The organism is Microbacterium sp. 4-7, from assembly GCF_014332665.1.
Lineage (GTDB): Bacteria > Actinomycetota > Actinomycetes > Actinomycetales > Microbacteriaceae > Microbacterium.
The window spans coordinates 448,746-505,459 of record NZ_MCRH01000004.1 but is presented as its reverse complement, the minus strand read 5'-3'; the positions used below and the strand labels follow the sequence as shown (position 1 = coordinate 505,459).

General features: G+C 67.3%; 54 protein-coding genes and 2 tRNA genes (2 of these 56 cut by a window edge). 44 read left to right on the top strand and 12 right to left on the bottom strand.

Annotated features, from left to right (window positions below; all coding sequences use genetic code 11):
- The 6 genes from BEP68_RS09580 to BEP68_RS09555 form a co-directional block, all read left to right on the top strand.
- Positions 1-770, top strand: the 3' portion of a protein-coding gene (locus BEP68_RS09580; RefSeq protein WP_187249821.1) for a hypothetical protein. 352 nt of this gene lie to the left of the window's left edge; 770 of the gene's 1,122 nt are visible here — the last part of the coding sequence; its start codon lies beyond the left edge, outside the window; the stop codon is at positions 768-770.
- Positions 771-840: 70 nt separating this feature from the next.
- A complete protein-coding gene (dnaE, locus tag BEP68_RS09575; RefSeq protein WP_053096735.1) occupies positions 841-4,359 on the top strand; it encodes a DNA polymerase III subunit alpha in 3,519 nt (1,172 codons plus the stop codon).
- Between the two features lie 113 nt (positions 4,360-4,472).
- A complete protein-coding gene (locus tag BEP68_RS09570) occupies positions 4,473-5,861 on the top strand; it encodes a hypothetical protein (protein ID WP_261987785.1) in 1,389 nt (462 codons plus the stop codon).
- The gene (gene hisD / locus BEP68_RS09565) at positions 5,861-7,168 is read left to right on the top strand and encodes a histidinol dehydrogenase (RefSeq protein ID WP_053099161.1); all 1,308 of its coding nucleotides are present in this window, start codon (positions 5,861-5,863) and stop codon (positions 7,166-7,168) included. Before BEP68_RS09570 ends, hisD begins: the two co-directional genes overlap by 1 nt.
- A gap of 10 nt (positions 7,169-7,178) precedes the next feature.
- Positions 7,179-7,649 (top strand): transcriptional regulator NrdR, encoded by a 471-nt coding sequence (nrdR, locus tag BEP68_RS09560; protein WP_053096729.1) that lies wholly within the window; start codon positions 7,179-7,181, stop codon positions 7,647-7,649.
- Between the two features lie 10 nt (positions 7,650-7,659).
- A complete protein-coding gene (locus BEP68_RS09555; RefSeq protein ID WP_187249820.1) occupies positions 7,660-8,682 on the top strand; it encodes a quinone-dependent dihydroorotate dehydrogenase in 1,023 nt (340 codons plus the stop codon).
- 75 nt (positions 8,683-8,757) lie between these two features.
- Here the strand turns inward: BEP68_RS09555 and BEP68_RS09550 are convergent, their stop codons facing one another.
- Complete coding sequence (locus BEP68_RS09550) at positions 8,758-9,345, bottom strand: DUF3043 domain-containing protein (RefSeq protein WP_053096724.1); 588 nt, start codon at positions 9,343-9,345, stop codon at positions 8,758-8,760.
- 46 nt (positions 9,346-9,391) lie between these two features.
- Here BEP68_RS09550 and BEP68_RS09545 point away from each other — a divergent pair, with 46 nt between their 5' ends.
- The 5 genes from BEP68_RS09545 (at position 9,392) to BEP68_RS09525 (ending at position 14,421) form a co-directional block, all read left to right on the top strand.
- Positions 9,392-10,813, top strand: coding sequence for a dipeptidase (locus tag BEP68_RS09545; protein ID WP_187249819.1), 1,422 nt, complete (start codon positions 9,392-9,394; stop codon positions 10,811-10,813).
- A gap of 71 nt (positions 10,814-10,884) precedes the next feature.
- A complete protein-coding gene (gene erpA / locus BEP68_RS09540; RefSeq protein ID WP_053096720.1) occupies positions 10,885-11,250 on the top strand; it encodes an iron-sulfur cluster insertion protein ErpA in 366 nt (121 codons plus the stop codon).
- 96 nt (positions 11,251-11,346) lie between these two features.
- Positions 11,347-12,246 (top strand): cytochrome c oxidase subunit II, encoded by a 900-nt coding sequence (gene coxB, locus BEP68_RS09535; RefSeq protein WP_187249818.1) that lies wholly within the window; start codon positions 11,347-11,349, stop codon positions 12,244-12,246.
- 3 nt (positions 12,247-12,249) lie between these two features.
- A complete protein-coding gene (gene ctaD / locus BEP68_RS09530; protein WP_053096716.1) occupies positions 12,250-13,983 on the top strand; it encodes a cytochrome c oxidase subunit I in 1,734 nt (577 codons plus the stop codon).
- Positions 13,984-13,986: 3 nt separating this feature from the next.
- Positions 13,987-14,421, top strand: a complete 435-nt coding sequence (locus tag BEP68_RS09525) for a cytochrome c oxidase subunit 4 (protein WP_053096714.1) — start codon at positions 13,987-13,989, stop codon at positions 14,419-14,421.
- Positions 14,422-14,479: 58 nt separating this feature from the next.
- Here BEP68_RS09525 and BEP68_RS09520 read toward each other — a convergent pair whose 3' ends face one another.
- The 7 genes from BEP68_RS09520 to BEP68_RS09490 all read right to left on the bottom strand — a co-directional run bounded on the left by BEP68_RS09520 (position 14,480) and on the right by BEP68_RS09490 (position 20,397).
- Complete coding sequence (locus tag BEP68_RS09520; RefSeq protein ID WP_187249817.1) at positions 14,480-14,899, bottom strand: rhodanese-like domain-containing protein; 420 nt, start codon at positions 14,897-14,899, stop codon at positions 14,480-14,482.
- An 85-nt stretch (positions 14,900-14,984) separates the two neighbouring features.
- A complete protein-coding gene (locus tag BEP68_RS09515; RefSeq protein WP_187249816.1) occupies positions 14,985-15,488 on the bottom strand; it encodes a GNAT family N-acetyltransferase in 504 nt (167 codons plus the stop codon).
- Positions 15,485-15,898, bottom strand: coding sequence for a RidA family protein (locus BEP68_RS09510; RefSeq protein WP_187249815.1), 414 nt, complete (start codon positions 15,896-15,898; stop codon positions 15,485-15,487). The genes BEP68_RS09515 and BEP68_RS09510 overlap by 4 nt, the downstream gene beginning before the upstream one ends.
- 94 nt (positions 15,899-15,992) lie before the next feature.
- Positions 15,993-17,807: a cytochrome b gene (locus BEP68_RS09505; protein ID WP_053096706.1), complete on the bottom strand. Its 1,815-nt coding sequence runs from the start codon at positions 17,805-17,807 to the stop codon at positions 15,993-15,995.
- Positions 17,804-18,880, bottom strand: coding sequence for a ubiquinol-cytochrome c reductase iron-sulfur subunit (locus BEP68_RS09500; protein ID WP_042538395.1), 1,077 nt, complete (start codon positions 18,878-18,880; stop codon positions 17,804-17,806). The genes BEP68_RS09505 and BEP68_RS09500 overlap by 4 nt, the downstream gene beginning before the upstream one ends.
- A 36-nt stretch (positions 18,881-18,916) precedes the next feature.
- Positions 18,917-19,720 (bottom strand): c-type cytochrome, encoded by an 804-nt coding sequence (locus BEP68_RS09495; protein WP_053096702.1) that lies wholly within the window; start codon positions 19,718-19,720, stop codon positions 18,917-18,919.
- Between the two features lie 20 nt (positions 19,721-19,740).
- Positions 19,741-20,397, bottom strand: coding sequence for a heme-copper oxidase subunit III (locus BEP68_RS09490; protein ID WP_053096700.1), 657 nt, complete (start codon positions 20,395-20,397; stop codon positions 19,741-19,743).
- A 189-nt stretch (positions 20,398-20,586) separates the two neighbouring features.
- Here BEP68_RS09490 and trpD point away from each other — a divergent pair, with 189 nt between their 5' ends.
- Both trpD and BEP68_RS09480 read left to right on the top strand, forming a co-directional pair.
- Positions 20,587-21,651, top strand: a complete 1,065-nt coding sequence (trpD, locus tag BEP68_RS09485) for an anthranilate phosphoribosyltransferase (RefSeq protein WP_053096699.1) — start codon at positions 20,587-20,589, stop codon at positions 21,649-21,651.
- Positions 21,652-21,659: 8 nt separating this feature from the next.
- Positions 21,660-22,646, top strand: a complete 987-nt coding sequence (locus tag BEP68_RS09480; RefSeq protein ID WP_187249814.1) for a PHP domain-containing protein — start codon at positions 21,660-21,662, stop codon at positions 22,644-22,646.
- Position 22,647: 1 nt separating this feature from the next.
- Here the strand turns inward: BEP68_RS09480 and BEP68_RS09475 are convergent, their stop codons facing one another.
- Complete coding sequence (locus BEP68_RS09475) at positions 22,648-23,583, bottom strand: 5'-3' exonuclease (RefSeq protein WP_187249813.1); 936 nt, start codon at positions 23,581-23,583, stop codon at positions 22,648-22,650.
- A 203-nt stretch (positions 23,584-23,786) separates the two neighbouring features.
- Here BEP68_RS09475 and rpsA point away from each other — a divergent pair, with 203 nt between their 5' ends.
- The 12 genes from rpsA to BEP68_RS09415 all read left to right on the top strand — a co-directional run bounded on the left by rpsA (position 23,787) and on the right by BEP68_RS09415 (position 37,194).
- Complete coding sequence (gene rpsA / locus BEP68_RS09470) at positions 23,787-25,241, top strand: 30S ribosomal protein S1 (protein ID WP_053096692.1); 1,455 nt, start codon at positions 23,787-23,789, stop codon at positions 25,239-25,241.
- A 133-nt stretch (positions 25,242-25,374) separates the two neighbouring features.
- A complete protein-coding gene (locus BEP68_RS09465; RefSeq protein WP_053096690.1) occupies positions 25,375-26,226 on the top strand; it encodes an ABC transporter ATP-binding protein in 852 nt (283 codons plus the stop codon).
- Positions 26,223-27,269, top strand: a complete 1,047-nt coding sequence (locus tag BEP68_RS09460) for an aliphatic sulfonate ABC transporter substrate-binding protein (protein ID WP_187249812.1) — start codon at positions 26,223-26,225, stop codon at positions 27,267-27,269. Before BEP68_RS09465 ends, BEP68_RS09460 begins: the two co-directional genes overlap by 4 nt.
- Complete coding sequence (locus BEP68_RS09455) at positions 27,266-28,126, top strand: ABC transporter permease (protein WP_150115086.1); 861 nt, start codon at positions 27,266-27,268, stop codon at positions 28,124-28,126. Before BEP68_RS09460 ends, BEP68_RS09455 begins: the two co-directional genes overlap by 4 nt.
- A gap of 2 nt (positions 28,127-28,128) precedes the next feature.
- Positions 28,129-30,129, top strand: coding sequence for an acetate--CoA ligase (acs, locus tag BEP68_RS09450; RefSeq protein ID WP_187249811.1), 2,001 nt, complete (start codon positions 28,129-28,131; stop codon positions 30,127-30,129).
- Positions 30,126-31,430: an O-acetylhomoserine aminocarboxypropyltransferase/cysteine synthase family protein gene (locus tag BEP68_RS09445; protein ID WP_187249810.1), complete on the top strand. Its 1,305-nt coding sequence runs from the start codon at positions 30,126-30,128 to the stop codon at positions 31,428-31,430. Before acs ends, BEP68_RS09445 begins: the two co-directional genes overlap by 4 nt.
- The gene (locus BEP68_RS09440; protein ID WP_261987784.1) at positions 31,427-32,011 is read left to right on the top strand and encodes a CoA-binding protein; all 585 of its coding nucleotides are present in this window, start codon (positions 31,427-31,429) and stop codon (positions 32,009-32,011) included. Before BEP68_RS09445 ends, BEP68_RS09440 begins: the two co-directional genes overlap by 4 nt.
- A gap of 32 nt (positions 32,012-32,043) precedes the next feature.
- Positions 32,044-32,643, top strand: coding sequence for a dephospho-CoA kinase (coaE, locus tag BEP68_RS09435; RefSeq protein WP_187249809.1), 600 nt, complete (start codon positions 32,044-32,046; stop codon positions 32,641-32,643).
- Positions 32,640-33,851: an MFS transporter gene (locus BEP68_RS09430; RefSeq protein ID WP_187249808.1), complete on the top strand. Its 1,212-nt coding sequence runs from the start codon at positions 32,640-32,642 to the stop codon at positions 33,849-33,851. Before coaE ends, BEP68_RS09430 begins: the two co-directional genes overlap by 4 nt.
- Positions 33,852-33,918: 67 nt before the next feature.
- Positions 33,919-34,704, top strand: coding sequence for a GNAT family N-acetyltransferase (locus BEP68_RS09425; RefSeq protein WP_261987783.1), 786 nt, complete (start codon positions 33,919-33,921; stop codon positions 34,702-34,704).
- Positions 34,705-34,769: 65 nt separating this feature from the next.
- On the top strand, positions 34,770-36,842 hold the full coding sequence (gene uvrB / locus BEP68_RS09420; protein ID WP_053096678.1) for an excinuclease ABC subunit UvrB: 2,073 nt from the start codon (positions 34,770-34,772) through the stop codon (positions 36,840-36,842).
- A 19-nt stretch (positions 36,843-36,861) separates the two neighbouring features.
- Entirely contained in the window at positions 36,862-37,194 is a 333-nt protein-coding gene (locus BEP68_RS09415) for a TfoX/Sxy family protein (RefSeq protein ID WP_222839258.1), read from the top strand.
- A 59-nt stretch (positions 37,195-37,253) separates the two neighbouring features.
- Here the strand turns inward: BEP68_RS09415 and BEP68_RS09410 are convergent, their stop codons facing one another.
- Positions 37,254-37,496 (bottom strand): hypothetical protein, encoded by a 243-nt coding sequence (locus BEP68_RS09410; RefSeq protein ID WP_053096676.1) that lies wholly within the window; start codon positions 37,494-37,496, stop codon positions 37,254-37,256.
- Between the two features lie 45 nt (positions 37,497-37,541).
- Between BEP68_RS09410 and BEP68_RS09405 the strand changes: the two genes are divergently transcribed.
- From BEP68_RS09405 to BEP68_RS09330, 16 genes are all read left to right on the top strand, one after another.
- Positions 37,542-37,985 carry a MarR family winged helix-turn-helix transcriptional regulator gene (locus BEP68_RS09405; RefSeq protein WP_053096674.1) on the top strand — a complete coding sequence of 148 codons (444 nt, stop codon included), beginning with the start codon at positions 37,542-37,544 and terminating at the stop codon, positions 37,983-37,985.
- Between the two features lie 20 nt (positions 37,986-38,005).
- Positions 38,006-38,737, top strand: coding sequence for a DUF4129 domain-containing protein (locus BEP68_RS09400; protein ID WP_187249806.1), 732 nt, complete (start codon positions 38,006-38,008; stop codon positions 38,735-38,737).
- Positions 38,734-39,261: a hypothetical protein gene (locus BEP68_RS09395; RefSeq protein WP_157538214.1), complete on the top strand. Its 528-nt coding sequence runs from the start codon at positions 38,734-38,736 to the stop codon at positions 39,259-39,261. The genes BEP68_RS09400 and BEP68_RS09395 overlap by 4 nt, the downstream gene beginning before the upstream one ends.
- A 10-nt stretch (positions 39,262-39,271) precedes the next feature.
- Positions 39,272-40,237, top strand: a complete 966-nt coding sequence (locus tag BEP68_RS09390) for an AAA family ATPase (RefSeq protein ID WP_187249805.1) — start codon at positions 39,272-39,274, stop codon at positions 40,235-40,237.
- Complete coding sequence (locus BEP68_RS09385) at positions 40,234-41,493, top strand: DUF58 domain-containing protein (RefSeq protein ID WP_187249804.1); 1,260 nt, start codon at positions 40,234-40,236, stop codon at positions 41,491-41,493. The genes BEP68_RS09390 and BEP68_RS09385 overlap by 4 nt, the downstream gene beginning before the upstream one ends.
- Positions 41,490-42,020 (top strand): hypothetical protein, encoded by a 531-nt coding sequence (locus BEP68_RS09380; RefSeq protein WP_187249803.1) that lies wholly within the window; start codon positions 41,490-41,492, stop codon positions 42,018-42,020. The genes BEP68_RS09385 and BEP68_RS09380 overlap by 4 nt, the downstream gene beginning before the upstream one ends.
- 58 nt (positions 42,021-42,078) lie before the next feature.
- Positions 42,079-44,967 (top strand): excinuclease ABC subunit UvrA, encoded by a 2,889-nt coding sequence (gene uvrA, locus BEP68_RS09375; protein WP_053096663.1) that lies wholly within the window; start codon positions 42,079-42,081, stop codon positions 44,965-44,967.
- Entirely contained in the window at positions 44,967-46,880 is a 1,914-nt protein-coding gene (gene uvrC, locus BEP68_RS09370; RefSeq protein ID WP_053096661.1) for an excinuclease ABC subunit UvrC, read from the top strand. Before uvrA ends, uvrC begins: the two co-directional genes overlap by 1 nt.
- Before the next feature lie 30 nt (positions 46,881-46,910).
- Positions 46,911-47,783 carry an RNase adapter RapZ gene (rapZ, locus tag BEP68_RS09365; RefSeq protein WP_053096659.1) on the top strand — a complete coding sequence of 291 codons (873 nt, stop codon included), beginning with the start codon at positions 46,911-46,913 and terminating at the stop codon, positions 47,781-47,783.
- Positions 47,784-47,851: 68 nt separating this feature from the next.
- Entirely contained in the window at positions 47,852-48,829 is a 978-nt protein-coding gene (whiA, locus tag BEP68_RS09360) for a DNA-binding protein WhiA (protein ID WP_042540784.1), read from the top strand.
- A 187-nt stretch (positions 48,830-49,016) separates the two neighbouring features.
- A complete protein-coding gene (locus BEP68_RS09355) occupies positions 49,017-49,643 on the top strand; it encodes a superoxide dismutase (protein ID WP_187249802.1) in 627 nt (208 codons plus the stop codon).
- A gap of 115 nt (positions 49,644-49,758) precedes the next feature.
- On the top strand, positions 49,759-50,769 hold the full coding sequence (gene gap / locus BEP68_RS09350) for a type I glyceraldehyde-3-phosphate dehydrogenase (protein ID WP_053096657.1): 1,011 nt from the start codon (positions 49,759-49,761) through the stop codon (positions 50,767-50,769).
- A 10-nt stretch (positions 50,770-50,779) separates the two neighbouring features.
- Positions 50,780-51,994, top strand: a complete 1,215-nt coding sequence (locus BEP68_RS09345; RefSeq protein ID WP_187249801.1) for a phosphoglycerate kinase — start codon at positions 50,780-50,782, stop codon at positions 51,992-51,994.
- Entirely contained in the window at positions 51,985-52,776 is a 792-nt protein-coding gene (gene tpiA, locus BEP68_RS09340) for a triose-phosphate isomerase (RefSeq protein ID WP_053096653.1), read from the top strand. The genes BEP68_RS09345 and tpiA overlap by 10 nt, the downstream gene beginning before the upstream one ends.
- Before the next feature lie 81 nt (positions 52,777-52,857).
- Positions 52,858-53,106 carry a preprotein translocase subunit SecG gene (gene secG, locus BEP68_RS09335; RefSeq protein ID WP_053096652.1) on the top strand — a complete coding sequence of 83 codons (249 nt, stop codon included), beginning with the start codon at positions 52,858-52,860 and terminating at the stop codon, positions 53,104-53,106.
- Positions 53,106-53,459, top strand: a complete 354-nt coding sequence (locus BEP68_RS09330) for an RNA polymerase-binding protein RbpA (RefSeq protein WP_042540778.1) — start codon at positions 53,106-53,108, stop codon at positions 53,457-53,459. Before secG ends, BEP68_RS09330 begins: the two co-directional genes overlap by 1 nt.
- A 73-nt stretch (positions 53,460-53,532) precedes the next feature.
- Here the strand turns inward: BEP68_RS09330 and BEP68_RS09325 are convergent, their stop codons facing one another.
- Together BEP68_RS09325 and BEP68_RS09320 are read right to left on the bottom strand one after the other, a co-directional pair.
- The gene (locus BEP68_RS09325) at positions 53,533-54,735 is read right to left on the bottom strand and encodes a hypothetical protein (RefSeq protein ID WP_187249800.1); all 1,203 of its coding nucleotides are present in this window, start codon (positions 54,733-54,735) and stop codon (positions 53,533-53,535) included.
- 112 nt (positions 54,736-54,847) lie between these two features.
- A tRNA-Gly gene (locus BEP68_RS09320) sits at positions 54,848-54,921 on the bottom strand.
- Positions 54,922-55,030: 109 nt separating this feature from the next.
- Here BEP68_RS09320 and BEP68_RS09315 point away from each other — a divergent pair.
- From BEP68_RS09315 to BEP68_RS09305, 3 genes are all read left to right on the top strand, one after another.
- Positions 55,031-55,104: transfer RNA gene (locus tag BEP68_RS09315), tRNA-Pro, on the top strand.
- 62 nt (positions 55,105-55,166) lie between these two features.
- Entirely contained in the window at positions 55,167-56,618 is a 1,452-nt protein-coding gene (tig, locus tag BEP68_RS09310; protein WP_187249799.1) for a trigger factor, read from the top strand.
- 67 nt (positions 56,619-56,685) lie between these two features.
- A protein-coding gene (locus BEP68_RS09305) for a tetratricopeptide repeat protein (RefSeq protein ID WP_315985294.1) crosses the window boundary here: on the top strand, positions 56,686-56,714 show its beginning. The gene runs 481 nt beyond the window's last position; only the first 29 of its 510 coding nucleotides appear in the window; it begins with the start codon at positions 56,686-56,688; its stop codon lies off the right edge, out of view.

Sequence of the window (56,714 nt, the reverse complement as noted above, 5' to 3'; positions counted from 1 at the left end):
GGTCGTTCACCGGCCTGACGTTGGCACCGGGACAGTACCTGCGCGTGCACACGCAGTCGGAGCAGATCGTCTATCACCAGCCCGATCCGAACGGCGGGCAGTATCAGGCGGATCGGTCGAACGCTCAGAACGCCTGGCGCGGAAGCTCCTCCTGGAACTCCTATGCGCCGGCCGACCCGACGCAGCAGTGGTTCTTCGCCACCGATCAGCCCTGGACAGTGAGCGACACCTTCGGGCCGGACGCCGCGGCGCTCGCCCAGGCGCACAAGGAGGCGATGGCCTCGGGCGGCGATCCGTACTTCTCGAACGGGCCGTCAGCACCCTGGGCCACCCCGGACGGGTACGGGCTCGTGGCGTTCTTCTCGGCGATGCCCACGGACCCGGCGGCGCTCATCGCGTGGATCCGAGAGAATCAGGGGATCGTCGCGGGCGATCAGGACTACAAGGTCGGGTGGGTCCTCATCGAGCTTCTGTCGTACAACATGGGGTCGGGGGCTGAGCGGGCGACGATGTACGACGCCCTCAGCATGCTTTCCGGGTCTGAGATCGTGTCCGCCGATGCGACCTCGGCGACGCTGCGGTTCTCGGCGTCGACAGAGGCTCTGTCGGGTCAGCCAGCGGTTCAGCGGCGCTCGATCACGATCGACACGACCACGGGGCTCGTCACGGAGACGACCGCGGTACTCGACGTCGCCTCTTCGCTGATCCCCGCCTCCCTGGCAGACGAGAGGCACGTCTTCACCGTGAGCATCGTGGACTCGCTCCCCTGAAGCGATGCGGGACCCGGAGCGGCAGGTGCGGCGACGCTCGATGTCGGATGCCGAAAGTAGACTCGAAGGCATGGCATCCGACTCCTTCGTCCACCTGCACGTGCACAGCGAGTACTCGATGCTCGACGGGGCGGCGAAGATCGCGGCGATGACGCAGGCGGCGGCAGATTACGACATGCCGGCCATCGCCGTGACCGATCACGGCAACACCTTCGCGGCGTTCGAGTTCTACAAGGCGGCGAACGCCGCGGGCGTCAAGCCGATCATCGGTCTCGAGGCCTATGTGACTCCCGGCACGCATCGCAGCGACAAGACGCGTGTGCAATGGGGCTCCCCGGATCAGAAGAGCGACGATGTCTCCGGCTCCGGTGCCTACACCCACATGACGATGTGGAGCGAGAGCACGCAGGGGATGCACAACCTGTTCCGTCTCAGCTCGCTGTCGAGCATGGAGGGCTACTACTTCAAGCCCCGCATGGACCGGGAGCTCCTGCAGACATACGGCAAGGGGCTGATCGCCACCACAGGATGCCCCTCGGGTGAGATCCAGACGCGACTGCGCCTCGGCCAGTACGACGCCGCACGTGCGGCGGCCGCCGAGTTCCAGGACCTGTTCGGCAAGGAGAACTACTTCGCCGAGATCATGGATCACGGTCTCTCCATCGAGCGCAGGGTGATGACCGATCTGATCCGGCTCGCCAAGGATCTGAACATCCCGCTCGTCGGCACCAACGACTCGCACTACACGCACCAGCATGAGGCCGATGCCCATGAGGCGCTGCTGTGCGTGCAGTCCGGTTCGACGCTCGACGATCCCAACCGGTTCAAGTTCGACGGCGACGGGTACTACATCAAGACCGCCGCAGAGATGCGTCAGCTGTTCCGCGACCACCCCGAGGCCTGCGACAACACGCTGCTCATCGCCGAGCGGTGCGAAGTCGAATTCAACACCGCGGCCAACTACATGCCGCGCTTCCCCGTGCCGGACGGCGAGACGGAGGACAGCTGGCTCATCAAGGAGGTCGAAGCGGGCCTCCACTACCGATACCCGAGCGGCATCCCCGACAAGGTGCGCAAGCAGGCCGAGTACGAGACCGGCATCATCCTGCAGATGGGGTTCCCCGGCTACTTCCTCGTCGTCGCCGACTTCATCAACTGGGCGAAGGACAACGGAATCCGCGTCGGTCCGGGCCGTGGCTCGGGCGCCGGGTCGATGGTCGCCTACGCCATGAAGATCACCGACCTCGACCCGCTCGAGCACGGTCTCATCTTCGAGCGCTTCCTCAACCCCGACCGCGTCTCGATGCCCGACTTCGACGTCGACTTCGATGACCGTCGCCGCGGCGAGGTCATCGACTACGTGACGAGGAAGTACGGCTCCGAGCGCGTCGCTCAGATCGTCACCTACGGCACGATCAAGTCGAAGCAGGCTCTGAAGGATGCGGGGCGTGTGCTGGGATTCCCGTTCAGCATGGGCGAGCGGCTGACGAAGGCGATGCCGCCGCCCGTCATGGGCAAGGACATGCCTCTCGACGGCATGTTCGACTCGGCGCACCCCCGCTACAAGGAGGCGAGCGAGTTCCGTGCGCTCATCGAGACCGATCCCGAGGCGAAGACGGTCTTCGACCGCGCCCTCGGTCTCGAAGGTCTGAAGCGCCAGTGGGGCGTGCACGCCGCCGGTGTGATCATGTCGTCCGAGCCCCTGCTCGACATCATCCCGATCATGCGCCGCGAGCAGGACGGCCAGATCGTCACCCAGTTCGACTACCCGTCCTGCGAGTCGCTCGGGCTGATCAAGATGGACTTCCTGGGGCTCCGCAACCTCACGATCATCTCGGACGCTCTCGACAACATCCGCACCAACCGCGGGGAGGAGCTCGACCTCGAACACCTCGCCCTGGATGACCGCGGCGCCTACGAGCTGCTCGGTCGCGGCGAATCGCTCGGCGTCTTCCAGCTCGACGGCGGGCCGATGCGATCGCTGATGCGCCTGATGCGTCCGGACAACTTCGGCGACATCTCCGCGCTCATCGCGCTGTACCGCCCGGGTCCGATGGGTGCGAACTCGCACACGAACTATGCGCTGCGCAAGAACGGCCAGCAGCCGATCACACCGATCCACCCGGAGTTCACCGAATCGCTCGCCGACATCCTCGACGAGTCCTACGGCCTGATCATCTACCAGGAGCAGGTGATGGCCATCGCCCAGCGCGTGGCCGGGTTCTCGCTCGGCCAGGCCGACATCCTGCGCCGAGCGATGGGCAAGAAGAAGAAGTCCGAGCTCGACAAGCAGTTCGAGGGCTTCCAAGCCGGCATGCACGCGAACGGGTACTCCGACGGTGCCGTCAACGCGATCTGGGAGATCCTCCTCCCGTTCTCGGACTACGCCTTCAACAAAGCGCACTCGGCGGCATACGGGGTCGTCTCGTACTGGACCGCCTACCTCAAGGCGCACTATCCCGCCGAGTACATGGCCGCGCTGCTCACCAGCGTCGGCGACTCGAAAGACAAGATGGCGCTCTATCTCAACGAGTGCCGTCGAATGGGCATCAAGGTGCTGCCGCCCGATGTCTCAGAGTCGATCAAGTACTTCGCCGCTGTCGGCGACGACATCCGATTCGGGCTCGGTGCCGTCCGCAACGTCGGCAGCAACGTGGTCGAGGGCATCATCGCGGCCCGCAAGGATGAGCGATTCTCCTCGTTCCATCACTTCCTCGAGAAGGTCCCGCTGCACGTCTCGAACAAGCGCACGGTCGAGTCTCTGATCAAGGCCGGCGCGTTCGACTCGATGGGCGACTCGCGCCGTGCGCTGCTCGAAGTCCACGAGGATGCCGTCGAGGCGGCTGTGGATCGCAAGCGGAACGAAGCACAGGGTGCGATCGGCTTCGACTTCGACAGTCTGTACGACGGAATGGAAGAGGCGCCGCCTGCCAAGGTGCCCGCCCGCCCCGAATGGATCAAGAAGGACAAGCTCGCTTTCGAGCGCGAGATGCTCGGGCTCTACGTGTCGGACCACCCCCTGGCCGGGCTCGAGGTGCCTCTGGCGAAGCACGCGTCGATCTCGATCCACAACCTCATCAACTCGGAGGACATGCAGGACGGTGAGCAGGTCACCGTCGCCGGTCTCGTCACGAGCGTGCAGCATCGCGTCGCGAAGGCCAGTGGCAATCCGTACGGAATGATCACCGTCGAGGACTTCAACGGCGAGGTGACGGTCATGTTCATGGGCAAGACGTACACCGAGTTCCAGCACATCCTGCAGCAGGACTCGATCCTCGCCGTGCGCGGCCGGGTGTCGAAGCGCGATGACGGACTCAACCTGCATGCGCAGTCCGCGTTCGCGCCGGATGTCGGTTCCTTCGACGCCGCGGGTCCGCTCTCGCTCGTGCTCGCCGAGCAGAGGGCGACGGAGCGGGTGATGCACGAGCTCGCCGACGTGCTGCGCCGTCACAACGGGGACACCGAGGTCGTGCTGCGGGTGCACCGCGGCGGCACGGCGAAGGTCTTCGACGTGCCGATGCCGGTCAAGGTCTCGGCCGATCTGTTCGGAGATCTCAAATCGCTGCTCGGGCCGACCTGCCTGGGCTGAGCACCAGCGGACGCTGCCGCTCGATGGGTCCTCACGGACGCACCGGGTAGTATCGGGACGCGTTCGGGTGCACGACGACTAAGGCTCTGCACCGTGGCGAAAGGACCCTCCCCATGAGCACGGAATCACCCTTCCTGAACAGTGACGACTCAGCTGCAGACCGGTCGTCGGCGTCAGACGAGTCACCTCTCGACGAGGATTTCTCCGATGACGACGGCGTGCTCTATGACGATGAGGTGACGCCGGAGTACGGCATCCTCGGATTCACCCTGCGGGAGCTGCTCATCGTCGGCGTGTGGCTGATCGCCTTCATCGCGTCGTTCTTCCCGTACGTCGGAGACTCGTCCATCTGGGGTGCCGGAATCCAGTGGGTCCTCCCGATCGGCGTGCCGACGGTCGCCGTGTTCCTGCTGGTCCTCCGCCGTTTCTCACCCGACGGCATCCGCCGGGTCGGCTCGCTGGGGATCGACCAGTTCGCTTCCGTGGCGTTCTCCGTCTCAGCGGTCTTCTGGCTCGGCGCACTCTGGAACGCCGTCGCGTTCGCGATCGAGTTCGGTGTCTTCGGGCTGCCCTGGAACGGCGTCGTTCAGCTGCTCGCAGCGCTCGCGCTCGTCGTCCTCACGGTCTTCGCTCCGCTGGTGCCCGGCCTCAAGGAAGACTTCCAGGGCCGACTCGTCACGCTCGCGCACCGCAACGCCAATCCGGTCCGACCGGTCATCGCGCGTCCCCGCCCCGAGCCTGCCGCCCCGGGCGCCGACGCTCCCGTCGCCGTCGAGGCCGATGCTTCGGCCGACACGGACCTGCGACCTGCGTCGTACGCATCGCCCGCCTCGTCGAGCGATGTCGCTCCTGAGGCCCACACCGCCGCGACGGATGCCGCGCCGACGGCCTACGCGACGGACGCCGCGCCGACGGCCTACGGGACGGACGCCGCACCGACGGCCTACGCGACGGACGCTGCCCCGACCGCCTACACGACACCCTCGGCGGAGGGGATCGACGTCGAACTGTCCCGTGAGCAGGCGACCGATGAGGTCGCCCGTCTCAATATCGCCGAGCAGGTGCCACTGTCCTCCCACGCGTCGGGCGGGGGGACCGGGACCGAGGAGACGACCTCCGATGAGGAGTACACCCCGGCGTACTCGCGCCGGTCGCGCGGCCAGGAACCCGAGATCGTGTCCGACACCGGAAGCATCGAGTCGCTTCTCGGTGCGACCGCGCGCGATGTCTCGTCGCCCGAGACGACCGCGTTCCCCGCCGTCGAACACGACTCGGACTTCGCCGCGACGAGCCCTCGGGACGCCTACTCGACCCCGCAGCCCTTCTGGATCCTCGCGCCGACCGAGCGCGACGTGCATGACGAACGCGGCGAGGTCATCTTCCGAATCGGACCGAATGCGTGGGCGCTCGTCATCGAGGACCGCGGTGGCGCCTATGTCATCCGACACGACGACGGTCGCATCGGCTACCTGCACGACATCTCAGACATCACGAAGGGCTGATCTTGCGCACGATCGATCTGCGAGGGCGCACGCTCTCGCCGGCTGACATGCTCGCGGCCGTGCCGCGAGCCACCCAGGCACGGGCCGAGGCTCTCGACACCGCCACGCGCATCGTCGAGGACGTGCGCGAGCGCGGCGAAGAGGCGCTGCGCGAGCAGGCTGAACGCTTCGATCGTGTCACGGGTCATGAGATCCGCGTGCCCGCGCAGCACATCGCCGATGCTCTCGAGACCCTCGCGCCTGCTGTCCGCGATGCCCTCGACGAGGCGATCCGCCGGGTGCGCATCGCCTCCGAAGCCCAGGTTCCCGAACGTCGGATCACCCGGATCGGCGCCGGCGCGACGATCACCCAACGCTGGCAGCCTGTGCACCGCGCGGGCGTGTACATCCCCGGCGGCAAGGCGGTGTATCCCTCCAGCGTCATCATGAACGTCGTCCCCGCCCAGGTCGCGGGCGTCGAGCAGATCGCGCTCGCTTCACCGCCCCAGGCGGATCAGGGAGGTCGCGTCCACCCCACGATCCTCGCCGCGGCAGGCCTCCTCGGCATCACGGAGGTGTACGCCATCGGCGGCGCCGGCGCCATCGGTTCCTTCGCGCACGGCGTCGCCGGCATCGGACTCGACCCGGTCGACGTGCTGTCAGGGCCCGGCAACAACTACGTCGCCTCCGCCAAGCGGGCGGTGGCCGGGGTCGTCGGCACGGACTCCGAGGCGGGGGCCACCGAGATCCTCGTCGTCGCAGATGCCGCCGCCGACCCGCGTCTCATCGCCGCCGACCTCGTCAGTCAGGCCGAGCACGACGAGCAGGCTTCGGCCGTCCTCGTCACCGACTCGCCTCAGCTCGCCGATCGTGTCGCCGAAGAGGTGGCGCGGCAGGCCGGCGCGACCCGTCATGCGACCCGCGTGGCCGCAGCTCTCGACGGACCGCAGTCCGCGATCGTGCTCGTCGACGACCGTGCCATGGCCACGGCGTTCAGCAATGCGTACGCTCCCGAGCACCTCGAACTTCACCTCGAGGATGCCGAGGACGCCGCCGACAGCTTCACGAGCGCAGGTGCGGTGTTCGTCGGCGACCACACGCCGGTGAGTCTGGGCGACTACATGGCGGGCAGCAACCACGTTCTGCCGACCGGGGGACAGGCGCGCTATGCGCCGGGACTCGGCGCCTACACGTTCCTTCGTCCGCAGCAGGTGATCTCCTACGATCGGGCCGCCCTGGCCGAGGTCCGTGAGGGGGTCGTCGCCCTCGCCGAGACCGAAGTGCTCCCCGCGCACGGCGAGGCGATCGAGGCGCGTTTCACCGCGTAGGATCGGTCAGATGCACTGCCCCTTCTGCCGTCACTCGGACTCTCGCGTCATCGATTCCCGCACCAGCGACGACGGTCTCTCGATCAGGCGCCGTCGTCAGTGCCCTGAGTGCGGCGGGCGTTTCACGACCACCGAGACGGCCAGCCTCAACGTCATCAAGCGTTCGGGCGTCATGGAGCCGTTCAGTCGCGAGAAGGTGATCTCCGGCGTGCGCAAGGCGTGTCAGGGGCGCCCCGTGACCGAGGCCGATCTGGCGGTCCTCGCTCAGCGTGTCGAGGAGGCCGTGCGGCAGACAGGTGTCTCGCAGCTCGATACGAACGAGATCGGCTTGGCCATCCTCGGACCCCTCCGCGACCTCGATGAGGTCGCATACCTGCGGTTCGCGAGCGTGTATCAGGCTTTCGACTCGCTCGAGGATTTCGAGAGCGCCATCACGGATCTGCGTGCCGACCACGTCAAGCCGGAGCCTGCCGACCGGTAATCTGGCAGGGATGTATCCGCTGCTCTTTCGCGCTGTCCTGTCGCGCTTCGACCCCGAGTTCGCCCATCACGCCGGTATGGCGGTGATCCGCGTGCTCGGAGTGCCTCCGCTCTCCTGGGCGACGCGGGCACTGACGAAGCCGGATCCGTCGCTGCGGGTGGACGCACTCGGACTGAGCTTCTCCTCGCCCTTCGGCATCGCCGCCGGGTTCGACAAGAACGCGATCGGCGTCCGCGGTCTTGCAGCGCTCGGCTTCGGCCACGTCGAGGTCGGCACCGTCACCGCGATCCCGCAGGAGGGCAACCCGAAGCCCCGACTGTTCCGGCTGATCGCCGATCGTGCGGTCATCAACCGCATGGGATTCAACAACGAGGGCGCGGATGCCGCGGCCCGGCGCCTCGCGCGGTTGCGTCGCGGCGCCCCTGACACGGTCATCGGAGTCAACATCGGCAAGAGCCGTGTCGTCGACGTCGAGGACGCCACTGCCGACTACGTCGCTTCGGCGACGCGGCTGGCCCCGCTGGCCGACTACCTGGCCGTCAACGTCTCGTCCCCGAACACCCCGGGTCTTCGGGGACTGCAGGCGGTGGAGACGCTGGCTCCGCTGCTCCGGGCGGTGCGCGCGGCATCCGGAAAGACTCCGCTGCTCGTCAAGATCGCCCCCGATCTGGCTGACGACGAGATCGCCGCGATCGCGAAGCTCGCCGTCGACGAGGGCCTCGCCGGCATCATCGCGCACAACACAACGATCAGCAGGGATGGACTCACGACGGACGCGGCGACGGTCGCGGGCATCGGAGCGGGCGGCCTCTCCGGCGCGCCCCTCAAGGAGCGCTCGCTTCAGGTGCTGCGTCTGGTTCGCTCGACCGTGCCCGCAGAGTTCTGCGTCATCGCCGTCGGGGGAGTGGAGACGCCCGCGGACGTTCAGGAGCGACTCGAAGCGGGTGCGACGCTCGTGCAGGGCTACACGGCGTTCCTGTACCGCGGTCCGTTCTGGGGACGCGAGATCAACCGGGGCCTCGTCGAACGCTGAGAAGCTGCGCGTACGAACAAGAGAGGCGCCTCGTGCTCATAGAGCACGAGGCGCCTCTCTCGATGATTCAGGGGATCAGGCGGGGCGGTCGCCGCGCTTGACCTGCGGCTTGGGCAGACGCATGAACCGCATCTGCAGCGACCGCATCGCGGCGTACCAGCCGAGACCGCGCTCCATGCGGTCCTTGCCGAACTTCGCGGCGACCTTGCGCTTGACGCGCATCCCCAGCAGGATCATGCCGCCGATCGCGAGGATCAGGTACGCCATCATGACCAGGTACGCCCAGCCGGCGATCGCGAAGCCGCCGATGGCGAGGTTGGCCGGAAGGAGCGAGATGAGGATGACGAGCACCATGACGCCCATCACGAACTCGGCGGGGTGCCATCCGGCGTCCACGTAGTCGCGGACCCAGCGGCGCTGCGGGCCCTTGTCGCGAGCCGGGAGGTACTTCTCCTCGCCGGCCGCCAGACCGGCCTGCGCGCGGTTGCGTCGCTCGCTGAGCTCGGCGCGCGCTGCGGCCTTGGCCTCCTTGGTGTTCGCGACCAGAGGACGGCGGCGGGCCGCTTCCTGCTCGGCCCGGGTCGGCGTCGCGCGTCCCTTGCCCGACGCGGTCGTCTCGGCGGCGTCGTCGTTCGTCGAAGGGGGGACAGGGGTAGTGGCCACGAGGTTCCTCGGTTCAGTGAAGGCGGATCACCTTAAGATTACTCGCATGACATCTCCTGCCCAGCCCGGCGACCAGAATCTGTCCAGCGAACGCGAGCCGGCCGTCCTCGAGGCCGCAGCCACAGGGTTCCCGGCCGCGCTGAGCGACCTGGGCGCACTCGTCCGCATCCCCGGCATGGCCTGGCCCGCGTTCGACCAGACGCAGCTCGAACGCAGCTCGGAGGCGGTCGCCGCGCTCGCGACGGCGACGGGGATCTTCGACGACGTGCGAGTGCTGCGCGCCGCGATCCCCGGCACCGACGAGCACGGGCAGCCTGCCGTGCTCGCGACGCGTGCTGCGCGCAACGGCAAGCCGACGATCCTGCTCTACGCGCACCACGACGTGCAGCCTCCAGGAGACGACGCGCTGTGGGAGACGCCGCCGTTCGAACCAACGGTGCGCGACGGACGCCTGTACGGGCGCGGAGCCGCCGATGACAAAGCGGGCATCATGGCGCACATCGCCGCGATCCGCGCTGTGGCCGAGGTCGTGGGCGACGATCTCGAGCTCGGGATCGCGATGTTCATCGAGGGGGAGGAGGAGTACGGATCGCGCTCCTTCGCTCAGTTCCTCGCGGACAACAAGGAAGCGCTCCGGGCGGATGCGATCGTGGTCGCCGACTCGGGCAACTGGGATTCTGTCACCCCCGGCCTCACCGTCTCGCTCCGTGGCAACGCGCGCTTCACCGTGCGCGTGCGCACCCTCGACCATGCGTCTCACTCGGGCATGTTCGGCGGAGCGGTTCCGGACGCCATGATGGCCACGGTCAGGATGCTCTCCACGCTCTGGAACGAGGACGGCTCCGTCGCCGTCGAGGGGATGACCGAGCGCGACGCGCCGACGCCGGAGTACACCGAGGAGACGCTCCGCGATGAAGCGGGTCTTCTTCCTGGCACGTCTCCGGTCGGCGGGGGCAGCATTCTCAGCCGGATCTGGAACAAGCCGGCGGTCACGGTCATCGGGATCGATGCGACGAGCGTCGCCGCGGCGTCGAACACCCTCCTTCCCGAGGTGACGGTGGTCGTGAGCGCGCGCGTCGCGCCAGGTCAGACGGGGGAGGAGGCGTATGCCGCCCTCGAGGCGCATCTGCGCGCGAACGCGCCGTTCGGTGCGGAGCTGACCTTCACCGACGTCGACCTGGGAAACGGCTTCCTCGTCGACACCAGCGGCTGGGCGGTCGCCCTCACCCGCGATGCGATGCGCGACGGGTACGGTGTGCCGCCGGTCGACCTCGGCGTCGGCGGTTCGATCCCGTTCATCGCTGATCTGGTGCGGGAGTTCCCCGACGCGCAGATTCTCGTGACCGGCGTCGAGGACCCGCACTCGCGTGCCCACAGCCCGAATGAATCGCTGCACCTCGACACGTTCCGCCATGCGGTCGCGACCGAGGCTCTGCTGCTCTCGCGCATGAACGACATCATCATCTGAGCCGCATCCGCGAGCCTGAGGGTAAAATCGAGATACCAGCCGTGCGAGCGCGGCCCGTCACAAGGAGCGACATGAGCGACACCACACTGACTTCGGCAGAGACCACCCAGGCGCACGGCGTGAAGCTGACCGATGCCGCGGCCACGAAGGTCAAGAACCTTCTCGAGCAGGAGGGCCGCGATGACCTGCGTCTGCGCGTAGCCGTTCAGCCAGGCGGATGCTCCGGCCTGATCTACCAGCTGTACTTCGACGAGCGATTCCTCGAGGGCGACGAGACCGTCGACTTCGACGGCGTCGAGGTCATCATCGACAACATGAGCGTCCCGTACCTCGACGGCGCCTCCATCGACTTCAAGGACACGATCTCGGAGCAGGGCTTCACGATCGACAACCCCAACGCCGCAGGCAGCTGCGCCTGCGGAGACAGCTTCCACTGATCCGAACCCCTCCGCCAACCTGCGTGGTTGGCATGAATCAGGTGTGAGGTTGCCCTAGACTTGGGTGTGCCCTGTCCGCAATCTGAAAGGTGCATCGTGCCCTCGAAACGCCGCCTTCGTTGGGCCGCTCTCCCCCTGGGAGTAGCGGCAGCCGTGGCCCTGGCGGGATGTACTGCCACTGAGCTGAACGGTTACCTCCCGGGCTTCGTGGAGGGTGAGCCTGCGGCCACCAACCAGACCGAGCGCGTCTCGTCGCTCTGGGTCAACTCCTGGATCGTCCTCCTCGCCGTCGGCGTGATCACCTGGGGCCTGATGGCCTGGGCCGCGATCGCCTACCGTCGCCGGAAGGGTCAGACAGGTCTGCCCGTGCAGATGCGGTACAACATGCCGATCGAGATCTTCTACACGGTCGTGCCGCTGATCCTCGTGCTGGGCATGTTCTTCTTCACCGCGCGTGACCAGTCGGCGATCGAGACGAAGTGGGACGAACCCGACGTCGAGATCACGGCCATCGCCAAGCAGTGGGCGTGGGACTTCCAGTACGACGGTGAAGAAGAGGACAACTCCGACGCCGTCTGGACGATGGGAATCCAGGCCCAGCCGGACGCGGACGGCACCGTCGATCAGGCGCAGCTCCCGACGCTGGTGCTGCCGGTCGACCAGAAGGTCACGATCAACCTGCAGTCCCGCGATGTCATCCACTCGTTCTGGATCATCGACTTCCTGTACAAGAAGGACATGTACATCGGGAAGGACAACTCCTGGTCCTTCATCCCGACCCGAGTCGGCGAGTACGCCGGCAAGTGCGCCGAGCTCTGCGGCGAGTACCACTCGATGATGCTCTTCAACGTCAAGGTCGTCGAGCAGGACGAGTACGACGCCTACCTCCAGACTCTCGAGGAGGAAGGCAACACGGGAGACATCACGGACGCCTACGACCGTCTGTCGAACTACCCGGGGACCACCGCCCCGACCTCCGAGGAAGGAGAGGAGTAAGCCATGTCGACCACTGAAGCCCCCCGCACCGACGAGGCCCCTCGCTCTCGACCCACCACCCTGCCCGCACGTCAGGCTGCTCTCATGAGCTCGTCGCGTGTCGAGCAGAAGGGCAACATCGTCGTCAAGTGGATCACCTCCACCGACCACAAGACGATCGGGTACATGTACCTCATCGCCTCGGTGCTGTTCTTCCTCCTCGGCGGCGTGATGGCACTCGTCATCCGTGCTGAGCTCTTCGCTCCGGGAATGCAGATCATCCCGACCAAGGAGCAGTACAACCAGCTCTTCACGATGCACGGCACGATCATGCTGCTGATGTTCGCGACACCGCTGTTCGCCGGCTTCGCCAACGCGATCCTGCCGCTGCAGCTCGGCGCCCCGGACGTCGCCTTCCCGCGTCTGAACGCGTTCGCGTTCTGGCTGTTCCTCTTCGGCTCGACGATCGCCGTCGCCGGCTTCCTCACCCCGCAGGGTGCGGCCTCGTTCGGATGGTTCGCCTATCAGCCGCTCGCCAGTGCGTCCTTCTCTCCGGGTGCCGGTGGAAACCTCTGGATGCTGGGTCTCGGCATCTCGGGCTTCGGAACCATCCTCGGCGCCGTGAACTTCATCACCACGGTGATCACGATGCGCGCACCGGGTATGACGATGTGGCGCATGCCGATCTTCTCGTGGAACACGCTCATCACGAGCCTCCTCATCCTGATGGCCTTCCCGGTGCTCGCCGCCGCGATCTTCGCCGCAGGTGCGGACCGCGTGCTCGGCGCTCACATCTACGACCCGGCCAACGGCGGTGTCCTGCTCTGGCAGCACCTGTTCTGGTTCTTCGGTCACCCTGAGGTCTACATCATCGCTCTGCCGTTCTTCGGCATCGTCTCCGAGATCTTCCCGGTCTTCAGCCGCAAGCCGATCTTCGGATACAAGACGCTCGTGTACGCGACGATCGCGATCGCCGCACTGTCCGTCGCCGTGTGGGCTCACCACATGTACGTGACCGGCTCTGTGCTGCTGCCGTTCTTCGCCCTCATGACGATGCTCATCGCAGTGCCGACGGGTGTGAAGATCTTCAACTGGATCGGCACGCTGTGGCGTGGATCGGTGACCTTCGAGACCCCGATGGTGTTCGCACTCGGCTTCCTGGTGTCGTTCGTCTTCGGTGGCCTGACCGGTGTCATCCTCGCGGCTCCGCCGCTGGACTTCCACCTGTCCGACTCGTACTTCGTGGTCGCGCACTTCCACTACGTCGTCTTCGGCACCGTCGTGTTCGCCATGTTCGCCGGGTTCTACTTCTGGTGGCCGAAGTGGACCGGACGCATGCTCAACGAGCGCCTGGGCTATGTGCACTTCTGGATGCTGTTCATCGGCTTCCACATGACGTTCCTCATCCAGCACTGGCTGGGCGTCGACGGCATGGTGCGTCGCTACGCCGACTACTCGCCGGAAGACGGATGGACGTGGGGCAACCAGGTCTCGACCATCGGCGCGATCATCCTCGGCGCCTCGATGCTGCCCTTCTTCCTGAACGTGTGGATCACGGCTCGCAAGGCTCCGAAGGTCACGGTCAACGACCCGTGGGGCTACGGCGCTTCGCTCGAGTGGGCGACGTCCTGCCCGCCGCCGCGTCACAACTTCACGTCGATCCCGCGTATCCGCAGCGAGCGTCCCGCGTTCGACCTGAACCACCCCGAGGCTGCGGAGTTCACGCCCGCTGCGCCCGGCGAGCGAGAGGGCCACTGAGCCATGCGCGACAATGTCATTCTCTGGTGGGTGCTGACCGCCTTCTTCGCCCTGGTCGGCGTCGTCTACACCGGCTGGCACATCCTCGCCACGCCGTCGGACAACTTCGCCGCGCGGATCGAATGGGTCGGCACCGTGGCGCTGTTCTTCGCCGCGTTCATGGGCGCGATGATCGCGTTCTACCTCGACCGCACGCACAAGGCTCAGAACGGCGAATTGCCTGAGGACATCCTCACGAGCGACATCGACGACGGAGACCCCGAGCTCGGCGAGTTCAGCCCCTGGTCCTGGTGGCCGATCGTCCTCGCGGGTTCCGCTGCCGTCTTCGTCGTGGGACTGGCCGTCGGACACTTCCTGCTTCCGATCGGCCTGGCGATCTTCGTCGTCGCGATCGTCGGCTGGGTCTACGAGTACTACCGCGGGAACTTCGCCCGCTGATCTGCATGCAGAAAGCCCCTGGGATCTCCATCCCAGGGGCTTTCTGCATGTCCTGTCGCTACGCGCGGCTGCGGACACGGGCGATGCCCGTCAGCGGGTCGACAGGCCGACGGTGGACGCCGTCGGCGTCCTCCACGGGATAGCCCTCCCTGACCCAATACTCGAACCCGCCGATCATCTCGCGAACGGCGTAGCCGAGCTTCGCGAACTCCAGAGCGCCCTTCGCGCCGGCGTTGCACCCCGGGCTCCAGCAGTAGACGACGACGGCGGCGTCGAGGGGGATCTCGGCACGAGCGCGGCTCGCGATCTCGCTGTAGTGCATCTGTGTCGCTCCAGCGACGCGTCCCTGCGCCCACGCTTCCTCTGAGCGGACATCGATGATGACGATGTCGTCTTCGGAGCGGAGAGCGGCATACACATCGCTCGCATCGGTCTCGTAGGCGAGCTTGGCGGCGTAGTAGTCAGCGCGATCGATCATGCGCTCAGCCTAGGCAACGGCGCGAGGTCCCGCCGTCATCATCCGGACGGCGGCGCACTGGAATCCGCCAATGTGGACTGCAGGCTCAGAGCTCCGCTGTCATCTGGACGCGGCGTCCGTATCGGTCGAGGCCAAGGGAGGCCTCGGTCTCCACCAGGCCGCGCTGGAACGGCGTCTCGGGGATGCTCTCGAGGAACCCGCACGACGCGTAGAAGGGCGCGTTCCACGGGATCTCGGCATAGGTCCGCAAGGTCATGCGCGTGTAGCCGCGATCCCGCGCCTCATCGAGTGCAGCGCTCACAAGGCGGCGACCGAATCCCTGTCGTCCCACGGTGGGGAGGACAGACAGCTGTTCGAGGTGCGCATGACCGTCGGAGTCCAGGACATGGACGAAACCCACAGGGGAGGAGCCCTCTGACTCTTCCAGAACGAGAACGAATCCCGGCTCGGCGAGGCGTTCGGCACCGTTCGCAGCGGGAGGCCATACTGGCGCCCCCAGACTGTCGATCAGGAGAGCGTCAGCCTGGGCCTCGATGGCGGTCAGGAGCTCCGCATCCTCGGACGTGGCGGGCCTGATCGCAGCGCTCATCGGTTCGTCTCCGCGATCGCAGCGACCGCTTCGATCTCCACCAGCTGGTCGTCGTACCCCAGCACGGTGACGCCCATGAGGGTGCTCGGTACGTCGTGCTCTGCGAAGGCCTCGTGAACGACGTTCCATGCCGTGACCAGATCAGCCTGAGACGACGATGCCACGAGGACCCGGGTGCTGATGACGTCGGCGATCGTGGCGCCACTGGCGCGCAGCGCGAGATCGAGGGTCTCCAGGCAACGTGACGCTTGCGCGGCGTAGTCGCCGGGGGCCGTGGTGGATCCGTCGTCCTCGAGCGGGCAGGCGCCCGCGAGGAAGATGAGTCGGGAGCCCGCCGGAGCAGTGGCGGCGTAGGCATAGGGGGCGGCAGCGAGATCGGCGGATCGGATGAGTTGGACTGCGGAGCTCATGGCACGATCCTTCCACGTTCACTTGAGAGCCTCCCGGACATGAAGAAGGCCCTGTCCGAAACGGACAGGGCCTTCTTGCGGGGGAGCGGCGATGTTACTCGTCGTCCTCCGACTTCTTCTTGCGAGGCTTCTTCACCGGCTCGGTCGCGATGACCGTGCTGGGAGTGTTCGCCGTCTCGTCGACGTGCGTCTCGCTGACGGTGATCGGAGCGTCGGGGACGCCGGCGCGCTCATGGGCGCCCTGGATCTCCGCCGCCTCGGTCTCATCGTTCTGAGCCGTGACGTGGTGCTGGTGAGCGTCCGCAGCTTCGATCTCCGCCTGCGTGAGCGGCGCGAGCCGGTCCTCGAAGAACCACCGTGAGATGGAAGAACGGAGGTTCTCCGTCCACGAGATTCGTCCCTTCGCGTTCGGACGCACGACCAGAGGCTCGTAGTTGTCCACATCGATGAGCTTCCAGCGGTCGTACGTGTCGACCGGCTGGTGCACCTCGATGAACTCGCCGCCGGGAAGGCGGACGATGCGGCCGGACTCGAAACCGTGCAGCACGATCTCGCGGTCCTTCTTCTGCAGCGCGAGGGCGATCCGCTTGGCGATGAAGTAGCCGAGGACCGGTCCGACGAACAGCAGCGCCTGGAGCGCGTGGATCACGCCCTCCATGGTCAGCATGAAGTGCGTCGCGATGAGGTCGGAGGATGCTGCAGCCCACAGGACGGCGTAGAAGATCACGCCGGCGACGCCGATCGCGGTGCGGGTCGCCGCGTTGCGCGGGCGCTGAGCGATGTGGTGCTCGCGCTTGTCTCCCGTGATCCACGCCTCGATGAAGGGGTAGATCGCGACGAGCACGATGAAGAGCCCGAGGACGACCAGCGGCAGCAGGATCCCGAACGACCAGGTGCGATCGAGGAAGACCACGTCGAGGTTGGACGGAGCGAGACGCAGGGCGCCGTCCGCGAATCCGATGTACCAGTCAGGCTGAGTACCGGCGGAGACGGGGGAGGGGTCGTACGGGCCGTAGTTCCAGATCGGGTTGATCTGGAAGAACGTCGCGATCAGCACGATCGTGCCGAAGACGATGAACAGGTAGCCGCCCATCTTCGACATGTACACCGGCATCATCGGGTAGCCGACGACGTTGTCGTTCGTGCGGCCGGGGCCGGCGAACTGCGTGTGCTTGTTGACGATCATCAGCATGAGGTGCACGGCGATGAGGCCGATCACCAGCAACGGCAGCAGCAGGATGTGCAGCGTGTACAGGCGTCCGACGATGTCCGTACCCGGGAACTCGCCGCCGAAGAGGAGGAACGAGGTCCAGGTTCCGATCAGCGGGATGCCCTTGATCATGCCGTCGATGATGCGGAGACCGTTGCCCGAGAGCAGGTCGTCGGGAAGCGAGTATCCGGTGAAGCCCTCGGCCATCGCCAGGACGAACAGCACGAAGCCGATCACCCAGTTGAGCTCGCGGGGCTTGCGGAATGCGCCGGTGAAGAACACGCGCAGCATGTGCACGCCGATTCCTGCGACGAAGACGAGTGCGGCCCAGTGGTGGATCTGGCGAACCAGGAGACCACCGCGGAGGTCGAACGAGATGTGCAGCGACGACTCGAGTGCCGCCGACATCTCGATGCCGCGCATCGGAGCATAGGCGCCCGTGTAGTGCGTCTCGACCATGGAGGCCTGGAAGAAGAACGTCAGGAAGGTTCCGGACAGGAACACGACCACGAAGCTCCACAGCGCGATCTCACCGAGCATGAACGACCAGTGGTCGGGGAAGATCTTGCGTCCGAGCTCCTTGACGAAGCCGGAGATGCTGGTGCGCTCATCGATGTAGTTCGACGCGGCGCCGACGAATCGGCCGCCGAGAGGCGCCTTGTTGTCCTTGTCCTCTTTGGACAGCGTTGCGGTGCTCAATGGCGCTCCCAGAAGCTCGGGCCGACGGGCTCGGTGAAGTCACTGCGTGCGACGAGGTAGCCCTCGTCGTCGACGGTGATGGGCAGCTGCGGCAGCGGACGCGCGGCAGGTCCGAAGATGACCTTGGCGTGATCCGTGACGTCGAACTGCGACTGGTGGCAGGGGCAGAGGAGGTGGTGCGTCTGCTGCTCGTAGAGTGCCACCGGGCATCCGACGTGCGTGCAGACCTTCGAGTACGCGACGATGCCGTCGTACGACCAGTCCTTGCGGTCTTCGGCCTCGATGAGCTGCTCGGGGCGCAGGCGCATCATCAGCACGATGGCCTTGGCCTTCTCCTCGAGGTAGCCGTCGTGGTGGCTGAGCTCTGCGAGATCCTCGGGGATCACGTGGAATGCGGATCCGAGGGTCACATCCGCTGCGCGGATCGGGGTGCCGTCGGGGTCGCGCACGAGACGCTGGCCCTTCTCCCACATGGTGTGCTTCAGCAGCGTGACCGGATCGCCCGCGGTGGGGTCGTCGGGTGTGCTGTGCGGAGCGAGACCGCGGAAGAGCGTGACACCGGGGATGATCGAGGCCACGATCGCCGCGAACAGCGAGTTGCGGATCATCGTGCGTCGTCCGAAACCGGACTCCTCGTTGGCCGTGGCGAACGCCTCGACGACGGCCTCTCGCGTCGAGTCCTTGCCCCGGGTGGGGTGACGGTGCTCGATGTGCTCCTTGTCGCTCATCAGCGCCTTGGACCAGTGGATCGCGCCGATGCCGATCGAGAGCAGCGCGAGTGCGATGCCCAGACCGATGAAGAGGTTGTTCTGACGGATGTCGATGAGCGCGCCGCTCTCGATGGGGAAGAGCATGTAGGCGGCGACCGCCCAGATGCTTCCTGCCAGCGAGAGATAGAACAGCGTGTAGACCGTGCGCTCTGCAGCCTTCTCAGCGCGCGGGTCCTTGTCGGTCATCCGCGCGCGGTGCGGCGGCAGCCCCGGGTTCTGCACGGGATCGCTGACTGCGACACCCAGCCCCGGAGAGGGCTGGTAGGCCCTGTCAAGAGCCTGCGAGTCGTCGTCGTGTGCCATGGTGCTCCTCGTACGTTCCTCTTCGATGAATAAGCGTCAGTTGGACTTCGCCGTGATCCACACGGTGATGGCGACGAGCGCGCCGATGCCGAAGATCCAGACGAACAGGCCCTCGGAGACGGGACCGAGCGAACCGAGCGAGAAACCGCCGATCTGCACGGACTGCTGCTGGTAGAGCAGAGCCGAGATGATGTCGCGCTTGTCTTCGTCCGACAGGTTCATGTCGCCGAAGACGGGCATGTTCTGGGGGCCGGTGACCATGGCCGCGTACATGTGCAGCGCGCTGGTCTCGGTCAGTGCGGGGGCGTACTTGCCCTCGGTGAGTGCTCCTCCGGCGGCCGCCACGTTGTGGCACATCGCGCAGTTGACGCGGAACAGCTCCGCGCCGTTGGCGACGTCGCCTTCACCGTCGAGGATGTGGTCCTCGGGGAAGGTGGGGCCGGGAGCCGACTCCTGCACGAAGGAGGAGATCGCGAGGATCTGTTCCTCGGTGAACTGCGGCTCCTTCTGCGGCGCCTGGGGCCCCTGCATCTGCAGCGGCATGCGGCCGGTCGACATCTGGAACTCGACCGCGAGCTCGCCGACGCCGTAGAGGCTCGGTCCGTTCGCCGTGCCCTGCAGATCGAGACCGTGGCAGGTGGCGCAGTTGGCCGTGAACAGCTTCTCGCCGTCCTCGACGGTGAGCGTGCTCGCCGCGGTGGTCTGGGTGTCGGTCGCAGCGAAGGCTGCGGACGTTCCGGCGTACACGGCGCCGGTGATCATGAGGCCTGCTCCGATGAGGGCTGCCGCAGCCAGGGGACTGCGACGGCCATTCGAACGGCGCTTCTTCTCTCGTGCCATCTCGGGGATCAGCTCCGCTCTTATTTCAGGAAGTAAATGACGACGAACAGCACGATCCAGACGACGTCGACGAAGTGCCAGTAGTAGGACACCACGATCGAGGAGGTCGCCTCCTTGTGCCGGAAATTCTTGACGGCGTACGCACGGCCGATGACGAGGAGGAAGGCGATCAGACCGCCGGTGACGTGCAGGGCGTGGAAGCCGGTCGTCAGGTAGAACGCGGATGCGTAGGAGTCAGCGCTGATCGGCATGCCTTCTGCGACGAGCTGCGCGTACTCCCAGACCTGCCCGGAGACGAAGATCGCGCCGAGGGCGAAGGTGAGGAAGAACCACTCGACCATGCCCCAGCCGAACAGGCGACGGCGGCCGGCGCCGTTCTTCTGTCCCTTGGCGATGCGGTACGGCTGCAGGTCCTCGGCCGCGAACACGCCCATCTGGCACGTGAACGAGGAGAGCACGAGGATCGCCGTATTCACGAACGCGAACGGGACGTTCAGCAGTTCGGTGCGGTCGGCCCAGAGCTCGGGGGAGGTGCTGCGGAGCGTGAAGTAGATCGCGAAGAGTCCCGCGAAGAACATCACTTCGCTGCCGAGCCACACAATGGTGCCGACAGCTACCGGGTTGGGGCGCTTGATCGTTCTTGCCGCCGGGGCATACGTCGCTGAGGTCGTCACCATTCCATTATGGCCGATCTCCGGGCGTGATTCTCGCACCGGAGGCCCTCGTTTCGCCCGCGAACGACTTAGGGGACCCTAAGAAAATGCTGCGAATCCTCGGTGAATACGCGGGAAACGAGGGATGATCGACGCCCGGCGCCCGTTCTGCAAGAGTCTGCACGATTTCCCTGCGCCGATAGGATCGCACACATGGCTGATTCCCTGACCTGGTCCGACGTGCTCACCACTCTTCTGGAGCGTCGCGACCTCAGCGTCTGGGAATCGACGTGGGCGATGCGTCAGATCATGCGCGGCGACGTCACACAGGCGCAGCTCGCCGGTTTCCTCGTCGCCCTCCGCGCCAAGGGAGAGACGATCGATGAGATCGTCGGATTCCGTGATGCGATCCTCGAGGCGGCGGTCCCGCTGCCCGTGTCGCCCGACGTCCTCGACATCGTCGGCACCGGCGGTGACCGTGTCGGCACGGTCAACGTGTCGACCACCGCGGCCGTCATCATCGGGGCGACCGGCATCCCGGTGGTCAAGCACGGCAACCGCGCAGCGAGCTCCGCCTCCGGCTCATCCGACGTGCTGAGCGCGCTCGGGCTGGAGCTCACCCTCGATCCCGCGGCGGTGTCGTCGATCCTCGACCGCACGGGCATCACGTTCGCCTGGGCGGGCGCCTTCCACCCCGGGTTCAAGCACGCGGGCGCCGTCCGTGCCGAACTCGGCGTCCCCACCGTCTTCAACATGCTCGGGCCCCTCTGCAACCCGGCTCGGGCCGAGGCGAACGCCGTCGGGGTGGCGCAGCTCGAGCGCGTCCCCCTCATCACGGGAGTGTTCCGGACGCGGGGCGCCACGGCCCTGGTGTTCCGCGGAGACGACGGCCTCGACGAGCTGACGACCACGGGGCACAGCCGCATCTGGGAGGTCACGCGCGGTGACATCCACGAGCACGATCTCGATCCTCGAGATCTCGGGATCCCAATCGCGGACCTCGCGGATCTGATCGGCGGAACGCCCGACCACAACGCGGCGGTGCTGCGCCGGACGCTCGAGGGGGAGACGGGCGCGGTGCGAGACATCGTGCTCCTCAACGCGGCGGCCGGGATCGTCGCCTTCGAGCTGTCCCAGGACGCGACTCAGGTACAGCGACCGATCCTCGAGCGTCTCCGCGAGGGCTACGAGCGGGCAGCCGCGGCGGTCGACGACGGTCGCGCCATAGCGAAGCTCGACGAATGGATCGGCGTCAGCCGCGAGCTGGCATCCGCATAGGAGATGTGATGGACCCGATCGCCGCCCTGCTCGAGATCGCCTCGCTACTGGAGCGGGAACGCGCGTCGCGGTACCGGGCGAAGGCCTTCCGTCAGGCAGCTGCGACCCTGCAGCAGCTGCCGGAGGACGTGCGCTCGGATCCGACGAGGCTGCGCGCGGCGAAAGGGATCGGCGAATCGACCTTCGGAGTCGTCCGACAGGCGCAGAGCGGAGAGGTTCCCGACTATCTCGTGGAGCTCCGAGGCGACGTGGAGCCCGAGCGCGTGTCGGCCCTGAGAGCGAAGCTCCGAGGGGACCTGCACGCGCACACCGACTGGTCGGACGGAACCACGCCTATCGGCGTGATGGCGTCAGCGGCGCGGGCTCTCGGTCACGAGTATCAGGCGATCACAGATCATTCCCCGCGTCTGCGGGTCGCCCGCGGACTCTCCGCGGAGCGGCTGCGCGAGCAGATGCCGCTCGTGAGGGCGGAATCGGGTGACGGGTTCACGCTGCTGGCGGGGATCGAGGTCGACATCCTCGAAGACGGCGCGCTGGATCAGGAGGACGCCCTCCTCGGGGAGCTCGACATCGTGGTCGCATCCGTCCATTCGAAGCTGCGGATGGACGCCCGGCCCATGACCGCACGGATGATCGCCGCCGTGAGCCACCCGCGCGTGAACGTGCTCGGGCATTGCACCGGACGGCTGGTGCAGGGGGACCGAGGCACTCGTCCGGAATCGCAGTTCGATGCCCGTGCCGTCTTCTCCGCATGCGCCGAGAACGGCGTCGCGGTCGAGATCAACTCCCGGCCGGAGCGTCAGGACCCGCCCGACGATCTGATCGCGATCGCCCTCGAGGCCGGCTGCCTCTTCTCGATCGACTCGGATGCGCACGCACCGGGTCAGCTCTCGCTCCTCGATCACGGTGCCGAGCGTGCCGAGAAGGCGGGGGTGCCTGCCTCCCGCATCATCACGACCTGGGGTCTCGACCGACTGCTGGCCTGGGCGAGCTGAGTCAGGCGTCGATCGTCGCGATCGCGGCGACGGCCCTGGTCATCGAGCCGCCCAGGTTCCACCGCTCAGCCAGTGCGGTCGCAGCATCAGCCTCGGACGGGTCGAGCGGACGCAGCGGGTCGCTCGGCGAGGTGATCGGGAGGTCGGTCGCGACGGCGACGACGGTGGGGGCGACCTCGAGGTACGTCGCGGCGGCGAGCACCTTCGCCCGGACCCCGGCGCTCATCCCCTCACCCGCCTCGGCAGCCGCGCGGATGCCGGCGAGATCGCCATAGGCCTGCAGGAGCGTGGCCGCGGTCTTCTCGCCGACGCCGGCCACGCCGGGAAGTCCGTCCGATGCGTCGCCGCGCATCGTCGCGAAGTCGGCGTACTGGCTCGGCAGCACGCCGTACTTCGCGACGACCACGGCATCCGTGACGATCTCGAGATTGCTCATGCCTCGTGCGGTATAGATGACGCGCACGTTCCTCGCGTCGTCGACGAGCTGGAACAGGTCTCTATCGCCCGTGACGATGTCGACCGGCATGGTGGCGCGCGTCGCGAGCGTGCCGATCACGTCGTCCGCTTCGTGCTCCGCGACGCCGATGATCGGGATGCCGAGCAGGGCGAGAGTCTCGCGGATGAGGGGGATCTGCGCCTCGAGGGGGTCGGGGACCTCCTCGACGTCGGGCCCCGCGGGCACGACCTCGACGACACGGTGCGCCTTGTAGCTGGGGATCAGGTCGACTCGCCACTGGGGTCGCCAGTCGTCGTCCCAGCACGCGACCACATGGGTCGGCTCGTACAGCGTCACCAGCTTCGCGATGATGTCGAGGAGTCCTCGTGCGGCGTTGATCGGGGAGCCATCCGGCGCCGTGACCTTGTCGGGCACCCCGTAGAACGCACGGAAGTAGAGGCTTGCGGTGTCGAGCAGGAGGAGCTTGTCGGCGCGGGGCATGCAGACAGTCTGTCAGCGCGCCGAACGCGGATGGTATCGAGTCCGTCATATCGTCTCGGGATCTGATAACCTTGACTGTCACTCGTGGCGTGCCTATGCATGCCCGGGAGGCAGAAACCAATCAATCGCTGCAGAGCTCATGATCGGCCGTGCGCGGCCGGAGCCCTCAGCCCGAGTCTCCATTCACAAGGACAACCCACTACATGACTACCGCAACGACCGCCCCGGCCACCAAGCAGGTCGCCATCAACGACATCGGATCTGCTGAGGACTTCCTGGCCGCGGTCGAGAAGACCCTGAAGTTCTTCAACGACGGCGACATCATCGAAGGCACGATCGTCAAGATCGACCGCGATGAGGTCCTCCTCGATGTCGGATACAAGACCGAGGGCGTCATCCCCTCGCGCGAGCTCTCGATCAAGCACGACGTCGACCCGAACGAGGTCGTCAAGGTCGGCGACGAGGTCGAGGCCCTGGTTCTCCAGAAGGAGGACAAGGAAGGCCGTCTGATCCTCTCCAAGAAGCGTGCTCAGTACGAGCGTGCCTGGGGAGACGTCGAGAAGATCAAGGAGAACGACGGCGTCGTCACCGGTACGGTCATCGAGGTCGTCAAGGGTGGACTCATCGTCGACATCGGCCTCCGCGGCTTCCTGCCGGCCTCGCTCATCGAGCTGCGCCGCGTCCGCGACCTCACGCCCTACCTCGGCCAGGAGATCGAGGCCAAGATCCTCGAGCTCGACAAGAACCGCAACAACGTCGTGCTCAGCCGCCGTGCGCTGCTCGAGCAGACGCAGTCGGAGTCGCGCACCACGTTCCTGAACAACCTGCACAAGGGTCAGGTCCGCAAGGGTGTCGTGTCGTCGATCGTCAACTTCGGTGCATTCGTCGACCTGGGCGGCGTGGACGGCCTCGTGCACGTCTCCGAGCTGTCCTGGAAGCACATCGAGCACGCCTCCGAGGTCGTCGAGGTCGGCCAGGAGGTCACCGTCGAGATCCTCGAGGTCGACCTCGACCGCGAGCGCGTCTCCCTGTCGCTGAAGGCTACGCAGGAGGACCCGTGGCAGGTCTTCGCCCGTACCCACGCGATCGGACAGGTCACGCCGGGTAAGGTCACCAAGCTCGTTCCGTTCGGTGCGTTCGTTCGCGTCGCAGACGGCATCGAGGGCCTCGTCCACATCTCCGAGCTCTCCAGCAAGCACGTCGAGCTGGCCGAGCAGGTCGTGTCGGTCGGCGAAGAGGTCTTCGTCAAGGTCATCGACATCGACCTCGAGCGTCGTCGCATCTCGCTCTCGCTGAAGCAGGCGAACGAGGCAGTCGACGTCAACGGCACCGAGTTCGACCCGGCGCTCTACGGAATGCTCGCCGAGTACGACGAGGCCGGCGAGTACAAGTACCCGGAGGGCTTCGACCCCGAGACCGGTGCGTGGAAGGAAGGCTTCGACACCCAGCGCGAGGCATGGGAGCAGGAGTACGCTGCAGCCCAGGCTCGCTGGGAGGCGCACAAGGCTCAGGTTGCCAAGGCAGCCGAGGCCGAGGCGGCCGCTGGCGACGACTTCGGTGGTCAGGTCTTCTCGAGCGAGGCCGCAGGCGCGGGCACGCTCGCGGATGACGAGGCTCTCGCGGCTCTCCGCGAGAAGCTCTCGGGCGGCAACGCTTAAGCATCACGCTCTGAACGGGCCGTCATCCTTCGGGATGGCGGCCCGTTCTGCGTCTCGACGCGTCCTCGGATCTCCATGACCGATCATTACGCTCGCATTCGTCACATTCCGGCGGGTTGGACAGCATGGGGACATGACCTCTCTGCTCTCGGCGCCCTCGACGGCCGGCGCATCGGCGATCGCCGGCACCGCACAGCCGGTGCGCCTGCAGGGGGTGGAGCGCAGCTTCACGCTCTCCCGCGGCCGGCGCGACGTCCTCCGCGCGGTCGACGTCGACGTCGCCGCCGGTGAGATCGTCGCCATCGTCGGTCCCTCCGGGTGCGGCAAGTCGACGTTGCTGCGGCTCGTCGGGGGACTGGATGCACCGACCGGCGGCAGCATCCGCATCCAGGACACGCGCGTGGCCGACGTCGACGAGCGCACCGCCGTCGCGTTCCAGGAGCCCCGCCTGCTGCCATGGCGGACCATCGCCCAGAACATCGAACTCGGTCTGCCCCGTGGCACCGCGCGCCGCGAAGGCCGGGAACGTGTGCGGGAGCTCATCGAGCTCGTCGGCCTCGAGAAGGCCGCTGATCAGCGGCCACGCGAAGTGTCGGGTGGCATGGCGCAGCGCGCCTCGCTCGCACGCGCCCTCGCTCGCAATCCCGGCGTGCTGCTGCTCGACGAGCCGTTCGGTGCGCTCGATGCGCTCACCCGCCTGCGGATGCACGATCTGCTCCTCAAGATCCATGCGGCTGAGCCGACCACCGTGCTCCTCGTCACGCACGATGTCGAAGAAGCCCTCTATCTCGCCGATCGTGTGCTGCTGCTGCGCACGCTCGGCGACGCCGACACGGAAGCGCCGTCCATCGTGCGCGCGATCACCGTCCCCGGCATCCGACCCCGGGACCGCGCCGATCGCGGTCTCGCCGACCTCCGCGCAGAGCTCCTCGAAGGACTCGGCGTGGACACCCACCACCGCACCGCCACCGAGGAGACCCGATGAGCACCATCACCCGACGAATCATCCCCGCGATCACGATCGCAGGGACGATGATGCTCGTCGCCACCGGCTGCGTCGCCGGTGAGAACGCCACCGCCTCGGACTCGTCGTCCGACGACGCGGCAGCCTCGGGGGAGTGGTCGGCGGACACTCTGTCCATCGACTTCGCGACCTACAACCCGCTCAGCCTCGTGATCCGCGACCAGGGGATCCTCGAGGAGATCCTCGGCGACGACGTCGAGGTCGAGTGGGTGCAGTCCGCGGGATCCAACAAGGCGAACGAGCTGCTGCGCTCCGGCTCGATCGACGTCGGCTCCACGGCCGGCTCGGCGGCACTGTTCGCCCGATCGAACGGCTCACCGATCCAGGTCATCGACATCTTCTCGCAGCCCGAATGGTCGGCGATCGTCGTCGGCCCCGACAGCGACATCACCTCGGTCGAGGACCTCGCGGGCAAGTCGGTCGCGGCGACGAAGGGAACGGACCCCTATTTCTTCCTGCTCCAGTCTCTTGAGGAAGCAGGCCTCTCGGTCGACGACGTCGAGGTCCAGAACCTCCAGCACGCCGACGGCCGTGCCGCTCTCGACAGCGGCTCGGTAGACGCCTGGGCGGGCCTCGATCCCATCATGGCCGCGGCCGAGGTGGAATCGGGCGATGAGCTCATCTACCGCAACGTGGACTTCAACACCTACGGCTTCCTCAACGCCACCGAGGACTTCATCGAGAACCACGCGGACCTCGCGCAGGCGGTCGTCGACGCATACGAGCAGGCGCGCGAGTGGGCCGTCGAGAACCCCGACGAGACCGCGGCGCTGCTCGCCGAGGTCGCAGGGATCGACCCCGCGGTCGCGACGACCGTCATCGAGGAGCGGTCGAACCTCGACGTCAGCGGCATCCCCGGTGAGGCGCAGATCGCCGTGCTCGAGAAGATCGCGCCGGTGCTGGTCGAATCCGGAGATGTCCAGGGTGGCGAGGCTTCGGTCGAGAAGGCTCTCGACTCCCTCATCAACGCCACCTTCGCCGAGAAGGCGGTCGGCGGCGAGTGATCACTCCCGACCAGCGCGTGGTGGTGCCCGCGGATGCGCAGGACGCGATCGACGCGGCGCGCGGAGTCCGGCGTCGTGACGAGGCCGGTGCCCGTCATGCCTGGGATCGACCCGCGGTGCGTCTCGTCGGCGGACTGTTGCTTCCGCTCATCATCGTCGGTGCCTGGCAGCTGGTCACGACCACCGGGCTCGTCGCGCCCTACCTGCTCCCTTCGCCGGCATCCGTCTTCACCGCGGGGGTCGAGCTGGCCGAGCGCGGCACGCTGTGGACGCACGTCGCCATCTCGGTGCAACGGGTCCTGCTCGGGTTCGCGGTCGGTTCTGTCATCGGACTCGCGGTGGCCGGCATCGTCGGTCTGTCACGGGTCGGCGACGTGCTGCTCAGTCCGACGCTCTCCGCGATCCGAGCGGTGCCGTCGCTCGCCTGGGTGCCGCTGCTGATCCTGTGGATGCAGATCGGCGAGGAGTCCAAGGTGACGCTGATCGCCATCGGCGCCTTCTTCCCGGTCTACACGACTGTCGCGTCCGCACTCCGCCACGTCGACCCGCAGCTGGTAGAGGCGGGACGCTCGTTCAGTCTTCGCGGATGGTCCCTCTTCCGCACGGTGCAGCTGCCGGCCGTCGTGCCGTCGGTCGCCGCGGGGCTCCGGCTGGCGCTCGCGCAGGCGTGGCTGTTCCTCGTCGCCGCCGAGCTGATCGCGTCGTCGATGGGACTCGGCTTCCTGCTGACCGACTCGCAGAACAGCGGCCGCGTCGATCGGATCATCCTCTCGATCGTCCTGCTGGCGCTGCTCGGCACGATCACCAACGCGATCCTCGTGGTGGTCGAGAAGTACCTGCTCCGCCGGTGGATGTGACGATGGCCGAGGCGCGCCTGCACGAGACCCGTGCGTACCCGGCCCCTGCTGCGTTCGCCGCTCAGGCGAACGTCGCCGATGAGGCGTATGCGAGGGCCGCCGCGGACCCCACGGCCTTCTGGGAGCAGGCCGCGTCCCGACTCGACTGGGCAGAGCACTGGCACACGGCCCACGAGTGGGATCCGCCTGCGGGCGATGACGTCCCGGCGGCGCGCTGGTTCGTGGGCGGGCGCCTCAACGTGGCATACAACTGCGTCGACCGTCATGTCGACGCCGGGCGCGGGGACAAGATCGCCCTCCACTTCGAAGGAGAGCCGGGGGACAGGGCTTCGGTCACGTACGCGGACCTCCAGCGTCGCGTCTCGCAGGCGGCGAACGCGCTGACCGCGCTCGGCATCGAACCGGGCGACCGGGTGGTCGTCTATCTGCCCGTGCTGATCGAGACGGTCGTGATCACGCTCGCATGCGCACGGATCGGCGCCGTGCATTCACTGGTGTTCGGCGGCTTCTCGGCCGAAGCGGTGCGCTTCCGTCTGATCGACACCGGCGCCAAACTGCTCGTCACGAGCGACGGGCAGTTCCGCCGCGGCACCGCGACCGAGGTGAAGTCGACGGCCGACATCGCCGCAGCGGATCTGCCGGACCTCGAGCATGTGCTGGTCCTGCGGCGCACCGGCCAGGACGTGCCGTGGACCGACGGTAGAGACGTCTGGTGGCATGACACGGTCGGCACAGCCTCGTCCGACCACATCGCGCAGGCGTTCGACTCCGAGCATCCGCTGTTCATCATCTACACATCGGGGACCACCGGCAAGCCCAAAGGCCTCGTGCACACCTCCGGTGGCTACCTGACGCATGCGAGCTGGGCACACTGGGCGCACTTCGACGCGAAGCCCGACGACGTGCACTGGTGCACGGCGGATCTCGCGTGGGTGACCGCTCACACCTACGAGATCTACGGGCCTCTCTCCAACGGGCTGACCCAGGTGATCTACGAGGGAACGCCGGACACCCCCGATCGCGAACGTCATCTCGAGATCATCGAGCGGTACGGCGTGACGGTGTACTACACGGCGCCGACGCTGATCCGCACCTTCATGACCTGGTTCGGGCCCGAACTCCCGTCGGGTCACGATCTCTCGACCCTCCGTCTGCTCGGGACCGTCGGCGAGGCGATCAATCCGGAGGCCTGGATCTGGTTCCGCCGGAACTTCGGACGCGATGAGCTGCCGGTCATCGACACCTGGTGGCAATCCGAGACCGGGGCGGCGATGATCGCGCCGCTGCCCGGAGTCACGACCCTCAAGCCGGGGTCCGCGTCCGTGCCGCTGCCCGGCATCGATGCGACGGTCGTCGACGCGGACGGCCACGAGGTCGCTCCCGGCCGGTCGGGCACGCTCGTGGTGCGCCGCCCGTGGCCGGGTATGGCGAGGACGGTGTGGGGCGACCCTCAGCGCTACCGCGATGCGTATTGGTCCGCCTACGCCGGGCACGGCGAACACGGCGGCTACTACGTGGCGGGCGACGGTGCGACGAGAGACGCCGACGGCTACATCTGGATCCTGGGGCGGCTCGATGACGTGGTGAACGTGTCGGGCCACCGGCTGTCCACGATCGAGATCGAGTCGGCGCTGGTGGCGCACGAGACGGTGGGCGAAGCGGGAACGGCCGGCGTCGCAGACCCCATCACAGGCCAGGCGGTGGTCGCCTTCGTGACTCCCTCCGGACGATCCGAGGTGTCGGTCGCCGCGCTGCGGTCGCAGGTGGCGGCTGCCATCGGTCCTGTCGCCAAGCCGAAGCACATCGTCGTGGTCGCCGACCTGCCGAAGACCCGCTCGGGAAAGATCATGCGCCGACTTCTCGCCCAACTGTGGGAGGCCGAGCAGGATCGTCGCTCGGGACGAGCCCCAGCTCCGCTGGGAGACACGACATCGCTGCAGAATCCGTGGGCCGTCGGCGAGATCGCCGCCGTGCTCGAGAACGCTGAACTGAGGACATCATGACGGAAGAACATCGCTTCGGTTTTCGCACGAGGGCGCTGCATGCCGGCGGGACTCCCGACGCAGCGACCGGCGCCAGGGCCGTGCCGATCTACCAGACGACGTCGTTCGTGTTCGACGACGCGGCGGACGCCGGCAACCTCTTCGCCCTCCAGAAGTACGGGAACATCTACTCGCGCATCGGCAACCCCACCGTCGCCGCGCTCGAAGAACGCCTGGCCTCGCTCGAGGGCGGCATCGGCGCGGTCGCGACCGCCTCGGGGATGAGCGCGGAGTTCATCACGTTCGCGGCGCTCGTCGGAGCGGGCGACCATGTGGTCGCCGCGGCGCAGCTGTACGGGGGCACGGTGACCCAGCTCGACGTGACCCTGCGTCGTTTCGGCGTGGAGACGACGTTCGTCGCGTCGACCGATCCCGCCGACTACGCCGCCGCCATCCGTCCGGAGACCAAGGTCGTCTACGTGGAGATGATCGGCAATCCCTCGGGTGAGATCGCCGACATCGAGGGGCTGGCCGAGGTCGCTCATGCCGCAGGTGTGCCGCTGGTCGTGGACGCCACGCTCGCCACCCCGTACCTCGCGCGCCCTCTGGAGCACGGCGCGGACATCGTCATCCATTCGGTCACCAAGTTCCTGGGCGGACACGGGACGACGCTCGGCGGCGTCGTCATCGAGAAGGGCACCTTCGACTGGGGCAACGGCCGCTTCCCGCAGATGACAGAGCCGGTCGAGTCGTACGGCGGCATCAAGTGGTGGGACAACTTCGGCGAGTACGGCTTCCTCACCAAGCTCCGCACCGAGCAGCTGCGTGACATCGGCCCGGCGCTGAGCGCGCAGTCGGCGTTCAACCTCCTTCAGGGAGTCGAGACGCTGCCGCAGCGGATCGATGCGCACCTTGCGAACGCGCGGATCGTGGCCGAATGGCTCGACTCCGACCCCCGGGTGGAGTATGTGACGTGGGCGGGTCTCGAGCATCACCCGCATCATGAGCGCGCAGCGAAGTATCTGCCGCTCGGTCCTGGTTCGGTGTTCGCCTTCGGGGTCAGGGCCGACGACGGTCGCTCGGCGGGCGAGACGCTCATCGAGAATCTTCAGCTGGCATCGCACCTCGCGAACATCGGGGACGCGCGCACGCTCGTCATCCACCCGGCATCGACGACCCACCGGCAGCTCACGGAATCACAGCTCGTCGCGGCGGGCGTGCGACCGGACCTCATCCGCATCTCGGTGGGCCTCGAGGACGCAGAAGACATCATCTGGGACCTTGACCAGGCCCTCACGACAGCGACAGGAGCCACTCGATGAGCGGAATCGAGACCACCGGCGCCGATGCCTGCGCGCTGCCGACCGCCCAGGATTCTGCGGCCTGCGCCCTGCCCACACCCGCGCCGGCGCACCCGGATCGGACCTGGGAGGGTCCCAGCCAGCAGCAGCGCTTCGGCATACTGCGACGCGCGAAGTCGGTCGCCATCGTCGGCGCGTCGAACAATCCCGCGCGCGCCTCGTATTTCGTCGCGACGTACCTGCTCTCCAGCACCGCATACGACGTCTATCTCGTCAACCCGCGGGAATCGGAGATCCTCGGTCAGCCGGTCTACGCCTCGCTGTCCGACCTGCCGGTGGTCCCGGACGTCGTCGACGTCTTCCGCCGCCATGACGACCTGCCCGGCGTCGCCCAGGAGGCGATCGAAGCCGGGGCGCAGACCCTGTGGCTGCAGCTGGGATCGTGGAACGAGGATGCCGCGGCGATCGCCGAGGGCGCGGGGCTCTCCGTGGTGATGGATCGGTGCATCAAGATCGAGCACGCCCGGTTCCACGGAGGCCTCCACCTGGCCGGTTTCGACACCGGCGTCATCAGCTCGCGACGGCAGCTGCTGGCCCGCTGATCCGCGATCTCAGCCCCGTTTAGACTGGCGAGATGCCTCTCATCGCGCTCACCGGCGGCATCGCCTCGGGCAAGTCGACCATCGCACGACGACTCGCAGAGCTCGGCGCGGTGGTCGTCGACGCCGATCAGATCGTCCGCGACGTGCAGTCGCCCGGCTCCGAGGTTCTGGCTCGGATCGAGGATGCCTTCGGCGCGGACGTCATCTCGGCGGACGGCGCACTCGACCGCGCCGCCCTGGGGGCCAAGGTCTTCGGCGATCCGGAGCGGCTGGCGCGACTGAACGCGATCGTGCATCCGGCCGTCCGTGCCGAGTCGCAGCGACGATTCGAGGCGGCAGCGGCCGCCGAACCGGGCGGTGTGGTCGTGTACGACGTGCCCCTTCTGGTCGAGGCGCGCGTCGATGACCCCTGGGACCTGATCGTCGTCGCCCATGCGCCTGCCCAGGAGCGCAGACGGAGGCTCGTTGAATTGCGCGGCATGGCGGAACAGGCTGCGCAGGAGCGGATCGATGCTCAGGTCTCGGACGAGCGTCGGCTGGCGATCGCCGATGAGGTCGTCGACACATCCGGATCCCTGGAGCAGACGATGCTGCAGACCGATGCCCTGTGGGAGCGGATCCGCTCGTCGTGACCTTCACCGGTCACGCACCCGGATCCCCTGCCTATCGGCGTCTCATCGTCGGGCTCTTCTTCGCCGGCATCGCGACATTCGCCCAGCTCTATTCGCCGCAGGCCGTTCTGCCGCAGCTGTCGTCCGATCTCGGGATCACGCCTGCCACCGCGGCGCTCGCTGTATCGGCCGCGACGCTCGGTCTCGCGGCGGCGGTGATCCCGTGGTCGATGGTCGCGGATCGCATCGGCCGAGTGCCGGCGATGGGGACCGGCATCCTCGCCGCTACCGTTCTGGGTCTCGTCGCTCCGCTCAGCACCGGCATGGAGATGCTGCTGGCGCTGCGCCTGCTCGAGGGCATCGCGCTGGGCGCCGTGCCAGCCGTAGCGCTCGCGTACCTCAGCGAGGAGGTGAGTGCGCGTCATGCCGCGGCGGCCGCGGGGAGCTACATCGCCGGGACGACCGTGGGTGGTCTGCTCGGTCGCGTCGTGTCCGGATTGGCGGGAGAGCAGTGGGGGTGGCGTGCGGGAATCTGGGTCGTGGCCGGTGTCTGCGCGATGGCGGCCGCTCTCTTCCTCTGGCTGACGCCGAAGGCTCGGGGGTTCGTGCCCGGTCGGCTTCGCGAGGGTGCGACAAGCGGGATGCTCGCGCGTCTCGTGTCGCCGATGCGCTCCGCACCGCAACTCGCCCTCTACGCGCAGGGCTTCCTTCTCATGGGAGCGTTCGTCGCGGTGTACAACTACCTCGGATTCCACCTCATCGACGCGCCGTTCTCTCTTCCGAGCTGGCTGGTGACCCTGCTCTTCCTCGCCTACCTCGCGGGCACCGTCTCGTCACCGACCGCCGGTGCTCTCGCATCTCGCTTCGGTCGATACCCGGTGCTGCTGTGCTCGATCGCGGTGATGGGGATCGGAGCGCTCGCCATGCTCAGCCAGGCCGCGCTGCCGGTGGTCCTCGGGCTGCCGCTCTTCACGGGCGGCTTCTTCGGCGCACATGCGGTTGCGTCGGGGTGGGCTCCGGCCGCTGCCACGCCGGACAGTCGTGCGCAGGCATCGTCGCTCTACTACTTCGGCTACTACGCGGGCTCGAGCCTGTTCGGATGGGCGCTGGGCATCGTGTTCGGCAGGGCGGACTGGGCGTGGTTCGTGGGCGCGATCATCACGATGTGCGCGGTGTCGGCGGCACTCGCGGCGCGCGCGCTCCGGTCGTCGCCGACAGGACGCATATGATCGCGAGGCGGCACCGCCGCGCAGCCGCTCGCCGGCGCGACCGACCCGAAGGACCAGCACCATGCGCATGAGGCATCTTGCAGCGTACGACCACGAGCTGCGCACGGATGCGGAAGTGGTGCATGCCCTCAATGTGGCGACGCACGGACCGCTGCGTCTCGCCGCCTTTCCGGGCGGGCGCGGGTTCGTGTCCTACGCCGATCTCGGCGGGGTCGATCAGGGCGGCATCGAGGCGCTCGTCGATGCCGCGCTCGCGCACTTCGGGAGGCGGAGCGAGATCGACTCGATCGAGTGGAAGACGCGCGGGCATGACCGGGCACCGGGGCTCGGCGGGACTCTCGAAAGCCGAGGCTTCGTGCCGGAGGAGACGGAGTCGGTGATGATCGGCGAGGCGGAGCTGCTCGCCCAGCCGGTGTCGCTCCCCGCCGGAGTCGAGCTTCGGCGCGCGCGAACGGAGACCGAGGTGTTCGCGATGGAGGAGATGCAGGGCAGGGTGTTCGGCGATCCCCGGTGGCGGGTGCGGGTCGAGACGACGCTGCAGCGCATCCGCGAGGACGACACGGTGGAGCTGTGGACCGCCGTCGCCGGAGACGAGGTGATCAGCGCTGGACGGCTCGAACCGGTCACGGGCACGCGATTCGCCGGTCTGTGGGGAGGCGCGACGCTGCCCGAGTGGCGGGGCCGCGGCGTCTATCGGGCTCTGACGGCCCAGCGGGCGCGGTCCGCCCTCGCCCTCGGCAAGGTGTATCTGCACTCGGATTCCACGGAGTTCTCGCGGCCGATCCTCGAGCGGGCCGGGCTCGTCACGGTCACGACCACCACTCCCTACGTGTGGACGCGGTCGACTGACTGACGGGCAGGGATTCCGCCGGGGGCTCTCGTGGCCCCGATGTCGGTGGCCCGGCATACGCTGGAGGTATGCAAACCACGCGCAGCGTCCGTCCTTTCGAGGTCATCAGCGAATACGCGCCCGCCGGCGACCAGCCGAAGGCCATCGCCGAGCTCGCGTCGCGCATCAATGCCGGCGAGACAGACATCGTCCTGCTCGGTGCCACGGGTACCGGAAAGTCCGCGACGACCGCCTGGCTGGTCGAACAGGTGCAGCGTCCGACGCTCGTCCTCGCGCACAACAAGACTCTCGCCGCGCAGCTCGCCAACGAGTTCCGCGAGCTGATGCCGAACAACGCCGTCGAGTACTTCGTCTCCTACTACGACTACTACCAGCCGGAGGCGTACGTCCCGCAGACGGACACCTTCATCGAGAAGGACTCGTCGATCAACTCCGAGGTCGAGCGTCTCCGCCACTCGACGACCAACTCGCTGCTGAGCCGTCGGGATGTGATCGTGGTCTCGACGGTCTCCTGCATCTACGGTCTCGGTGCGCCGGAGGAGTACCTCCGGGCGATGGTCGCGCTCCAGGTGGGGGAGCGCTACGACCGGGACGCGCTGATCCGACAGTTCATCTCGATGCAGTACAACCGGAATGACGTCGACTTCTCCCGAGGCAACTTCCGCGTGCGGGGAGACACCATCGAGATCATCCCCGTATACGAGGAGCACGCGATCCGCATCGAGCTGTTCGGCGATGAGATCGAAGCGCTCTATTCGCTGCATCCGCTCACCGGAGAGGTGATCGAGAAGCTCGACTCCGTGCCGATCTTCCCCGCCTCGCACTACGTCGCCGGCACCGACGTGATCCAGCGCTCCATCGGCACGATCGAGCACGAGCTCGAAGAGCGGCTCAAGGAGTTCGAGCGTCAGGGAAAGCTCCTCGAGGCCCAGCGCCTGAGGATGCGCACCACGTTCGACCTCGAGATGCTGCAGCAGCTCGGGTTCTGCTCGGGCATCGAGAACTACTCCCGGCACATGGACGGGCGCCAGCCGGGCGAGCCGCCGCACACGCTGCTCGACTTCTTCCCTGACGACTTCATGCTCGTGATCGACGAGTCGCACGTGACGGTGCCGCAGATCGGTGCGATGTACGAGGGCGACGCCTCCCGCAAGCGCACGCTCGTCGAGCACGGCTTCCGGCTTCCGAGCGCGATGGACAACCGGCCGCTGCGCTGGGACGAGTTCAAGAACCGAATCGGACAGACCGTCTATCTCTCTGCGACACCGGGCAAGTACGAGATGGGGATCGCCGACGGCGTGGTCGAGCAGATCATCCGCCCGACCGGACTCGTCGACCCGCACATCATCGTGAAGCCGTCGAAGGGGCAGATCGACGACCTCCTCGAGGAGATCCGGCTTCGGGTCGAACGCGACGAGCGTGTGCTCGTCACGACACTCACGAAGAAGATGTCCGAGGAGCTCACGGACTTCCTCGGCGAGCACGGCGTACGCGTGCGATACCTGCACTCGGACGTGGACACTCTGCGACGGGTCGAGCTGCTCAGTGAACTGCGTGCCGGGGTGTACGACGTCCTCGTGGGAATCAACCTGCTCCGAGAGGGGCTCGACCTGCCTGAGGTGTCCCTCGTCGCGATCCTCGACGCCGACAAGGAAGGCTTCCTCCGGTCAGGCACCTCGCTCATCCAGACGATCGGTCGCGCGGCGCGAAACGTCTCCGGCGAAGTGCACATGTACGCCGACAAGATCACCGACTCGATGGCGAAGGCGATCGAAGAGACCGATCGCCGCCGCGAGAAGCAGGTCGCGTACAACCTCGAGAACGGTATCGACCCTCAGCCGCTGCGTAAACGGATCGCCGACATCACCGAGGTGCTCGCGCGTGAGGGCGCCGACACCGCTGAGATGATGTCCGGGCGCGGGAGAGCGACCGGCAAGGGCAAGTCGCCGACGCCGAACCTGCGGCGCACCGGCATCGCCGCAGAAGGAGCTCAGCAGCTCGAAGCGGTGATCCAGGACCTCTCGGATCAGATGCTCGCGGCTGCCGCCGAGCTCAAGTTCGAGCTCGCCGGGCGGTTGCGCGACGAGGTGCAGGACATGAAGAAGGAACTGCGCGCGATGGAGAAGGCCGGCCACGCCTGAGAAGCTCGGAGGCACCAGGATGGATGCAGCGGGCGAGGAGCTCGCCGATCGAGTGCGAGCGCTCCTCACACTCGATGAGGACGTCGAGGAGAAGCGCATGTTCGGCACGCGCGCCTTCCTCCTCGATGGGCACATCCTCGTCGGAGCGCGCGCGGGCGGGGTTCTGCTCGTCCGGGTCGATGGCGAGCACGGTGACTCGCTGATCGCCCGCCCCGGGGTGGCGGTCGCGGTCATGGGCGCGCGGACGATGGGCACCAGCTGGCTCGATGTGTCGCCGAGCGTGCTCGTCGACGACGACGATCTCGCCTCGTGGCTCGACGTCGCACGCCAAGACGCGCAGCGCTACAACTGAGAGCGAGAGTCTCCGCTGACGCGCGAGAACGAGTCTCAGCCGACGGGTGAGATCCCCTGTCAGGGGCAGTGAACGAGGGTCTTCGGACCTGAACGGTCGATCTCGTGCTCGCTCATCGGTGCACCGCACAACGGGCAGGCGCGCTCTGCCCGCTCGGACGGGCTCGGCGGGGGAGTCTTCTCGTAGGGGCCGACGGAGGCGGGGCCCGCGAAGCGGATCAGGTTCGAGTTGATCCACGCGTACAGTCCTCCGGCCTCGCGAATCCGAGTGCGGAGCGGAGGTCGATCGTCAGAACTGGCCATGTTGCTTAGTGTACTAACTATTAGGGTCAATGTATATTCGAAGCCGTGACCGCATCGGACGACCTGCTCAAACTCGACAATCAGCTCTGCTTCGCCCTGGTGACCGCAGCGCGCAACGTCGTGGCGATCTACCGGCCGATCCTCGAGCCGCTCGGGCTCACGCATCCGCAGTATCTCGTGATGCTGGCGCTCTGGGAGCGTGCTCCGCGTCCCTTGAACGATCTTGCGGCTGACCTCGCTCTCGAGCCGGCGACGGCGTCTCCCCTGGTGAAGCGTCTGGAAGCCGATGGGCTGGTCGCCAGACAACGCAGCGTCGAGGACGAGCGCCGTCTCGACATCACCCTCACGGACACGGGTCGAGCTCTGCGAGATCGCGCTCTCGACGTTCCTCGACAGGTGATGGCCGCCGTGGGGATGGATCTCGAGCAGGTAGCCACACTGCGCGACGGGTTGTCGGCATTCGCGGGTCGCCGCCCCGCCATGGAGTGACCGCACCGTAGGGTGTGGGCATGCCGAGCGAACCCCAGACGCGTCTTGCGCGCCGGAGCGTCGATCGCATGGTCCTCTCGACTGTCGTCGTGGGACTCTTCGTCCTGGCCATGATCGCTGCGGCGATCCAGGGCCGCCCGACGTTCCGCCCCGCCCCGCCGATTCCTCGGGGGACAGCGGAGCCGCTGCCGTCCAGCGATCCGGGTGCCACCGGGGTTCCCGAGCCGATGGAGATCGACTCCGCCGCCGCCGCGGTCGTTCAGACGCTCGCCGTGATCCTCATGGCGCTGGTCGCTGCCGGGCTCATCGCGCTCCTCGTGATCGCCGCGAGAGCCCTGCTGCGAGCGTGGCGGGATCGCCCGCTGGGCCGCCGTGACGCGGCCGCGGTCGCATCCGAGGTCGATCACCTCACCTCGGCGCCGGAACCCGAGATCGCCGTCGCTGTGATGCAGCGCGGGATCGCCGGGGCGCTCATGCGGATCGACGAGCGCGCCCGAGCGTCGGATGCCATCGTCGCCGCGTGGATCGGGCTCGAAGAGAGTGCCGCAGACGCAGGAGTGAAGCGAGCGGCGACCGAGACTCCCGGCGAGTTCGTGGTGCGGATCATCACTCTGCGGCCCGGGGTGGCCGGGGACGCCGCGTCGCTGCTGCGTCTCTACGAGAGCGTCCGATTCGGAGCCGGGTCGGCCGACGAGGGCGACCGGGCCTCGGCGAGAGAGGTCCTGCGACGCATCGAGGAGGTGTGGCGGTGACTGTCCGCAGAACGCTGGTCGCAGCGGGGGCGGCGGTCCTCGTCGCTCTGGCGCTCCTCGGCTTCGGCTTCACCTGGCCGTTCGTGATCGCATGGGGTCTCCTGATCGGTGCGGTCGGTCTGCTCGCGCAGCTCGCGATGCCGCTCGAGCCGGGGTTCGACGCGCCGCGCATAGACGTGGAGCCGGATCGACGACCTACCGAGATCTCTCGCATGGCGTGGGCACTGAACACACACACCGGCATCGCGGGAGCGCAGATCACGCGCCGTGTCGGGGTGATCCTGCGTCAGCGGCTGATGCGCCACGGAGTGGATCCGGATGACCCTGCTCACCGCGACCGACTCCCGCGGCTGATCGACCCGGGAGTCTGGGAGCGCCTGACGGGACCGGAGACGACGATCGTCGACGTCGAGAGGGCGCTGGACGCGATCGATCGACTGGATCCCACCTCGCCGGACGAACCGTCACCCCGGTTGCACGTACCGACCCCCGACCACGGGCGGCCCTCGCCGCCGCGTCGATGAAGGAGATGCCATGACGAGCCCCGCAGAGATCGCCGCCACCGGAGCCCGGATCCTGGCCGCCGTGCGAACAGTCGTCGTGGGCATGGACGACCCGGTCGAGATCGCTCTGGCCTCGATCCTCGCCGGCGGTCACGTGCTGTTCGAGGATGTGCCGGGCCTGGGGAAGACGCTCGCCGCGCGCAGCCTCGCCTCGGCGCTGGGGCTGTCGTTCCGGCGCTTGCAGTGCACTCCGGACATGCTCCCCGGCGATGTCACGGGGTCGTACGTCTACGCTCCGGACTCGGGGGACTTCGTCTTCCGGCCGGGGCCGATCTTCACCGGACTGCTGCTCGCCGACGAGATCAACAGGACCACGCCGAAGACGCAGTCGGCGATGCTCGAGGCGATGGCGGAGCGTCAGGTGACCGTCGAGGGCAACAGCTTCGCCCTGCCCGCGCCGTTCCATGTGATCGCGACGTCGAATCCGATCGAGTACGAGGGCACGTACGCGCTGCCCGAGGCACAGCTCGACAGGTTCATGGTGCGGCTGTCCGTCGGCTATCCGGCGGCGGAGAGCGAGGCCCGCATCCTGGAGAACCGCGTGAGCAGGCGCCAGGAGGCTACTCACATCGCTCCGGTCATCGACGCCGCTCAGCTCATCTCCCTGCAGGAGGCCGTCGAGGCCATCCACGTCGACCCGGACATCTCGCGCTACTGCGTCGAGATCGCACGCGCCACCCGGACCGCGGCGAACGTCGAGGTCGGTGCGTCGCCGCGGGGTTCTCTGGGGCTGCTGCTGCTGGGACGAGCGCTCGCGGCTCTGGATGGCCGGGACTTCGTCCGTCCGGACGACATCAAGCGGATCGCCGTGCCCGTGCTGGCGCATCGTCTCACGCTCACACCCCAGGCGTGGGCTCAGGGCGCGTCGGCATCCGATGTGGTGCGCTCGGTCGTCGGACAGGTGGCTGTTCCGCCGACCGTCGGAGTGCTCGGATGACGGACGGGCCCGACGCGGGGCGTCGCGGTCCTGTGTTGTCCGTGGCGATCGGAGGCGCTGCCCTGCTCGCCGCGGTCGGCCTTCTCGCGGCAAGACCCGACGTGGTGGCGATGGGGCTTCCTCTGGCCATCTGGAGCGGTCTCGCGATCGCGCGGGGCACATCCGGCGCGGTGGCGAAGATCGCGATCGACCCGGTGCCCGGGCGCGATGGCGAGCTGCTCACATCGATCGCGGTGGACAGCGATGCGGATGCCGTCGAGGTGGTGGTCGTGCAGTCGGAGCGTCGCAGCAGACGCGTGATCGTGCCCGGCGGTGGCTTCACATTCACTGCGCGGAGCAAGGTCCTGCACTCCGGTCCGACGATCCCGGTCCAGGCGGCAGCGAGGGGGTTCTCCTTCGAGGGAGCGGCGCTCTCGTCGACGTCGGACCTCGCCGCCATCAGGCGTCAGGTGGCCCCGCCCCGCCGATCACTCGACGCGCTCCCGCTGCCGCGACGACTGACGGGGTCGCACGGCGCGCACGAGGGGCGCCGGGCGGGTCAGGGCGGCGACTTCCGGGACATCCACCCCTTCGCGCCCGGCGACGAACTCCGCCGCGTGGACTGGCGGGCGACGGCGCGGATGTCCCGCCGGCCAGGCGATCTGCTGGTCCGTCGGACCAATACGCTCAGCGACTCGTCGGTCGTGGTCGCCATGGACACGTCTGAGGATCTGGGTGAGGTCGTCGCCTCGTGGGGGAGCGGCGACCGCGAACGCAGCGGCGTGACCTCCCTCGACCTCGCGAGGGAGGCTGCGCGAGCCATCGCCGACTCGGCCATAGGCGAGGGCGACCGCGTCGCACTTCACGTGCTCGTGCACGGCGGCCGGTCGTTGAGGAGCGGCGGCGGCTCGAGGCACCTGGCACGGGTCGTGGCGGCCATCGCCGCGACGGGCCAGGCGAGAGGCGACGCGACTTTCCGTCGCACTCCTCCCGTGCCGCACGGCTCGGTGGTCTTCGTGCTGTCGACCTTCTTCGAGGGCGCCGCCGCTCGGACCGCGCTGATGTGGAGGGCCAGCGGCCACAGAGTCGTCGCCGTCGATGTCCTCCCTCCGCTCGACCGTGCTCGGCTCACCCGTGCGCAGCTGATCGGCTTGCGCACCGTGCTCGCAGAGAGGGGGAACGTGTTCGCGGATCTCCACGGCGCCGGAGTCGACGTGGTCTCGTGGGCCTCGGACCCGTCCTCGGCGATGCGTGCGATCGCGAGGGCCGGGCGATGAGAGCGAACGACACGCTACGGACGGGTCCTTCCGTCCCGGGACTCGTCGTGAGGGGCGCGCTCGTCGTCGCCGTCGCCGCGGGTGCTGCGATGCTGTGCCCGTTGCTCGGATGGCAGGTGGCGGCAGTCGTCCTGGCGATCATCGCCGCCGCTCTTCCGCAGACTTTCGCGGCCTGGGGGTCGATCGGATGCCTCGTGATCGGGATGCTGATCTCGGAGCCCGACGTCGGGCGCGCGATGATCGCTGTGCTCGCGGTGCAGGTGATCCATGTCCTCATGTCGCTCTCCCTCGTGATCCCGGCCGGCTCCCGCGTGATCGTGACCGCCCTCCGTCCGAGCCTGGTGAGGCTGATCGTCGTGCAGGCGATCGCCCAGCCGATCACCGTGGCCGTCATGGTGGTCATGCGCATCGACACCCCCGCGTCGCTGCCGACAGTGCCCTGGGCCGCTGTCGCCGGGGCCGGAGCCGTGGTCGCACTCGTCGCGACCCTGCTCACGCGGGCGAACCGCGGTACTCGAGAGCACTGATCGCTTCCCTGTGAGCCCTCACGGAGCCAATGTCGGTGGCCACTCGTAGACTTGATCAGTGCCTATCGTCCCGGTTGCAACCCCAGGAAAACTCAGTGTCCGCGGTGCCCGCGTACACAATCTCAAGAACGTCGACATCGACATCCCACGCGACTCCCTCGTCGTGTTCACCGGCCTGTCCGGATCGGGAAAGTCCAGTCTGGCCTTCGACACGATCTTCGCTGAAGGACAGCGTCGCTACGTCGAGTCGCTGAGCGCCTACGCGCGTCAGTTCCTCGGTCAGGTCGACCGACCGGACGTCGACTTCATCGAGGGCCTCAGCCCTGCGGTGTCGATCGACCAGAAGTCGACCAACCGCAACCCGCGGTCCACGGTCGGAACCATCACCGAGATCTACGACTACATGCGTCTGCTGTGGGCGCGGATCGGGATTCCGCACTGCCCCGAGTGCGGTGCGCGCATCCAACGTCAGACCGTCCAGCAGATCGCCGACCAGCTCATGGAGCTGCCCGAGCGCACCCGCTACCAGATCGTCGCGCCCATCGTCTCGCAGAAGAAGGGCGAGTTCGTCGACCTGTTCCGCGAGCTGGGGGCCAAGGGCTACTCGCGCGCGATCGTCGACGGCGACCTCATCCAGCTCGCCGAGCCGCCCACGCTCAAGAAGAGCTACAAGCATGACATCGCCGTCGTCGTCGACCGCCTCGTCGCGGCAGACGACATCCTCGGTCGAGTCACGGACTCGGTCGAGACCGCGCTCGGGCTCGCCGGCGGCGTGGTGCAGATCAACTACGTCGACGCAGAGGGCGACGACGCGTGGCAGTCCTTCTCCGAGAAGCTCGCCTGCCCGAACGGCCACGCGCTCACCCTCACCGAGATCGAACCGCGCACGTTCTCGTTCAACGCGCCCTTCGGTGCCTGTCCGGCCTGCTCGGGTCTCGGCACCCGCATGTCCGTCGACATCGACCTGATGCTCGGCGACGAGGAGCTCTCCATCCGCGAGGGCGCGATCATCCCGTGGACCACCCAGGGCAAGGGGCTCTTCCAGTACTACGAGCGGCTGCTCGAGGGATTGGCCGACGACCTCAACTTCTCTCTCGACACCCCGTGGCAGGATCTGCGCGTCGACGTTCAGGACGCGATCCTGCGCGGCGACAACTACAAGGTCACCGTCAAGTTCAAGAACCGCTATGGGCGCGAGATGCGCTATGCATCGGGGTTCGAAGGCGTCGTGCCGTACATCGAGCGGCAGTACGCCCAGGCCGAGTCCGACACGCAGCGCTCGCGCTGGGGCGAGTACCTCCGCGAGGTCCCCTGCCCGGTGTGCGACGGCAACCGACTCAAGCCCGAGGTCCTCGCGGTGCAGGTGCACGGGCATTCGATCGCCGAGGTGTCGCACCTGAGCCTCGCCGACGCGCGGTCGTTCATGGAGACCCTCACCCTCACCGATCGTGAGGCGAAGATCGCGGCTCAGGTGCTGCGTGAGATCCGCCTGCGACTCGACTTCCTCCTGCAGGTCGGGCTCTCCTACCTCAACCTCAGCCGGTCCGCCGGGTCGCTCTCCGGTGGAGAAGCGCAGCGCATCCGGCTGGCGACGCAGATCGGCTCCGGGCTCACCGGCGTCCTCTACGTCCTCGACGAGCCGTCGATCGGTCTGCACCAGCGTGACAACCGTCGTCTGATCGACACCCTTCTGAAACTTCGCGACCTCGGGAACACGCTCATCGTCGTCGAGCACGACGAAGAGACGATCGAAGCCGCTGACTGGGTCGTCGACATCGGACCGGGCGCCGGCGTGAACGGTGGAGAGGTCGTGCATTCCGGTCCGTACTCGGCTCTGTTGAACGAGCCGAACTCTATGACGGGCGAATACCTCTCGGGTGCGCGCGAGATCCCCACTCCGGCGAAGCGTCGCAAGCTCGACAAGAAACGCATGCTGAGCGTGGTCGGCGCCCGCGAGAACAACCTCAAGAACGTCAGCGTGAACTTCCCGCTGGGCGTTCTCACGGCCGTGACCGGCGTGTCGGGTTCGGGCAAGTCGTCGCTCGTCAACGACATCCTGTACCAGGTGCTGGCCTCGCGGCTCAACGGCGCCCGCACGGTTCCCGGAAAGCACACGCGTGTGTCAGGGCTCGACAACCTCGACAAGGTCGTGCACGTCGATCAGGCACCGATCGGCCGCACGCCGCGGTCCAACCCGGCCACCTACACCGGCGTGTTCGACCGCATCCGCTCGCTGTTCAGCGAGACCCCCGAGGCGAAGGTCCGTGGCTATCAGCCAGGGCGATTCAGCTTCAACGTCAAGGGCGGTCGCTGCGAGGCGTGCTCGGGCGACGGCACGATCAAGATCGAGATGAACTTCCTGCCCGACGTGTACGTCGACTGCGAGGTCTGCCACGGCAAGCGCTACAACCGCGACACGCTGTCGGTGCACTACAAGGGCAAGAACATCGCCGAGGTCCTCGAGATGCCGATCGCGGAAGCGGCCGAGTTCTTCGAGCCCATTCAGGCGATCCACCGCTACATGAAGACCCTCGTCGACGTCGGGCTCGGGTATGTGCGCCTCGGTCAGTCGGCGACGACTCTCTCCGGCGGCGAGGCTCAGCGCGTCAAGTTGGCCACCGAGCTCCAGCGGCGCAGCAACGGTCGCAGCATCTACGTCCTCGACGAGCCGACCACCGGTCTGCACTTCGAAGACGTGCGCAAGCTCCTCGAGGTACTGAACGGACTCGTCGACAAGGGCAACACGGTGATCGTCATCGAGCACAACCTCGATGTGATCAAGTCCGCGGACTGGGTGATCGACCTCGGGCCCGAGGGCGGCTCGGGCGGCGGCGAGATCCTGGCGACCGGCACTCCCGAGCAGATCGCGCGAGTCGAGGACAGCCACACGGGTCAGTTCCTCGCCGAGATCCTGGGTGAGGGGCGCTCTGCGCGGAAGGCCAGCTGATGGCCGACGTCCTGCCGTACAAGCCGCGGGCTGGTGAGATCCCCACCAACCCCGGCGTGTACCGCTTCCGCGATGCTGATGGACGCGTGCTGTACGTCGGCAAGGCCAAGAACCTGCGCCAGCGACTGTCGAACTACTTCGCTCCGCTGCGCACGCTCCACGAACGCACGCGGCGCATGGTCACCACGGCGTCGTCCGTCGAGTGGACCGTCGTCTCGACGGACGTGGACTCGCTGCAGCTGGAGTACATGTGGATCAAGGAGTTCGATCCGCCCTTCAACGTCCGCTACAAGGACGACAAGTCCTACCCGTTCATGGCCGTGACCCTGGGTGATGAGGCGCCGCGCGTGATCGTGACCAGGAACCGCAAGATTCCCGGTGCCCGCTATTTCGGTCCTTATCCCAAGGTCTGGGCGGTGCACGAGACGATCGACCTGATGGTCAAGGCATTCCCGATCCGCACCTGCAGCGACTCCAGCTACAAACGCGCGATGCAGACCGGCCGGCCGTGCTTTCCCGGGCAGATCGGCAAGTGCGGCGGGCCGTGCTCGATGACGGTGACGATCGAGGAGCACCGTGCCATGGTCGACGACTTCGTCGCCTTCATGGCGGGCGGCGATGAGCGCTTCACCCGAGAGCTGACCAAGCGGATGCTGGCGGCGTCGGCCGCGATGGATTACGAGGCCGCCGCCAGATACCGTGACAAGCTCACCGCGATCGAGGCCGTGCTCGGCAAGAGCGCGCTCGTGCTCGCGACCGACGAGGATGCCGACCTCTTCGGCATCGCGGAAGACGAGCTGGCTGCCGCCGTGCAGCACTTCGTGATCCGCGGCGGGCGCGTCCGCGGTGTTCGCGCGATGACGATCGAGAAGGAGATCGACATCTCGACAGCCGATCTCGTCGACCAGGTGCTGCAGCGCGCGTACGGCGATGCGCAGGATGTGCCCCGGCGGATCATCGTGCCGACCCTTCCCGACGACGCGGCCGAGCTCGAGGTCTGGCTGCGCGAGCGGCGAGGCAAGAAGGTCGAGATCGCCATCGCCCAACGGGGGCAACGCGCTGATCTCATGCGCACGGCGACCCTCAACGCGCAGCAGGCCCTGATCAGGTACAAGACCCGTCGTACGAGCGACTACGTCGCACGAACCCAGGCTCTGACCGATCTGCAGGAGGCGTTGGGGATGTCGGAGGCGCCGCTTCGCATCGAGTGCTTCGACATCTCGCACCTCGGTGGCACGAACGTCGTCGCCTCGATGGTGGTCTTCGAAGACGGACTTCCCCGCAAAGACCAGTACCGGTCGTTCAACATCGCCGAGACCACCGACGATACGGACTCGATGTACCAGGTGCTGCGTCGTCGACTCGCCTATCTCGATCGTCCGGAAGAGATCGATGAGCCCGCATCCGCAGCGGTCCCCGTGGAGGCGGGAGACGAGTCCGAGGACGTCGTCGTGGAGGTCAAGCGCAAACCGCGCTTCGCCTATCCGCCTCAGCTGCTGCTGGTCGACGGTGGACAGCCCCAGGTCGAAGCGGCGGCACGTGCACTGCGAGACGCCGGGCACACCGAGATCGCCGTGTGCGGCATCGCCAAACGGCTCGAGGAGATCTGGCTCCCGGGGGAGGACTTCCCGGTGATCCTGCCGCGCACCAGCGAGTCGCTCTACCTGCTGCAGCGGCTGAGAGACGAGGCCCACCGGTTCGCGATCACGCACCAGCGCAAACGACGCAAGAACGACATCACGTCGATCCTGGCCGAGGTGCCAGGCCTCGGCTCCTCGAGGATCAAGGTCCTCCTGAAGCACTTCGGCTCCGTCACCGCGCTGCGCTCCGCGCCTCTGGAGGCGATCCAGGAGGTGCAGGGGATCGGTCCTGTCCTCGCACAGAACATCCATACGCATCTCTCCACTCGCTAGGCTGGAGCCAGCGGGGGAGAAGGAGTAACCATGACTGACGGGGACAAAGGCGAGTTCCTCATCGTCACGGGCATGTCGGGCGCAGGGCGCACGACGGTAGCCAACGCACTCGAGGACCTCGGCTGGTACGTGGTCGACAACCTGCCGCCGCAGATCCTCCGACCGCTGCTCGACCTCACGGACATGGGCGGTGACGCTCTGCCGAAGGTCGCAGCGGTGGTCGACGTTCGCGGGCGCAACCTCTTCGACGACTTCCCGGGCGTCGCGAGGGCGCTGAGATCGCGTGGTTCCGTCCGCGTGCTGTTCCTGGACGCGTCGGACGATGTGCTCGTGCGTCGGTTCGAGGCGGTTCGCCGACCCCACCCGCTGCAGGGGGACGGCACTCTGCTCGACGGCATCCGCGTCGAGCGCCAGCGACTGGCGCCGATCCGCGAGTCGGCCGATCTCGTGGTCGACACCTCCGCACTCAACATCCATCAGCTCGCCACCCAGGTCTCCGACCTCTTCTCGGAAGCGGGGGCAGCGAGGCATCGTGTGACGCTCATGAGCTTCGGTTTCAAGTACGGTCTCCCGACCGACGTCGACCTGGTCGCGGACATGCGCTTCCTCCCGAACCCGTTCTGGAACGAAGAGCTGCGGGGCCTGACCGGTCAGGACGAGTCCGTCAGGGACTACGTGCTGTCACGCGAGGGCGCCGCCGAGTTCCTCGATTCGTATTCGGCGGCACTCACTCCGGTGCTCGAGGGGTATCAGCGCGAGAACAAGAGCCATTCGACCGTCGCGATCGGCTGCACCGGCGGAAAGCACCGCTCCGTGGCCATGGCGGAGGAGCTGGCCCGTCGGCTCGCCTCCGTGCCGGGAGTGGCCGTCAACGTGCGTCACCGGGACCTCGGCAGGGAATAGCAAGAGCCTCCGTCAGAGTAGGCTGGAGGTTTGCGCCGCGATCCGGCGCGTGAGCGTAGAGGAGTGTCGTGGCACTAACGACCGACGTCAAGGCTGAGCTGGTCAGCATCCGTAATGCACCCCCGACGGTGCGTGTCGCGGAGGTCACCTCGATCCTCCGGTTCGCCGGCGGACTGCACTCCATCGCCGGGCGGGTCGCCGTCGAGGCGGAGGTGGATGCCGAGATCCTCGCGCAGCGTGTCGCGCGCGACCTTGCCGAGATCTACGGAGTCCGACCGGAGATCGCACAGGTGCAGTCGAGCACGGCGAATGACGGCGCGCGATGGGCTGTCCGGGTCATCGCCTCGGGGGAGACCCTCGCACGCCAGACCGGTCTGCTCGACCAGCGTCGGCGTCCGGTCCGCGGACTCCCCAACCGTCTCACCACTGGCTCTCGCGCTGAAGTGGCCGGTCTCTGGCGGGGTGCGTTCCTCGCCGCGGGAACGCTGAGCGAACCCGGCCGATCGGCCATGCTCGAGGTCGCCTGCCCGTCATCCGAGGCCGCCATGGCACTCGTGGGCGCGGCGCATCGCCTGGGTGTCGCCGCCAAGGCGCGCGAGGTGAGAGGCATGCCGCGCGTCGTCGTGCGTGAGGGCGAGGCGATCCGCACCATCCTCAGCGAGATGGGTGCTCAGAAGACCGCGGTCGCCTGGGAGGAGATGCGCCAGCGTCGCGAGGTGCGTGCGGGCGTCAACCGTCTCGTCAACTTCGACGATGCCAACCTCCGTCGCTCCGCGCAGGCCGCCGTCGCCGCCTGCGCGCGCGTCGAGCGGGCCCTGGAGATCCTCGCCGACGAGGTGCCCGACCACCTCAAGGTCGCGGGCGAGCTGCGTCTCGCGCACCGCGACGCGAGCCTCGACGAGCTGGGCCACCACGCCGATCCGCCCATGACCAAGGACGCCGTCGCCGGCCGCATCCGCCGTCTTCTGGCGATGGCGGACAAGCGTGCCCAGCAGGAGGGCATCCCGGGAACGGAAGCAGCCGTGCCAGCGGGTCTCGACGTCTGACCACAGCGAACGACATCAGCGAGGCGATCCCTGTCAAGGGGTCGCCTCGCTTCGTCATATGGGGGAAGGATCAGGGTCGGCGACGCGTTGTCGTCACTAGGATGAGTTACGTCCGCTCTACGTCGCACATCGGCGGCGCAGAGGATCGGCAAGCGCCGCGGCGCGGCGCGGATTGGATGAAAGCGACATGGCGACCTACACGCTCCCCGACCTTCCCTACGACTTCGCAGCCCTTGAGCCGCACATCAGCGGCAAGATCATGGAGCTGCACCATGACAAGCACCACGCGACCTACGTCGCCGGCGCCAACACCGCCCTCGAGCAGCTCGCCGAGGCGCGCGACAGCGGCAACCTGGCGAACGTGAACAAGCTCGAGAAGGACCTCGCCTTCAACCTCGGCGGTCACGTCAACCACTCCATCTTCTGGACCAACCTCTCGCCGACCGGCGGCGGACAGCCCGAGGGCGAGCTCAAGGCAGCCATCGACGAGTTCTTCGGTTCCTTCGAGAAGTTCCAGGCGCACTTCACCGCGAACGCCCTCGGAATCCAGGGCTCCGGATGGTCCGTCCTCAGCTGGGACTCGATGGGCCAGCGCCTGATCATCCAGCAGCTGTTCGACCAGCAGTCGAACACGGCACAGGGCACCGTGCCGCTGTTCCAGCTCGACATGTGGGAGCACGCCTTCTACCTCGACTACCTCAACGTCAAGGCCGACTACGTGAAGGCCGCGTGGAACATCGCCAACTGGGAGAACGTCGCCCAGCGCTTCGAGGTCGCCCGCGAGAAGACGAACGGCCTGCTGGTACTGTCGTAATCGGGTCGCGTCCCGACGGGCCAAGTCTCGTCGGGACGCCATCTCAGCCAAAAACCCCCGCGCACCGCGCACGCACGATTGCTGCGCACAGCGCACGAGAAACAGGGAGACCTGAGTGTCTGTCAAGATCGGTATCAACGGCTTCGGCCGTATCGGACGCAACTACTTCCGCGCGGCTCTCGCGCAGGGAGCGGACATCGAGATCGTCGCTGTCAACGACCTCACCGACAACAAGACCCTTGCCCACCTTCTGAAGTACGACTCCGTGGGCGGCGTCCTCGATGCTGACATCAGCTACGACGACGAGAGCATCACGGTCAACGGCAAGGCCATCAAGGCGTTCGCCGAGCGCGACCCCGCCGGCCTCCCGTGGGGCGAGCTGGGCGTCGACATCGTCATCGAGTCGACCGGCTTCTTCACCAAGGCCGAGCTGGCCAAGAAGCACATCGAGGCAGGGGCCAAGAAGGTCCTCATCTCGGCTCCCGGCACCGGCGTCGACGGCACGTTCGTCATGGGCGTGAACGAGGACACGTACAACCCGGAGACGGATCACATCATCTCCAACGCCTCCTGCACGACCAACTGCCTCGCCCCGCTGGCCCAGGTCTTCAACGACGCCTTCGGCATCGACCGTGGCTTCATGATGACGGCTCACGCCTACACGGCAGACCAGAACCTGCAGGACGGTCCGCACAGCGACCTGCGTCGCGCACGCGCCGCAGCGATCAACATCACCCCGGCGTCGACCGGTGCCGCGAAGGCGATCGGCGAGGTTCTGCCCGAGCTCCAGGGCAAGCTGAGCGGCTCGTCGTACCGCGTTCCGGTTCCCACCGGCTCGATCGTCGACCTCACGCTGATCACCGACCGCGAGAACCTCACGGTCGAAGAGGTCAACGAGGCGTACAAGAAGGCTGCTGCCGACGGACGCCTCGCCGGTTTCCTGCAGTACAACGAAGACCAGATCGTGTCGAGCGACATCGTGCACAACCCGCACTCGTCGATCTTCGACGCCACGCTGACCAACGTCAGCGGCAACCTGGTCAAGGTCTCCAGCTGGTACGACAACGAGTGGGGCTACTCCAACCGTCTCGTCGACCTGACCGAGTACGTGGCAGAGCGTCTCTGAGACATCTCCCATGACTCTGCGCACCCTGGATTCACTGGGTTCGCTCGAGGGCAAGCGCGTCATCGTCCGTTGTGATCTCAACGTCCCCCTGCGGGATGGGATCATCACGGACGATGGCCGTGTCCGCGCCTCGTTGCCTACCCTCAACGCACTGATCAACGCGGGCGCCCGCGTCATCGTGTGCTCGCACCTCGGCCGCCCCGACGGTGCGCCCGACCCGCAGTACAGTCTCGCGCCGGTCGCCCAGCGGCTGTCCGAGCTGCTCGGCAAGCCGGTGGCGTTCGCTCGCGACACCGTCGGCGAGTCGGCGCAGGAGGCCGTGGCCTCGCTCGAGGACGGCGGCATCGTCGTCATCGAGAACCTGCGGTTCAACCCGGGGGAGACCTCGAAGGACGACGCCGAGCGCGGCGCCTTCGCGGCTCAGCTGGCAGAGCTCGGAGACGTCCTCGTCTCCGACGGCTTCGGTGTCGTGCACCGCAAGCAGGCGAGCGTCTACGACCTCGCCGAGCTGCTGCCGTCGGCCGCCGGTCTACTCATCGCAGCCGAGCTGGACGTGCTCGACCGTCTCACCGAGAACCCCGAGCGCCCGTACGCGGTCGTCCTCGGCGGGTCGAAGGTCAGCGACAAGCTCGGAGTCATCTCGCACCTGCTGCCGCGCGTGGATCGCATCCTCGTGGGCGGCGGCATGCTGTTCACCTTCCTGAAGGCGCAGGGCCACGCGGTGGCGTCCAGCCTCCTCGAAGAGGACCAGCTCGAGACGGTCCGCGGGTACATCGCCGAGGCCGAGAAGCGCGGTGTGGAGCTGGTGCTCCCGACCGATGTCGTCGTCGCATCCTCGTTCTCCGCTGATGCGGAGCACGAGGTCACCGCCGCCGACGCCATCGAGAGCACCGCGTTCGGCTCCTCCGGCATCGGCCTGGACATCGGCCCGGAGACGGCTGCGCGGTTCGCGGAGGTCATCCGTGGGTCGAAGACGGTGTTCTGGAACGGCCCGATGGGCGTGTTCGAGTTCCCGGCCTTCGCCGGCGGCACCAAGGCCGTTGCGCAGGCGCTCACCGAGGTCGACGGCCTCAGCGTCGTAGGCGGCGGAGACTCGGCCGCGGCCGTGCGTCAGCTCGGCTTCACCGACGACCAGTTCGGTCACATCTCGACCGGCGGCGGCGCAAGCCTCGAGTTCCTCGAGGGCAAGAAACTACCCGGCCTGGAGGTGCTCGGATGGGTGTGAACACCCGTACCCCGCTGATCGCGGGAAACTGGAAGATGAATCTCGACCACCTGCAGGCGGTCGCCTTCGTGCAGAAGCTGCACTGGACGCTCAAGGACGCCAAGCACGAGGACGGCTCGGTCGAGGTTGCGGTCTTCCCGCCCTTCACCGACATCCGCAGCGTGCAGACGCTCATCGACGCCGACAAGATCCCGTTCGCCCTCGGCGCGCAGGACCTCTCGGCTCACGACTCCGGCGCCTACACCGGGGAGATCTCGGGAGCCTTCCTGGCGAAGCTCGATGCGAAGTACGTGATCATCGGTCACTCGGAGCGCCGTGAATACCACGCGGAGTCCGATGACGTCGTCGCGGCCAAGACGAAGGCCGCGCTGAAGCACGGTCTGTCGCCCGTCATCTGCGTCGGGGAGACGGCTGAGGACCTCGAGAAGTTCGGGGCCAGCGCAGTGCCCGCGGGGCAGCTCGAGGCCGCTCTCCAGGGTCTGTCGAAGGATGCGGACATCGTCGTGGCGTACGAGCCGGTCTGGGCCATCGGCTCCGGGCAGGCAGCGACGCCGCAGCAGGCGCAGGATGTCTGCGCTGCGCTGCGCACGGTGATCGCCAAGGTTCTTGGTGACGACGCTGCGGCGCGCACCCGGATCCTGTACGGCGGATCGGTCAAGGCGGCCAACATCGCCAGCTTCATGCGCGAGCCTGATGTCGATGGCGCACTCGTCGGAGGCGCGAGCCTCGTGGTCGACGAGTTCGCGGCGATCATCCGCTTCGAGAAGCACGTCGGCGTGTGAGTGTGGCGGGGCTCCGGCCCCGCCGCACCGTATACTTGACCGTTACCGGGGCAATCCTGCCCCAGCGAAAGGCTCTTCCTCGTGGAAATTCTCGAGTTCGTCCTGCAGGTGGTGCTGGGCATAACCAGCGTCCTGCTGACTCTCCTCATCCTCCTCCACAAGGGTCGCGGTGGCGGCCTCTCCGACATGTTCGGTGGAGGCATGACGTCAGCTGTCGGCTCGTCGGGTCTCGCTGAGCGCAATCTCAATCGCTTCACGGTCATCCTCGCTCTGGCGTGGTTCGTGTCGATCGTGGCGCTCGGTCTCATCACGAAGTTCGAGGTGATCTGATGGCTACCGGCGGCAACGCGATCCGAGGGACCCGAGTGGGTTCCGGCCCCATGGGCGAGCAGGACCACGGCTACCACGCCGACCGCATCGCGGTCTCGTACTGGGACGGTCTCGGCAACGAGACGGTCCGCTACTTCGCCGCGGGGCTCCCTGAAGAGGAGATCCCCGAGACGATCGACCACCCGCAGTCCGGTCTTCCGGCGGGTCGCGACAAGGCCAACCCGCCTGCCCTCGCGAAGCCGGAGCCCTACAAGACGCATCTCGCGTATGTGAAGGAGCGTCGCACCGACGCAGAAGCCGTCCAGCTTCTCGAAGATGCGCTCACCCAGCTGCGTGAGCGTCGGGGTCAGTGACCTCGATCTGATCTCCTGACAGAAGCCGCCGCGATCCGATCGCGGCGGCTTCTCTCGTACCAGCCGGACGTGCTCAGCGGCACCCGTACGCGGCGTCGATGTAGGACTGAGGTGGGTAGCCGTACGCCCAGACGCCGTTGGCATCGTCGGTGAAGCCCATGCTGATCGCCCACGCCGTGGCCCACTTCTCGATGCTGTCCTGCGTCGACGAGTCGTACATGTCCTCGCACTTCACGCTGATCGCGTGGCCGACCTCGTGGGCGATGAGAGCCTTGCTCCGGTCCGCCGGCCACTGCTCGGCGACCGAGTTCGACAGCTCGATGGCGGCGCGGTCGGGATCGTCCCACCACCAGGTCGTGAGGCCTCCCATGCTGCCGTTGGAACCGGCGTTGTTGACGATCTGGTTCCAGTCGAACTCGAGCAGCACCCCGGGTGCGAGCGACCGGGCGAACGCCTCGATCTCGAGGCGATCGCCCTGCAGCGGTCCCGCCTTCTCGGCGAGTTCGGCCTGTTCGGTCGCCACGACCTGTCCTGCGGCGTCCTGCATGGACACCAGTGATTCGACCGCCGTCACATCGAGGAGCATGGTGTCGGGTACTCGCGACGCCGCATCGCGCAGGGCGATGACGGCGTCGTTCTTGGCCGAGAGGTGTGCCGACTCGAAAGCCGGGGCTGCGTCGGCCGCCGAGCGCAGGAGGGCCACGCCGGCCTCGGTCACTTCGGCACTGGCGGCGGTCATCGCAGGTGTCGCCGCGTCGAGGTCGGCAGCCAGCTCGTCCAGGTCGCCGGCGTCGACGGCGAGCTGATCGGATGCTGCGAAGAGCTCCCAGAACGCCGACGGCTTGGAATCCGCCGAAGGCAGCGGTTCGGTGAGCAGTTCCTCCGCCGGACCGGCGGCTTCTTCGGCATCCGTCGACGCCGTCGTGAGCGCGTCCCTCGCGGAGGGCACGGTGAGGACGCCGGTATCGGCCGTCTTCAGCAGATCAGCGACATCGATGACGGACGTGAGCGTGTCGAGCTCCTGCTGGACCGTCGTCGCGCTGTCGCGAGCCGAGGCCGCTGCTGCGTCGAACTCGGCGCGTGCTCCGTCGTATCCGAGGCTGGCGGTGACCTGGAGCACGCCGACGGCCGCCGCGACCAGGACTCCCGCAGCGCCCAGCATGAACCCGATGCGCCGTCCTCGGCGATTCGGCGCTGCGCCGTCGGTGCTGGCGAAGTGCGGGGGGAGTGCGTGGCCTCCGGCGGGGGAGGTGGCCACGTCGACGGATGCAGTCATGCGGGGGACCTCCGTGGGGAACCGGCTCATGATGACTCTAATCAGTGAGCCGTCCGGTGCGAGAACCCCCGGGGACGAGAAAGGCCCCCGCATCGCGGGGGCCTTTCTCGAGTGGAGGGGCTGACGAGAATCGAACTCGCATCATCTGTTTGGAAGACAGAGGCTTTACCACTAAGCTACAGCCCCGTTGTCAGCTGTATCCGGGAGGACTGTGCCGACTCATCGATCATAGCGGACTGACGGAGGTGCTCGTGTCCGTTAGACTCGGTGGGGCTGAATCTGCATGCGGATTCCCCGGGGCGTAGCTCAGTTTGGTAGAGCGCCCGCTTTGGGAGCGGGAGGTCGCAGGTTCAACTCCTGTCGCCCCGACATGGCTTCAACGGCCTGACAGCCGCGATTCAGCGCGGAAATCACAAGGAGAGCACACCAGAATGGCGAACAGCACCGTCGAGAAGCTGACCCCGACCCGGGTCAAGCTCAGCATCACGGTCACCCCTGACGACCTCAAGCCCAGCATCGCGCACGCCTACGAGCACATCGCTCAGGACGTCCAGATCCCCGGCTTCCGCAAGGGCAAGGTCCCCGCTCCGATCATCGATCAGCGCATCGGTCGTGGCGCGGTCATCGAGCACGCGGTCAACGAGGGCCTCGACAAGTTCTTCCGCGACGCGACCGTCGAGCACAAGCTCCGCGTCGTCGGACGTCCGGCCGCCGACATCACCCAGTGGCCGAACGAGAAGGACTTCTCGGGCGACCTCCTGGTCGACATCGAGGTGGACGTGCGTCCCGAGATCGAGGTCCCGGCATTCGACGGCATCACCCTGACGGTCGACGCCGTCGAGGCCGACGACGCCGCGCTCGACGCAGAGCTCGAGAACCTGCGCGCGCGCTTCGGAACGCTCGTTCCCGTCGACCGTCCCGCCGCGAAGGGCGACTTCGTCGAGCTCGACCTGGTCGCCACGATCGACGGTGCGGAGATCGACCGCGCCGAGGGCGTCTCCTACGAGGTCGGCTCGGGTGAGCTGCTCGAGGGCATCGACGACGCGATCGAATCCCTCACCGCCGGTGAGGACACCACGTTCCGCTCTGCGCTCGTGGGCGGCGACCACGCCGGCTCCGAGGCTGAGGTCTCCGTCACCGTCAAGGCGGTCAAGGAGCGCGAGCTCCCCGAGGCCGATGACGACTTCGCGCAGATCGCGAGCGAGTTCGACACGATCGCCGAGCTCCGCGCGAGCCTCGCCGAGCGCGTCTCGCAGCAGGGCGTCTTCACTCAGGGTTCCGCGGCTCGCGACAAGCTCGTCGAGACGCTGCTCGAGCAGATCGAGATCCCCGTGCCGCCGAAGCTCATCGAGGACGAGGTGCACAACCACCTCGAGGGTGAGAACCGCCTCGAGGACGACGTGCACCGCGCCGAGGTCACCGAGGCCAGCGAGAAGCAGTTCCGCACGCAGGTTCTGCTCGACACGATCGCCGAGCAGGCTGACGTGCAGGTCTCGCAGGAGGAGCTCTCGCAGTACCTCATCCAGTCCGCCTCGCAGTACGGCATGGCTCCCCAGGAGTTCGTCGAGGCTCTGCAGTCGTCGAACCAGCTTCCGGCGCTCGTCGGAGAGGTCGCCCGCAACAAGGCCCTCGCGATCGCCCTGGGCAAGGTCAAGGTCGTCGACACGAACGGCAAGCCCGTCGATCTGTCCGACTTCGTCGTGACCGACGACGAGGCCGAGTCCGAGACGGCTGCCGCTGAGAAGCCGGCCGCGAAGAAGCCCGCTGCGAAGAAGGCGCCCGCGAAGAAGGCCGACGACGCGGAGGCCGCTGAGAAGCCGGCCGCGAAGAAGCCCGCCGCCAAGAAGGCTCCGGCCAAGAAGGCTGCCGACAAGGCGGAGTGATCGGACACGATCTCATGAGGGGCGGATGCTGCGGCATCCGCCCCTTTCGCGTCAGCGGGGAGAGCAGATGAACGAGGAGACCATGAAGACCTGGGA

What these genes read in the sequence shown, in the direction of transcription:
- dnaE (WP_053096735.1), top strand. Translation starts at nt 841, where the DNA reads ATGGCATCCGACTCCTTCGTCCACCTGCACGTGCACAGCGAGTACTCG.
- BEP68_RS09570 (WP_261987785.1), top strand. Translation starts at nt 4,473, where the DNA reads ATGAGCACGGAATCACCCTTCCTGAACAGTGACGACTCAGCTGCAGAC.
- nrdR (WP_053096729.1), top strand. Translation starts at nt 7,179, where the DNA reads ATGCACTGCCCCTTCTGCCGTCACTCGGACTCTCGCGTCATCGATTCC.
- BEP68_RS09555 (WP_187249820.1), top strand. Translation starts at nt 7,660, where the DNA reads ATGTATCCGCTGCTCTTTCGCGCTGTCCTGTCGCGCTTCGACCCCGAG.
- BEP68_RS09545 (WP_187249819.1), top strand. Translation starts at nt 9,392, where the DNA reads ATGACATCTCCTGCCCAGCCCGGCGACCAGAATCTGTCCAGCGAACGC.
- erpA (WP_053096720.1), top strand. Translation starts at nt 10,885, where the DNA reads ATGAGCGACACCACACTGACTTCGGCAGAGACCACCCAGGCGCACGGC.
- ctaD (WP_053096716.1), top strand. Translation starts at nt 12,250, where the DNA reads ATGTCGACCACTGAAGCCCCCCGCACCGACGAGGCCCCTCGCTCTCGA.
- BEP68_RS09525 (WP_053096714.1), top strand. Translation starts at nt 13,987, where the DNA reads ATGCGCGACAATGTCATTCTCTGGTGGGTGCTGACCGCCTTCTTCGCC.
- BEP68_RS09520 (WP_187249817.1), bottom strand. Translation starts at nt 14,899, where the DNA reads ATGATCGATCGCGCTGACTACTACGCCGCCAAGCTCGCCTACGAGACC.
- BEP68_RS09515 (WP_187249816.1), bottom strand. Translation starts at nt 15,488, where the DNA reads ATGAGCGCTGCGATCAGGCCCGCCACGTCCGAGGATGCGGAGCTCCTG.
- BEP68_RS09510 (WP_187249815.1), bottom strand. Translation starts at nt 15,898, where the DNA reads ATGAGCTCCGCAGTCCAACTCATCCGATCCGCCGATCTCGCTGCCGCC.
- BEP68_RS09500 (WP_042538395.1), bottom strand. Translation starts at nt 18,880, where the DNA reads ATGGCACACGACGACGACTCGCAGGCTCTTGACAGGGCCTACCAGCCC.
- BEP68_RS09495 (WP_053096702.1), bottom strand. Translation starts at nt 19,720, where the DNA reads ATGGCACGAGAGAAGAAGCGCCGTTCGAATGGCCGTCGCAGTCCCCTG.
- BEP68_RS09490 (WP_053096700.1), bottom strand. Translation starts at nt 20,397, where the DNA reads ATGGTGACGACCTCAGCGACGTATGCCCCGGCGGCAAGAACGATCAAG.
- trpD (WP_053096699.1), top strand. Translation starts at nt 20,587, where the DNA reads ATGGCTGATTCCCTGACCTGGTCCGACGTGCTCACCACTCTTCTGGAG.
- BEP68_RS09480 (WP_187249814.1), top strand. Translation starts at nt 21,660, where the DNA reads ATGGACCCGATCGCCGCCCTGCTCGAGATCGCCTCGCTACTGGAGCGG.
- BEP68_RS09475 (WP_187249813.1), bottom strand. Translation starts at nt 23,583, where the DNA reads ATGCCCCGCGCCGACAAGCTCCTCCTGCTCGACACCGCAAGCCTCTAC.
- rpsA (WP_053096692.1), top strand. Translation starts at nt 23,787, where the DNA reads ATGACTACCGCAACGACCGCCCCGGCCACCAAGCAGGTCGCCATCAAC.
- BEP68_RS09465 (WP_053096690.1), top strand. Translation starts at nt 25,375, where the DNA reads ATGACCTCTCTGCTCTCGGCGCCCTCGACGGCCGGCGCATCGGCGATC.
- BEP68_RS09460 (WP_187249812.1), top strand. Translation starts at nt 26,223, where the DNA reads ATGAGCACCATCACCCGACGAATCATCCCCGCGATCACGATCGCAGGG.
- acs (WP_187249811.1), top strand. Translation starts at nt 28,129, where the DNA reads ATGGCCGAGGCGCGCCTGCACGAGACCCGTGCGTACCCGGCCCCTGCT.
- BEP68_RS09445 (WP_187249810.1), top strand. Translation starts at nt 30,126, where the DNA reads ATGACGGAAGAACATCGCTTCGGTTTTCGCACGAGGGCGCTGCATGCC.
- BEP68_RS09440 (WP_261987784.1), top strand. Translation starts at nt 31,427, where the DNA reads ATGAGCGGAATCGAGACCACCGGCGCCGATGCCTGCGCGCTGCCGACC.
- coaE (WP_187249809.1), top strand. Translation starts at nt 32,044, where the DNA reads ATGCCTCTCATCGCGCTCACCGGCGGCATCGCCTCGGGCAAGTCGACC.
- BEP68_RS09425 (WP_261987783.1), top strand. Translation starts at nt 33,919, where the DNA reads ATGAGGCATCTTGCAGCGTACGACCACGAGCTGCGCACGGATGCGGAA.
- uvrB (WP_053096678.1), top strand. Translation starts at nt 34,770, where the DNA reads ATGCAAACCACGCGCAGCGTCCGTCCTTTCGAGGTCATCAGCGAATAC.
- BEP68_RS09415 (WP_222839258.1), top strand. Translation starts at nt 36,862, where the DNA reads ATGGATGCAGCGGGCGAGGAGCTCGCCGATCGAGTGCGAGCGCTCCTC.
- BEP68_RS09410 (WP_053096676.1), bottom strand. Translation starts at nt 37,496, where the DNA reads ATGGCCAGTTCTGACGATCGACCTCCGCTCCGCACTCGGATTCGCGAG.
- BEP68_RS09400 (WP_187249806.1), top strand. Translation starts at nt 38,006, where the DNA reads ATGCCGAGCGAACCCCAGACGCGTCTTGCGCGCCGGAGCGTCGATCGC.
- BEP68_RS09390 (WP_187249805.1), top strand. Translation starts at nt 39,272, where the DNA reads ATGACGAGCCCCGCAGAGATCGCCGCCACCGGAGCCCGGATCCTGGCC.
- BEP68_RS09385 (WP_187249804.1), top strand. Translation starts at nt 40,234, where the DNA reads ATGACGGACGGGCCCGACGCGGGGCGTCGCGGTCCTGTGTTGTCCGTG.
- BEP68_RS09380 (WP_187249803.1), top strand. Translation starts at nt 41,490, where the DNA reads ATGAGAGCGAACGACACGCTACGGACGGGTCCTTCCGTCCCGGGACTC.
- uvrC (WP_053096661.1), top strand. Translation starts at nt 44,967, where the DNA reads ATGGCCGACGTCCTGCCGTACAAGCCGCGGGCTGGTGAGATCCCCACC.
- rapZ (WP_053096659.1), top strand. Translation starts at nt 46,911, where the DNA reads ATGACTGACGGGGACAAAGGCGAGTTCCTCATCGTCACGGGCATGTCG.
- BEP68_RS09355 (WP_187249802.1), top strand. Translation starts at nt 49,017, where the DNA reads ATGGCGACCTACACGCTCCCCGACCTTCCCTACGACTTCGCAGCCCTT.
- BEP68_RS09345 (WP_187249801.1), top strand. Translation starts at nt 50,780, where the DNA reads ATGACTCTGCGCACCCTGGATTCACTGGGTTCGCTCGAGGGCAAGCGC.
- tpiA (WP_053096653.1), top strand. Translation starts at nt 51,985, where the DNA reads ATGGGTGTGAACACCCGTACCCCGCTGATCGCGGGAAACTGGAAGATG.
- BEP68_RS09330 (WP_042540778.1), top strand. Translation starts at nt 53,106, where the DNA reads ATGGCTACCGGCGGCAACGCGATCCGAGGGACCCGAGTGGGTTCCGGC.
- BEP68_RS09325 (WP_187249800.1), bottom strand. Translation starts at nt 54,735, where the DNA reads ATGACTGCATCCGTCGACGTGGCCACCTCCCCCGCCGGAGGCCACGCA.
- tig (WP_187249799.1), top strand. Translation starts at nt 55,167, where the DNA reads ATGGCGAACAGCACCGTCGAGAAGCTGACCCCGACCCGGGTCAAGCTC.